This window comes from Erythrobacter sp. SN6-5, assembly GCF_057364945.1.
The window spans coordinates 1,881,061-1,938,731 of record NZ_CP200282.1; the positions used below are offsets into that span (position 1 = coordinate 1,881,061).

General features: G+C 54.4%; 38 protein-coding genes and 2 pseudogenes (2 of these 40 only partly in view). 19 read left to right on the forward strand and 21 right to left on the reverse strand.

Translation table 11 applies throughout. The features are described from left to right. The 3 genes from AC0V6Z_RS09390 to AC0V6Z_RS09400 form a co-directional block, all read left to right on the forward strand. A protein-coding gene (locus AC0V6Z_RS09390) for an SDR family NAD(P)-dependent oxidoreductase (protein ID WP_486176475.1) crosses the window boundary here: on the forward strand, window positions 1-269 show its final stretch. Its footprint begins 484 nt before the window's first position; 269 of the gene's 753 nt are visible here — the last part of the coding sequence; its start codon lies beyond the left edge, outside the window; it ends in the stop codon at window positions 267-269. 42 nt (window positions 270-311) lie between these two features. Then, a complete protein-coding gene (locus AC0V6Z_RS09395) occupies window positions 312-1,343 on the forward strand; it encodes a PfkB family carbohydrate kinase (RefSeq protein ID WP_472638254.1) in 1,032 nt (343 codons plus the stop codon). A gap of 148 nt (window positions 1,344-1,491) precedes the next feature. Next, entirely contained in the window at window positions 1,492-2,208 is a 717-nt protein-coding gene (locus AC0V6Z_RS09400) for an IS6 family transposase (RefSeq protein ID WP_472638255.1), read from the forward strand. A 112-nt stretch (window positions 2,209-2,320) separates the two neighbouring features. Here AC0V6Z_RS09400 and AC0V6Z_RS09405 read toward each other — a convergent pair whose 3' ends face one another. The 6 genes from AC0V6Z_RS09405 to AC0V6Z_RS09430 form a co-directional block, all read right to left on the reverse strand. Beyond that, on the reverse strand, window positions 2,321-2,761 hold the full coding sequence (locus AC0V6Z_RS09405) for a hypothetical protein (RefSeq protein ID WP_472638256.1): 441 nt from the start codon (window positions 2,759-2,761) through the stop codon (window positions 2,321-2,323). Window positions 2,762-2,959: 198 nt separating this feature from the next. Then, window positions 2,960-5,677 carry an RHS repeat-associated core domain-containing protein gene (locus tag AC0V6Z_RS09410; RefSeq protein ID WP_472638257.1) on the reverse strand — a complete coding sequence of 906 codons (2,718 nt, stop codon included), beginning with the start codon at window positions 5,675-5,677 and terminating at the stop codon, window positions 2,960-2,962. Then, complete coding sequence (locus AC0V6Z_RS09415) at window positions 5,628-7,490, reverse strand: hypothetical protein (RefSeq protein WP_472638258.1); 1,863 nt, start codon at window positions 7,488-7,490, stop codon at window positions 5,628-5,630. The genes AC0V6Z_RS09410 and AC0V6Z_RS09415 overlap by 50 nt, the downstream gene beginning before the upstream one ends. A gap of 29 nt (window positions 7,491-7,519) precedes the next feature. Continuing rightward, entirely contained in the window at window positions 7,520-8,107 is a 588-nt protein-coding gene (locus tag AC0V6Z_RS09420; protein ID WP_472638259.1) for an Ig-like domain-containing protein, read from the reverse strand. A gap of 420 nt (window positions 8,108-8,527) precedes the next feature. Further along, a complete protein-coding gene (locus AC0V6Z_RS09425; RefSeq protein ID WP_472638260.1) occupies window positions 8,528-10,405 on the reverse strand; it encodes an ATP-binding protein in 1,878 nt (625 codons plus the stop codon). A gap of 7 nt (window positions 10,406-10,412) precedes the next feature. Further along, window positions 10,413-11,060, reverse strand: a complete 648-nt coding sequence (locus tag AC0V6Z_RS09430; protein WP_472638261.1) for a LuxR C-terminal-related transcriptional regulator — start codon at window positions 11,058-11,060, stop codon at window positions 10,413-10,415. Between the two features lie 202 nt (window positions 11,061-11,262). On the opposite strand from AC0V6Z_RS09430, the gene AC0V6Z_RS09435 reads away from it, so the two are divergent. Next, window positions 11,263-13,677 carry a YadA family autotransporter adhesin gene (locus tag AC0V6Z_RS09435; RefSeq protein ID WP_472638262.1) on the forward strand — a complete coding sequence of 805 codons (2,415 nt, stop codon included), beginning with the start codon at window positions 11,263-11,265 and terminating at the stop codon, window positions 13,675-13,677. Window positions 13,678-13,811: 134 nt separating this feature from the next. Further along, a pseudogene (locus tag AC0V6Z_RS09440) lies at window positions 13,812-14,453 on the forward strand (IS6 family transposase). Window positions 14,454-14,520: 67 nt separating this feature from the next. Here AC0V6Z_RS09440 and AC0V6Z_RS09445 read toward each other — a convergent pair. From AC0V6Z_RS09445 to AC0V6Z_RS09490, 10 genes are all read right to left on the reverse strand, one after another. Further along, complete coding sequence (locus AC0V6Z_RS09445) at window positions 14,521-16,143, reverse strand: tyrosinase family protein (RefSeq protein WP_472638263.1); 1,623 nt, start codon at window positions 16,141-16,143, stop codon at window positions 14,521-14,523. A 28-nt stretch (window positions 16,144-16,171) separates the two neighbouring features. Beyond that, complete coding sequence (locus AC0V6Z_RS09450; RefSeq protein WP_472638264.1) at window positions 16,172-20,275, reverse strand: LysM peptidoglycan-binding domain-containing protein; 4,104 nt, start codon at window positions 20,273-20,275, stop codon at window positions 16,172-16,174. Beyond that, a complete protein-coding gene (locus tag AC0V6Z_RS09455) occupies window positions 20,268-22,565 on the reverse strand; it encodes a hypothetical protein (RefSeq protein ID WP_472638265.1) in 2,298 nt (765 codons plus the stop codon). Before AC0V6Z_RS09455 ends, AC0V6Z_RS09450 begins: the two co-directional genes overlap by 8 nt. Beyond that, on the reverse strand, window positions 22,549-22,959 hold the full coding sequence (locus AC0V6Z_RS09460) for a LysM peptidoglycan-binding domain-containing protein (RefSeq protein ID WP_472638266.1): 411 nt from the start codon (window positions 22,957-22,959) through the stop codon (window positions 22,549-22,551). The genes AC0V6Z_RS09455 and AC0V6Z_RS09460 overlap by 17 nt, the downstream gene beginning before the upstream one ends. After that, on the reverse strand, window positions 22,880-26,125 hold the full coding sequence (locus AC0V6Z_RS09465; protein ID WP_472638267.1) for a hypothetical protein: 3,246 nt from the start codon (window positions 26,123-26,125) through the stop codon (window positions 22,880-22,882). Before AC0V6Z_RS09465 ends, AC0V6Z_RS09460 begins: the two co-directional genes overlap by 80 nt. Window positions 26,126-26,179: 54 nt before the next feature. Continuing rightward, window positions 26,180-26,674: a hypothetical protein gene (locus tag AC0V6Z_RS09470; RefSeq protein WP_472638268.1), complete on the reverse strand. Its 495-nt coding sequence runs from the start codon at window positions 26,672-26,674 to the stop codon at window positions 26,180-26,182. A gap of 2 nt (window positions 26,675-26,676) precedes the next feature. Then, window positions 26,677-26,934 carry a hypothetical protein gene (locus AC0V6Z_RS09475; RefSeq protein WP_472638269.1) on the reverse strand — a complete coding sequence of 86 codons (258 nt, stop codon included), beginning with the start codon at window positions 26,932-26,934 and terminating at the stop codon, window positions 26,677-26,679. Next, window positions 26,915-28,123 (reverse strand): hypothetical protein, encoded by a 1,209-nt coding sequence (locus AC0V6Z_RS09480; protein ID WP_486176476.1) that lies wholly within the window; start codon window positions 28,121-28,123, stop codon window positions 26,915-26,917. Before AC0V6Z_RS09480 ends, AC0V6Z_RS09475 begins: the two co-directional genes overlap by 20 nt. After that, the gene (locus AC0V6Z_RS09485; RefSeq protein ID WP_472638271.1) at window positions 28,092-30,173 is read right to left on the reverse strand and encodes a hypothetical protein; all 2,082 of its coding nucleotides are present in this window, start codon (window positions 30,171-30,173) and stop codon (window positions 28,092-28,094) included. The genes AC0V6Z_RS09480 and AC0V6Z_RS09485 overlap by 32 nt, the downstream gene beginning before the upstream one ends. 74 nt (window positions 30,174-30,247) lie before the next feature. After that, the gene (locus AC0V6Z_RS09490) at window positions 30,248-31,594 is read right to left on the reverse strand and encodes a metallophosphoesterase (protein ID WP_472638272.1); all 1,347 of its coding nucleotides are present in this window, start codon (window positions 31,592-31,594) and stop codon (window positions 30,248-30,250) included. A 253-nt stretch (window positions 31,595-31,847) separates the two neighbouring features. On the opposite strand from AC0V6Z_RS09490, the pseudogene AC0V6Z_RS09495 reads away from it, so the two are divergent. The 3 genes and pseudogenes from AC0V6Z_RS09495 to AC0V6Z_RS09505 all read left to right on the forward strand — a co-directional run bounded on the left by AC0V6Z_RS09495 (window position 31,848) and on the right by AC0V6Z_RS09505 (window position 33,596). Further along, window positions 31,848-32,248, forward strand: a pseudogene (locus AC0V6Z_RS09495) (DDE-type integrase/transposase/recombinase). A 149-nt stretch (window positions 32,249-32,397) separates the two neighbouring features. Further along, on the forward strand, window positions 32,398-33,303 hold the full coding sequence (locus AC0V6Z_RS09500) for a LacI family DNA-binding transcriptional regulator (protein ID WP_472638273.1): 906 nt from the start codon (window positions 32,398-32,400) through the stop codon (window positions 33,301-33,303). Further along, window positions 33,300-33,596: a hypothetical protein gene (locus tag AC0V6Z_RS09505; protein WP_472638274.1), complete on the forward strand. Its 297-nt coding sequence runs from the start codon at window positions 33,300-33,302 to the stop codon at window positions 33,594-33,596. Before AC0V6Z_RS09500 ends, AC0V6Z_RS09505 begins: the two co-directional genes overlap by 4 nt. 218 nt (window positions 33,597-33,814) lie before the next feature. On the opposite strand, the gene AC0V6Z_RS09510 is transcribed toward AC0V6Z_RS09505, so the two are convergent. After that, window positions 33,815-35,023 (reverse strand): methionine gamma-lyase, encoded by a 1,209-nt coding sequence (locus AC0V6Z_RS09510; protein WP_472638275.1) that lies wholly within the window; start codon window positions 35,021-35,023, stop codon window positions 33,815-33,817. Window positions 35,024-35,131: 108 nt separating this feature from the next. Between AC0V6Z_RS09510 and AC0V6Z_RS09515 the strand changes: the two genes are divergently transcribed. The 7 genes from AC0V6Z_RS09515 to AC0V6Z_RS09545 all read left to right on the forward strand — a co-directional run bounded on the left by AC0V6Z_RS09515 (window position 35,132) and on the right by AC0V6Z_RS09545 (window position 47,985). Further along, window positions 35,132-35,590, forward strand: a complete 459-nt coding sequence (locus AC0V6Z_RS09515) for an Lrp/AsnC family transcriptional regulator (protein WP_472638276.1) — start codon at window positions 35,132-35,134, stop codon at window positions 35,588-35,590. Window positions 35,591-35,806: 216 nt separating this feature from the next. Beyond that, the gene (locus AC0V6Z_RS09520) at window positions 35,807-36,343 is read left to right on the forward strand and encodes an RNA polymerase sigma factor (RefSeq protein ID WP_472638277.1); all 537 of its coding nucleotides are present in this window, start codon (window positions 35,807-35,809) and stop codon (window positions 36,341-36,343) included. Next, entirely contained in the window at window positions 36,340-37,386 is a 1,047-nt protein-coding gene (locus AC0V6Z_RS09525) for a FecR family protein (protein WP_472638278.1), read from the forward strand. The genes AC0V6Z_RS09520 and AC0V6Z_RS09525 overlap by 4 nt, the downstream gene beginning before the upstream one ends. A 120-nt stretch (window positions 37,387-37,506) precedes the next feature. Beyond that, window positions 37,507-40,773: a TonB-dependent receptor gene (locus AC0V6Z_RS09530; RefSeq protein ID WP_472638279.1), complete on the forward strand. Its 3,267-nt coding sequence runs from the start codon at window positions 37,507-37,509 to the stop codon at window positions 40,771-40,773. A gap of 344 nt (window positions 40,774-41,117) precedes the next feature. Continuing rightward, on the forward strand, window positions 41,118-42,917 hold the full coding sequence (locus AC0V6Z_RS09535) for a BCCT family transporter (protein WP_472638280.1): 1,800 nt from the start codon (window positions 41,118-41,120) through the stop codon (window positions 42,915-42,917). 352 nt (window positions 42,918-43,269) lie between these two features. Next, window positions 43,270-45,912 (forward strand): TonB-dependent receptor, encoded by a 2,643-nt coding sequence (locus AC0V6Z_RS09540; protein WP_472638281.1) that lies wholly within the window; start codon window positions 43,270-43,272, stop codon window positions 45,910-45,912. 111 nt (window positions 45,913-46,023) lie between these two features. Beyond that, window positions 46,024-47,985 (forward strand): sulfotransferase, encoded by a 1,962-nt coding sequence (locus AC0V6Z_RS09545; protein ID WP_472638282.1) that lies wholly within the window; start codon window positions 46,024-46,026, stop codon window positions 47,983-47,985. A 4-nt stretch (window positions 47,986-47,989) separates the two neighbouring features. Here AC0V6Z_RS09545 and AC0V6Z_RS09550 read toward each other — a convergent pair whose 3' ends face one another. From AC0V6Z_RS09550 to AC0V6Z_RS09560, 3 genes are all read right to left on the reverse strand, one after another. Next, complete coding sequence (locus tag AC0V6Z_RS09550; protein WP_472638283.1) at window positions 47,990-50,332, reverse strand: EAL domain-containing protein; 2,343 nt, start codon at window positions 50,330-50,332, stop codon at window positions 47,990-47,992. Between the two features lie 135 nt (window positions 50,333-50,467). Then, window positions 50,468-50,596 carry a hypothetical protein gene (locus AC0V6Z_RS09555; protein WP_472638284.1) on the reverse strand — a complete coding sequence of 43 codons (129 nt, stop codon included), beginning with the start codon at window positions 50,594-50,596 and terminating at the stop codon, window positions 50,468-50,470. Window positions 50,597-50,915: 319 nt separating this feature from the next. Beyond that, window positions 50,916-52,067 (reverse strand): FecR domain-containing protein, encoded by a 1,152-nt coding sequence (locus tag AC0V6Z_RS09560; RefSeq protein ID WP_472638285.1) that lies wholly within the window; start codon window positions 52,065-52,067, stop codon window positions 50,916-50,918. A gap of 163 nt (window positions 52,068-52,230) precedes the next feature. Between AC0V6Z_RS09560 and AC0V6Z_RS09565 the strand changes: the two genes are divergently transcribed. The 3 genes from AC0V6Z_RS09565 to AC0V6Z_RS09575 all read left to right on the forward strand — a co-directional run bounded on the left by AC0V6Z_RS09565 (window position 52,231) and on the right by AC0V6Z_RS09575 (window position 55,408). After that, window positions 52,231-53,844, forward strand: coding sequence for a ShlB/FhaC/HecB family hemolysin secretion/activation protein (locus tag AC0V6Z_RS09565; RefSeq protein WP_472638286.1), 1,614 nt, complete (start codon window positions 52,231-52,233; stop codon window positions 53,842-53,844). Window positions 53,845-53,922: 78 nt separating this feature from the next. Beyond that, entirely contained in the window at window positions 53,923-55,083 is a 1,161-nt protein-coding gene (locus AC0V6Z_RS09570; RefSeq protein WP_472638287.1) for an alpha-hydroxy-acid oxidizing protein, read from the forward strand. A gap of 160 nt (window positions 55,084-55,243) precedes the next feature. Then, window positions 55,244-55,408, forward strand: coding sequence for a hypothetical protein (locus tag AC0V6Z_RS09575; protein ID WP_472638288.1), 165 nt, complete (start codon window positions 55,244-55,246; stop codon window positions 55,406-55,408). A 16-nt stretch (window positions 55,409-55,424) separates the two neighbouring features. Here the strand turns inward: AC0V6Z_RS09575 and AC0V6Z_RS09580 are convergent, their stop codons facing one another. Further along, window positions 55,425-56,873, reverse strand: coding sequence for an NAD-dependent succinate-semialdehyde dehydrogenase (locus AC0V6Z_RS09580; RefSeq protein WP_472638289.1), 1,449 nt, complete (start codon window positions 56,871-56,873; stop codon window positions 55,425-55,427). 171 nt (window positions 56,874-57,044) lie between these two features. On the opposite strand from AC0V6Z_RS09580, the gene ald reads away from it, so the two are divergent. Then, window positions 57,045-57,671, forward strand: partial view of an alanine dehydrogenase gene (gene ald / locus AC0V6Z_RS09585; RefSeq protein ID WP_472638290.1) — the 5' portion only. Its footprint extends 456 nt past the window's final position; only the first 627 of its 1,083 coding nucleotides appear in the window; its start codon is at window positions 57,045-57,047; the stop codon falls past the right edge of the window.

Sequence of the window (57,671 nt, forward strand, 5' to 3'; positions counted from 1 at the left end):
CTGTGATGACGATGACGCGCGGCCTCGCCAAAGAGCTTGGTCCGCAGGGTGTCCGTGTCAATGCACTGTGCCCTGGCATGATCGCGACTACGTTCCACGACAAATTCACGCCTGATGCCGCGCGCGAAAACGTTGCGAACTCCACGCCTCTGCGACGTCAGGGCCGGGCTGAAGAGACCGCTGATGCAGTCGCATACCTCGCCTCGGATGATGCTTCGTTTATCACCGGTGCGAACATCGACATCAATGGCGGCCTCGCTTTCTCATAAGCGAGGCTTCTCTTCACTTACTAGGATTTGGACCTTCTCCCCATGACGCAATTTCTATCATTTGGTGAGATCATGCTGCGGTTGAAAACGCCGGGGCATGAGCGCTTTTTCCAATCGCCTGGTTTTGAGGCGACCTTTGGCGGCGGTGAAGCAAACGTCGCAGTGGCGCTGTCGAACTATGGCTTGGACGCTGGGTTCGTGAGCGCCCTGCCGGACAATGATATTGGCGAAAATGCGATTATGGAGCTGCGCAAATTCGGCGTAGATACAGCGTATATCAGCCGCTCTGGTGATCGTGTGGGGATTTACTTCCTGGAGACAGGTTCGAACCAGCGGCCCTCCAAAGTGGTCTATGACCGCGCAGGTTCATCCATCTGCGATGCGGGCATGGACGAGTTTGATTGGCCGATGATCTTCAAGGGTGCCAAGTGGCTTCACATCACCGGGATCACGCCCGCGCTCAGCCAGTCTGCAGCGGATCTGTCCATGGCCTGCGTCAAGGCCGCGAAAGAGGCGGGCGTTACCGTCTCGTGCGACTTCAACTTCCGCGGCAAGCTGTGGAAGTATGGCAAGAGCGCGCCAGAGGTGATGCACGAGCTCGTCAAATATGTTGATGTTGGCATTGCGAACGAGGAAGATTGCCAAAAATCGCTCGAAATCACTGTTGATGTGGATGTCGAAAGCGGCGAGCTTGATACCAAGAAGTATGAAGCGCTGGGGCAGAAGGTGCTCGATATCTATCCCAATATGCACACCATCGCGATCACTCTGCGCGAGAGCCTGAGCGCGGACCGCAACAATTGGTCGGCCTGCCTGCGTACGCGGGATGATGGCTTCATGCTCTCAAAGAAATATGCGCTAACCGATATCGTTGACCGCGTTGGCGGGGGTGACAGTTTTGCCTCAGCGCTGATTTACGGCCTCAATGCCTACGAAGACCGCCAGCAAAGCCTTGAGTTCGCGGTTGCCGCGAGCGCGCTCAAGCACACGATCACCGGCGACTTCAACCGGGTCACCGTGCCTGAGGTTGAAAAGCTCATGTCTGGCGATGGCTCAGGGCGCGTGCAGCGGTGATGGCCCTTTCAGGTTAACTTCTTGAGGTTGCACTGAAGCGCGGTTTGCAACGTTCACGCATTTGCAGCGGACACAGCTTTCCATTCGGGGTCTTGTCAGACTAACTGTACCTGATTGACGGACGAGGCGGCGAGGGTAGGGCGGATTGATGCCAAGACGCTGCAAACCGGCCAGTCCGTTCAAACGTTTCAACTCATCGTCTGAGATCATCCGGCTCGTTGTCATGATGTATGTCCGGTTTCGGCTGAGTTTGCGGAACGTCGAAGATCTCTTGGCTCATCACGGTGTCGATATTTGCCATGAGACAGTGCGGTTCTGGTGGAATAGGTTTGGCCCACTGTTCGCCGCTGATATCAGGCGGCAACGGATCAGAAGGATGCGAGGCTTTCGCCACTGGCGCTGGCACCTTGATGAGATGTTCGTGAGGATCAATGGCGAGACGCACTATCTATGGCGTGCGGTTGATCACGAAGGCGAGGTTTTGGAGAGCTATGTCACTAAGAAACGAGACAAATCAGCGGCTTTGCGCTTCTTGAAGAAGACGCTCAAGCGATACGGACAGGCCGAAAAGATCGTCACCGACGGTCTCAAATCCTATCCCGCCGCGATGCGTGAACTGGGCAATTTGGATCGCAGGATCATGGGTCAATGGCTCAATAATCGGGCTGAAAACTCGCACTTACCGTTCCGACGAAGAGAGCGAATTATGCAGCGCTTTCGGAGGATGAAGTCCTTACAGAAGTTCTCTTCCATCCACGCCGACGTCCACAACCATTTCAATTCTCAGCGCCACCTAATCGACAGACAAACTTACAAGACCCGCCGCTCAGTCGCCCTAGCTGAGTGGCAAAATCTCGCTGCCTGAATAGAGGCGAGGGTAGGGCGCTCCTTGCCAATCGGAGACGAGTTCGCGTTAGACTGACAGCACCGACCCACGTTAGTCTGACAACACCGGTCCGTTCAATGGGGGAACTTCTTTAGTCGGTAATCTCAAAAGTGATGGTCTCACCATCTTTCAGTCCGACCAATTGTGACGCGAGTTGCGCACGGATTGTGATGGCTTCCAACTCCAACTTGGCGACGAGGTTGGAGACATCAAACTCACCCTGTAATACAAACGGAACCTTAGGGATCAAACGCGAGCCTTCGGGCAATCGACCATGAGCTTCTTGCCATTGGTGGGCTAGCCCATGGCCGGTCAGATAATCGCAGTCTGTGAGGACTTCACCCGCCCAAGCTTCAAGATCGTCAGCAATCTTGTGGCTCTCACCGGTCTCTGGATCAAACTGACCAACCCAATCGTCAGCTAGAAAGAATTGCTCGCCGAAGATATTCTCGGCGAAGAAAGTGTAGCTCTGAATATCGATACCGATATCGGAATAATGGCTCTTCCATAAATCAAACGAGTTCCATGTCACCAAACCCAAAACGTTTGCCGCATCGTGAACTGGTCGAACAAGTAACGCACCTTCAAAGGCATAAAATCCGTCTCTTACAGATAGCAACTGAGCCGCTTGTGGAACGAGGTTTTGAGGGAGGGAAACCTCATGGCAGTCTGCGCCAATTGGACCGTTTGCACATTCGATCAATCTTCGGATGTTCTCCATGATCAGAAACTAGGGACAGATTTCAATTCTAACACATCCTCCGTCTGGCACATCTCGGATTTGATTTCCAATCTGAGCTCCAGAGCTTCGGTTGTCCGAGCTAGGGATGTTACGAACACTAGCATTTTCGCTCTCCCTGAACACCGCAGGCGGTGACTCATCGCGGTCTGTCCCAGACCGCGTTTGTGTGCCGCGCATATTGTCCCGACGCCTCTGATCGCGGCCAGCACGATCAACGGTTAAACGTCGTCCTGTCGCACCGGATTCTTCCAAATGGCGTGCGGAATCTGGGCTAGTTGAACGGGATACAGTAACTTTCTTCGCGTCGTCCGATCCACCAAACAGCCTCTTAAAGAATCGACCTACCCGGGTGAAAAATCCCGCTTTTTGTGGAGCGGTTACCACAATAGCGGCTCCCCCTCCTATCGGGGTCATCGAAGCAGCAGTAGCGTTTCCATCATGAACTGCTTGAATGAAGGTATCGTGTTGGTCCTGAGAAATCGCGCCCGCATCGCGAGCGTGATTAAGTCCTAAGACAGTTGGATCGTGTGTCTGAAGCCCTGTAGGATCCACCATATTTATCGGGTCATTTCCGACGTATGCGTAGAGGTTGTACTGGTCTTCGTATCCGATGGGATCGGTTTGGAGGAACCGGCCCAGGGTGGGTGAGTAGAACCGGGCCTTGTAATAGTACATGCCGACGTTCTTTTGCCAGGTCTGGCCGGTGTACTGGAACCGGCCCTCGTTTGATGAACCAGGTATGCCATATTCGTCATAAGTGTTCTTAGCCATGGGAAGGCCATAATACGTCGTAACTCCAACGATCGAGCCGCGAGGATCGGAGTGAAGATAGCGCCGCAAGTGTGAGGCTTGTCCATCGCTGGGATACCAGACCAGCGGATCGTCCGCGCCTGGGTTGGCGCCGTGAACATAGCGATTGATCATCACGCCATTGATATCGTATTCCGCGATCAGCGCATTGCCATCGTAGAGATAGAAACGCCGCGCCTCGTAGTCGCCCTGTGATCTATACAAGCGCCCTAGCGGGTCATAAAAGAGTTCCGCGATCAAACGGCCAGTATAGCTGAGGTTATTGCAGTCAGCATTGACCTTAGCGCGCCGTGCAACCAGGCGATTTTCAACATCGTAAAGATAGACGTTTGTACCATCAAAGGTCAGATTGCCATTGGCATCATAACAAAACGCCGTAGAACCTGCGCCCTCATATTGATTAAGGCCGTTGGTCTGATAGCTGCGGTTGAGATTGACGTGACCGTCCCAGCTGTAAGTATCGTTGCTCTGCGTCTCGGTCAGGATCTGCGAGGCCGGATTGCGGGTGTAATCCCATGTGACATCCCCGGTGAGCCCATGGAGGTTCAGGTCGAGCTGGTTCAGGCGCCCTACCGCGTCATAGCCGTAAGCGCGCGTGTTGTCATACGAGCCAAATCCAAAATCGGCGCCCTCTGGCAGACCCCGTTCATTAAACTCAAAAAGGGCAATTTGAGAGGTAGTTTGCAGGATACGCGTTGGGCGATTGAGGCCATCGTATTCGTAGCCAAAGTACAGTCCATCCGGGTGCTTGATCTCCGTCCGATTGCCGTTGGCGTCATACTCGAAGAATATCCGCCGCGCACCTTGGCCTGCTGTGCTGTCAGTGGTGTAGTCAAGGCGGCCGAACCCGTCATAGGTGTTGGTCTGGCCAACACTATTGAGTGAGTTGAACCGGGTTTTGATCGGCAGCCCGCGCAGATCGTAAGAGTAATAGACGTCCTTCTCATGCGCGCTGGATAGACCAGCCCTATCGGGAATGACCTTCTTGGTCATGCGACCCAAGTCATCGTATTCGTAATTGATGACCGAGCCATCGCGCTTGCGCAAGGATAGGCGGTTGCCACTGTTGTCGTAAGTGTAGGCTTCGTAATCGCTTGTATTGAGCGAACCAGCTGTGCTGAGCGCGGTTGCAGGCGTGGCATTGTTGAACGCGGCAGGCCGCGTCTTGGCCGGGAATATCCATTTCGTCTGACGGTCAAAGCCATCATATTCCAACTTCGCGCGGTTACCGTTGGCATCAATTACATATTCCAGCTGGCCATTGGGCGTGTAGGAATAGGTCGAGTCCGCAATTTCAATCGGCGCGCCCACCGCTTTGCGCGTTTGCACCACTCTGCTTGCAGCATCATAAACTGTCTTGGTAATCCGGTCCCCGCCGTCAGAACCCGGTGTGCCTTGCACGCAGGCACTCGCAGGCAATGAGCCATAGGCAGCGGGGTTCATTCTGGCCGCCGTGCATTCAAGCCTGCCCCAGCTATCATAGCTGTATTGAGTAAGACCGACGGCTACATTGTTGGCACCAATCACTTTGTCAGTGAGCTTACGGCTCATCAAATCATAGGTGGTCTCAGCGGTGGTAAGGACCGTAAAGTCACCGCCCCAGTTTGAAGGCGCGATATTCTCACTCTTCCAAACGGAGAGCTCACCTGTTTCCACTTTGATAGCATTGCCGCGGGCATCATAAGTCGTGCGGGTGGCCTGGTGCTTTAATGGCCCTGTGCCATCGGGATCAGGCGCAATCGTGCCAGTTACGCGGCCCTTAGCGTCATAACGCGCGGCTGAGGTGTAATTAGATGCCGATGACTGAGCAGATGCAGCACTCGCCGCTCCAAGCGATGCAGCGACGCTAAGCGAGAGTATCGCCAGATCGATGGGGCTGATTGCCGAACGCTTCATGGGCAGCTCCCCCGGTCCCTTTGGGCTGTGTCTCAGCAATCTTTCGACCGAGGTTGTCATATTGGTAGCAAGTCCGCAGAGTCTCACCATCTGCGGTTACTGCGGTGCCCCGCAAGAACAGGTTGTTCGGGCCAGTCGTTGGCCCGTAATCATAGGTCGTCACAACCTCATCCGCGCCTCCGCCGGTACATCCATTGCCCGAGGCAGATGTGCTGACGCAATATTCCTCGCGATCAAGCACCCAAATTGGCGGTTGCAGCGCCGTGCCGCTGGCATTGCGGGCGTTGCGTTGCACGTAATAATAGCGTGTCTGGGGCCTTATGCCGCTGGCATCGGGCGGGCTGGTCCGCGTAAGCACGCCGCCATGTGCCGGATCATAGGTAATATCTGTTTCGTTGCCGCGCTGATCGATGATCTTTGTTGGCTTATCACACAGCACATCAGCAGCAGCGCAAATGCTGGGCGAAGACCACTTATAGCTGGTCGGATAAACCCATCCTGTCGATTTACTGGCTAGACCTGACCCTGGCTTAGGTGTTTCTGTGCGCAAGGTGACATTGTCGGCCCAGTCGCGCGTGAAAGAAATTGAATTGCCTTCCGGATAGGTCACCTTCGAAGGGTAGAGGCTGTAATAGTGGATGGTAGAATACACCGATCCGTTCAGCGGTGTGTTGATCTGGACCAAATAGGAGGCATTCGAGGAATAGGAATAGTCTGTTTGTCCAGCAGGGCTAGTCACGCGCTCCATGAAGCCATTACCAAATGTGAATGCAGTTCTGCCGGTCTGGATGCTTGTGGCTCCAGGTGGAGTTATCCCTGAGTAGGATTGCTGGATCTCACCTACATACGGCGTATAATCTTCTGGAAAATTCTCGACCGCCGCGTGGTTGTATTTCCAAACCTCGCCCTCTGCCGTGGTTTGCTCCACAACGTGATAAAACCGAGTATGGCCTGGCACGAGGGTCTGACCTGGAGGCAGCCGATAGTAGGTGTTTTGAACCCGGCAAGTGCTGCTATCTGGAAGTGTTACGCAGGTAGGGTATACGCCCCCTATATCAGTGAGATATTGGATGCCGACGACGGTATTGTCGACACCAGTGATCGATGTAAGCCTCAACGAGCTGTCACGCCCGTATACAACGCGTTGCAGCGCGCCAGAGCAACTTGTTGGATTAGAGTTAATCGACAAGTTAAAACCGCATGCAGTGACGGTGTTGCCAGAATATTGAAGGTTCACTCTGTAGCCGCGATTGCTACTCACCCGGGTGAGCCGGGCTGAGCTGTCATAACTGTAGGTCATTTTATGACCATCAGCACTGAGGCGCGAGGTTAGCCTCCGTTCGAACTGTGAAAGCCCAGGATGGAGATCGAACCGATATTCATCGCCTGATTTGTTGGTCAGCACCCATTGCCCACCGCTCGATACCATCTTCCAACCCGTATTGCTGGAATCCAATGGGAAGAAGCCGCCGCCAGATAGAGTCTTGAACGAGATCCTTAGCGTGCCGATGTAGACGGTCGCTGTGGTTCCGCCCGGGCCATTGACTGTGTAAACATCGGTAAACCCGTGCAAACTCGTCGCAAACGAGGACGGGGGCTTATCTCCTAGCGGAGCGCCAGGCCCTTTGGAACGGACGTAATGGTCAACCGTAATTGGTCCCATCTGCATGTCGGTGCCCTGCTGGGTAAACTGCCCCGATTGCATATCAACACCGAGCGGTGACATCGCGTCAACTTGAGGGAATGTCCGAAGCGGATCGTCTTGTTGCGCCAAAGCGGGCGGCGAAGCAGCTGCGAAGGAAAGCGTAGCCAACGTAACGCCAAAAAGGGAAAGTCTATTGGTCATAGTTCAGGACCTCCACCGCCGCACGACGAGCTATTCACCCAAGTGAGATTCAGCCCCCCGACCGCCGAATTACCTTGGTTATCACTCACCGTGTATCCGACCGTGTAGGTGCCAGGCTGAGTTACGCCGCTTACCGTAATATTCGTTGCGCTCGATTTATAAGCTCCCACCGGAGCGCCGCCATTGACGACAAAGCTAATCGGATCTCCATCCGGATCGCTGTCGTTGCTAAGGACGTTATAAGTGCCACCTGCGCATGAAACGCCGAAGTTCTCACTCACCACATTGGGCGGCGAATTGCTTGGAGGTGGAGGCGGTGGAGGTGGAGGCGGCGGTGAAGGCGGAGAAGACGGGGGCGGCACAGGACAGTTTTGCGTCTGACTGCCGGTTACTGCTTCGTAAGTCGTGCGATTGCCCGCATCATCATAGCAGATAGCCCGAGTTTCATTATTGTTCTGGCCGCCACTCGTTTCGACCTTCACCAATCTTCCGAGTTCATCGTAACTGTATGTTTCGGTGCTTGACTGAGCATTGGCTGCGCTTGCTATCGCCAGACTGATCGCGCCAGCGGAGGCGCCGACCATTAAGCGTCTCAACAACGATTTGTGCATATTCCCCCACCCTGTTCGAGCACTCGAATCGAGCGCATACCCAGCCGAAAAACAACACATTGAAGGCACACTAAGCAAGAGCGTTCTGTACACAACCACGCTCGCCGCTAGTAAACCTACAGAAAAACTTAAGGGCAAAACCTGCATTCTGCACAAACAATAGGCCTCAACAATCGGTGCGGTGACCAATGTCTGGACTTGGGTCGAAAGCAGACCAGTAGCTTTTTCACCGCTTGAGGAGAAGCTGTCAGACGGCTTCTCCGATTGCAACCTGATCAGAGTTTGGACTGCTACTGGGGGTGTAAGCGGACATTCGCGAACGATTCTTCCCGATGGCGCAAGTGTATGATTGAAAGCGTGGAGGGCACGTCCCGACGCTGAGAAAAGTTAGTTCTATCTTGCGTAGGGCAACCAGAGCGTAATCGTGCAACCTCCACCGGGTTGAGAATGATAGGATAGGCTGCCATGCAAAGACTGCGCTCGGGACTTCATATTGCTTAACCCCTTGCCGTGAAGAGGAATGCTTCCGTCAAACCCCCAGCCATTGTCAATCACATAAGAGGCGATCCCCTCGACGCCGTCCTCCGCCTTTTCCTTGCATCCGATTGTGATTTCGGTGGCTTTTGAATGAAGTAACACGTTTCCAACCGCTTCTTGCATGATCCGCAGCACATGGAGCGCATTGCTCGGATCGAGCCATGATAGCGGTTTGCAGTCCTCCACCTCCCATTTGCAGGCGATACCAGCATCATGCAAATCGCCCGCCATGCGGTGGCGAAGATTGCCAATGAGCGCGATCAAATCGCCTTCGATCGGTTCCAATGAATCGACCGTTATCTTCAGATCATTGAGCGCACGATTGAGAGTATTTATCGTAGTCTCTGGATGGTTCTGTCGACGCGCCACAGCTAAGGCAGTGATAAGATTGGACCCGATCCCATCGTGCATTTCCTGCATCAAGCGACCTCGCTCTCCAGCTAAGGTTTGCTCTACCAACAATTTATGCCGGGCTGCTTCGCTTACCGCTAGTTCTGCACGTGTGTCCGCAATACCTTGTTCTAGCAGCACATTGGAATTGCTCAAATCGACTAAGGCATCGAGCGCTCTTTTACCAAAAGAGATAACAAATGCTGTAGTGTAAAGCAGACCGCCGAAGAGCGAAATATAGGTGGCACTGCCATCGCCTTGATATGTGATCTCAGCGTAAAGATCATACAATGCTACCAGCGGCGCCGCCAATATTACGATTCCGAGAACACCATGTTCAATGTTACGATTACGCATTAAGTTCACGAAACCGAGGGCCGACATTCCCAATATGACCATCGTCGTTGGCACATACAGAATGAGATCCGTACCGGTGAACAAGATGTGCACCGAAGACAGGAAAATGCCGAAGGTGAATATCGTTAAAATTAACAATTCTCGGTATGCAGTTTTGGTGAAACAAAGATAGAAAGCAGCCGTGGCCGCCGTGGCAAAATAAGCCATATGAACGTACATCGTCGTGAACACAGTAACGCCCAGCGCGCCCAATTCAAACGGCGTTTGTGCAGCGTAGTATTGGTAATTCCGCAAGAACCATAGAACGGTCGAGAAGGACAGCCAGAGCAGATGAATCTCTTGCCTGCGGCCAAGCCAAAACAGAAAGACAAGCATGCCAATAAACAGCGTTACAAAGTTTGCGGTGCTAGGGGCGGTAATATGCCAAAAGAACTTCGATTGATGAAAGGCCTCTAACGCGATTTGTGAGCCCAACAAAACCCGGCCTGTTCCGAGGGATTCTTCTGAGTAGACCTGGAAGATTATCTCATTTGGGCCCGGTTTTAGAACTTTAGCAGGAACCGGAATAAGGATAGGCCGGTACCGTGTGTTCATTTGATCTGAAATCTGCGCAAAATTACGATAAATTTCGGTCCCATTGATCAGCACAGTGATATTGTTGCGCGTACTGATCGTATGCAAAGCGATAGGGCCGGTGCCAAGCACGCTGCGATCAAACCGGAACCGTGCGTTCAGGCTGTGTGTGTCACCAATCCGCCATTTGTTTTCGTTTATCCGGTAAAGGGCTGGGTTCGGCAGTTTTTCCCAACCCTCATCAGGAAACTTGATCCCGTCCGATAAGATAAAGTCGCCCTTGGTAAACTCGATGATCGGGCCTGATCGCGACTCAATCACTTCAAAGGGGGCGGCGGTCTGGGCCAGCAGAGCGCTTGGTGAAGCGAGAAACACAAGGCATAATAGGGCGATCCGTATCGCTAATGCGCGCATCCCCATCCTACTCGCGCGCGAGTAGCCCCTGTGATGAAGCTTCAAACAACGCCTCCGCTCGGCTGTTGACCTCCAACTTGCGATAGATGTTTTTGACGTGTGTGCCAACGGTATGGCCCGATACGCTCAAGATATCCGCGCATTCGGCATTCGAAAATCCGCGCGCGAGCAGGTGCAGCACCTCAAATTCGCGATCTGACAGGGGCGAAGCCATCGGCACTGTCGCACTTGCCAGGTCAGGCTTGATCTCCCCAAGCAATTGCCGCGCTATCACCGGGCTGATGGGGGAGCCACCCTTGCGGATATTTCGGATCGCTTCAATGCAGTCCTCAATCCGCTCGTCTTTGAGCAAATACCCGCGGGCACCCGCCCGAACCGCGTCCAGTACCTTGGCTTGGTTCGCGAAGATCGTAATCACCAAGATATCGGTATCCCGGCCGGTTAAGACCTCTTCCCGGATCAGATCCACCCCGCTGCCATCGGGCAGGCCCAAATCACACAGCAAGACGTCATAACCGCCTGCCTCAATCATGCCTGAGCCAGCTGCGCAATTTTCCGCCGTACCATTCAGGATCATATCCTCAGATAAGTCTACCGCATGCGACAGCAGATCGCGCATAGCCGGATCATCTTCAATAATGGCAACCCGGATCATGTGGCAGCACCTATAAAACACTCGAACTGGGCCAGCATACCCCACAATCGGCCGATCACCATACCGCGATCGCGGTATGGTGTTGGCCGCCGCAAGGCATCTATCTCCCCCTCAGAAATTTAGGACAGGCTGGGATGTGGAAGCTTCAGACGAATCCGCCTCTTAATCTCCAGTCTGCGGGATAAACCAAGGGGAAGACGATATGCGTAAGATTTTGATGACCGCCGCCGCAGTCGGCGTGATCGCAACTGTCCTAGGCACGCCAGATTCTGCAGCCGCAGATACGTGCCTGCTCGACACTAATGATGACGGTGACGCCGATAGCAATGTCGACACCGACGGTTTTGCAGACGACAATGGCGACGGCGAATCTTTTGCATGCGGCTTTAGTGCGAATGCCAATCCTGACAATCTGACCGGTGACGGAGCGACCGCGTTAGGCAGTTTTGCCAGGGCCACTGGAGCTGGCTCGCTCGCCATCGGCAATGATGTTGTCGCCACAGGCGTTGGCGCGGTGGCGGTTGGTGGCGATGCTGACAGCAGTGGCGCCAATGGAATCACGCGCGCAACTGGCAATGGGGCATCCGCATTTGGCGCGGGCGCCGATGCTGATGCCGCCAATGCAATTGCGCTCGGATTTAACTCCTTAGCAAATGGTGTAAATGCGACTGCTGTTGGCCCCAATTCAGATGCTGGCGGCCTCGGCGCAATTGCCATTGGCCCTGCAGATGCATCGGCGCAGCAAGCCATCGCCGTCGGTTTCAATGCCAACGCTGGTCAATTTAATGCACTTGCCGTGGGCGCGGGAGCAACAACGGCTGGGAACAGCGCAATCGCAATCGGAGCCTCGGCGAATGCAGAGTTGGAAGCAACCGCAGTGGGCTTTGACGCCACCGCTATCGCTGGGGGAACAGCAATTGGAGCGCGTGCTAATGCTGGCGCAGGACAGGCAGTAGCGATCGGCGTATCTTCTTCGGCCAGCGCGACCAACACGATTGCGATTGGTAACACCGCTCAAGCCAGTTCCTCCGGCAATATCGGGATCGGCAATCAAGCCAACGCATCCGGATCGACTTCGATCGCAATCGGCCAAAACGCTACGGCAACCGGGCTCGACGGCGTCACCATCGGTGCTGGCGCGTCTAGTTCAGGGGTGAGTGCAGTAGCCGTCGGGGGCCTCGCTCGTGCAACAGAGTTCGGCACTGCTGTGGGAAGAAGCGCAGAGGCGACCGGCTTCACTGCTGTTGCTCTCGGGATTGCCAGTGTGGCCAGCGGCAGCAATTCTATCGTTATTGGTCGCCTCGCTGACTCCACTGGTGTTGGTTCCATCGCCATCGGGTCAGACGGACAAGGAGGCTCCGCCGGTGCGCAAGCAACCGCCGACCGAGCGATCGCTCTGGGTGCAGATGCCAACGCTAGCCAAACAAATTCATTGGCGTTGGGAGCAAGTTCGCAAGCCGTTGAGGCCAACTCCACAGGCATTGGTTTTGATGCCAATGCGTCTGGTTTTGCTTCGACTGCCTTAGGCGCCGAAGCACAGGCATTGGGATCCGGCTCGATTGCTCTTGGCGCTGGAGGCTCAGGCGAGCTTGGCGCAGGTGCGCAGGCACAGGAAGATAGGGCGATCGCAATTGGTCTCAGCAGTGTTGCTGGCGGCGAAGACTCTGTTGCGCTGGGTGTGGATTCTGTTGCGAGCAGTCAGGATGCGAGTGCTGTGGGGTCGGGTACGATTGCGATTGGTCAGGAGGCGTCTGTGTTTGGCGCAAGGGCGCGGACCAATGGCGCTTTGGCTACGGCTGTGGGTGCGCGCTCGGTCGCGACTTCGAACGGGACGTCGGCTTTTGGGACGGGTTCTCAAGCGCGGTCGCTCAATGCGACCGCAATCGGCAACTCAGCCCGCGTTGAGGGCGCTTTCTCGACCGGCATTGGGACTAGTGTGAACATCGCTGCGACAGCCAACTCAGCGGCTGCGGTTGGTTTTCAAGCCAATGTCAGCGGCAGCGCGGGTACAGCGGTGGGCAGCTCAAGCGAGGTAACCGCACAATTTGGTACCGCTGTTGGCCGCGAGGCGAGCGTGACGCACAACAATTCGACCGCAGTTGGCTTTCAGGCAGCGTCCACTGCGAACAATCAGGTTGCGCTGGGCGGAGATGGATCCTCGGTGCGGATTGGCGACATTGACGCCTCCACGGCTGCGCAGGTTGGCCCCGTGGATGCGGTGACCGTCGACGCGAATGGCACGCTTGGCCGCCAGAGCGTTGCAACCGCCGCCTCAGTCGACAATGTCCGCCGCGCCCTCAACACCGTTTCACAAGTGGGAACCGCTCAGTTCGATGCGCTGTCAGGAAGGGTGAACACTTTGTTCGACCTCACCAGCACAATTGACCGCGATGCACAGCGGGGCATTGCCTCGATCGCAGCGCAAGCCTCTCCGCACTTCCCAAGTGCAGCGGGCAAGACCAGCTATGCCAGCAATGTCGCGACGTACCGCGGCGAAGTTGGTTTCTCCGCTGGCCTGATGCACCGGTTCGAAGGCGACTTCGCCATCACCGCAGGGGTAACCTACGCAGGCGGTAACTCCACCAGCGTGCGGGCAGGCATCGCAGGAGAGTTCTAAAACTCAAGACTACTGGGTCAGGAGTAAACCTCTCCTGACCCATTCTTGCTCTTTCGAATGCCCGGAAATGGGGCGTGAGCAGCCAGCCCGTTTCTCCGTTTCAACTTTTGTCTGAGGTCATCCGACTGGTTGTGATGATGTAAGTGGGATTTCCACTGAGCTTGCGGAACGTGAAAGACCTGCTGATCGAGCGTGGGATCGACATTTGTCATGAGATAGTGCGGTTCTGGTGGAACCGGTTTGGGCCGATGTTTGCGGCCGATATCAAACGCCATCGGATTAGCCGGATGCGCGGTTTCAAGCAGTGGTGCTGGCACCTTGATGAGATGTTCGTGAAGGTGGGCGGCGAGACGCACTACCTCTGGCGGGCGGTCGACCACGAAGGCGAAATACTCGAGAGCTACGTCACGAAGAAGCGATATAAATCGGCGGCTTTGGCGTTCTTCAAGAAAGTGTTGAAGCGGCACAGTAGTCCTGTCGAAGTTGTGACTGGCGGTCTGCGATCATACCCGGCGGCCATGAATGATCTCGGCATTGAAGGCCTCCGTGAGATGGGTAGGTGGAAGAACAATCGAGCTGAAAAATCGCACTTACCGTTACGAAGAAGAGAGCGCGTGATGCAGCGATTTCTGAGGATGAAGAGCCTGCAGAAATTCGCGTCTGTGCACGCTAACGTCCACAACCACTTCAACTCCGATCGCCACCTCACCGACAGACAAACCTACAAATCAACCCGCTCAGCCGCACTGACTGAGTGGCAAAATCTCATGGGCTGACGGACGACGAGGGTAGGGCGCTCTACGCCTAGCAGAGACGAGTTCGCGTTAGTCTGACAGCACTCGACTAGTAGATATGTAGAGTGATTGAGTTCAGTTGCCCTGACCCAGCGGGGCTGACTTCACTGCTCGCAAAGCTTGCACTAGTTTCGGTGGTTTCGGCGTTAAAGTGCACTGTGAGGTCCTCGCCAAGCCGATCCTGATTCTCTTCCAGCCACGCTTTTAGTGATATCGTGACCGGGGTTTCCTGGATCACATGCGGGGTCCCGAAGAATACGAAGGTCCCGACATAGTCCTTTCCATTGATGTCGAAGTCAGGGCTCTCACCGGCAGAGGTTAGGTACAGATTGTAGCGATAATTACCCTGCTCAATCGGCGTGAAGTTGATCCGTGCAAAACCATCCAGTTCCGCCGCATTGCGCCCATCCAATGCCACTGTTCCGCCGTCTTGCTGTGCTGCATCGGCCGTCGCGGGGTCACCGACGCTGAATTCCGACTTCTGAATTTCGGCTTCGATTGAATAGGGTTCAGTTCCAGTCACTGAGATATCTTCCGTTGGAGCGGAAATTTGCGAGCCCCCAGCATAGGCATAGTCGAAACTGGCAGTGGTCATGTAGTCTGACGCTGTGATCTTGCGCGTTACCGGCCTGCCAGATCCATCAACGAAGAAGAGATATTCCTCGCTATAGTATTGTGCGGAAACACCGGCTGACGGCTTTTCAGAGCGTCCGGCTGCTTCTTGATTAGCAGCCCAAACCGTCCAAATCCTGTCGATGTTCGCGTGGTGTAGCCAGAAGATTGGATCGACCGGCGAAAGAAAGCGCGCCATCAAGCCGCCAATACTGTCGTGTACATTGTTGTGCGGCTGACCCTCGATGACTTCAAAACCTGCGATCTCACTATGATTGGTGGTAATCGGCGAATTGAAGATTTTGTCACTTGGTAGGGGCGGTGGCTTGGGTTTGTCGAAATCGGTCGCCGCAAGGCCGGTTTGCAGCACCGACAAGGCGACTGCATCAGTCGCGTATTTGTTCAATTGCCCATTTTGCGCGAGCGCGCCGCGAGCATTCGCACCGCCCGCATATGATCCTTTTACGCCTGCTTTGAGAGCTGGGAGTGTTGTAAGTCCATGCCGCTTTGCCAGCATTGCCTTCTGATCCGTCGTCAAACCAGTCCAGAATGCATCGATCGCACCATCAAAATTGTTCATTAAGTCTGTTGAGCTCTGGTAGAAATACGAGCTCGTTGGATCGAGATAATTGGGATGCTTGTCCGCGCCCCAGAATTCGGTTGGCAAGAACGGATCAGCCGTCCAATCCCAATATGGCAATGCGAATGAGGCATCACCCGTCAGGTCACGGCAAATTTCCTCGAAGTATCCCACGAATGGCCGATGCCAGTTGAAGAACCACCAATTGCCGTGCGGACAATCGATCAGATGAAGGATCGCCTGACGATACCAGTTGCGTGGATCGGTCGGAGGCAGCGCGAGCATCTTTTTGATCGCTAACTTATAGGTTTTGAGCTGGGCCTTGCCCTCCGTCGTAGTCACGCTGCTGCGGATCCAAGTGGCAGCGGTTGGTGCGGTTGCAGACATCTCATTACAACCCGGCAGCGCAAATGCAGCACCTGCGGCTAGAGTTGATCCCATGGCCAACCGGCGGCTGATCCGAAATTCTGCATCACTCATTATGTTTCCCCTTCGTTAAGTCTCGTCTCTATTGTTGAGACATGCGCACCCTGACATCGATGATCTCGAGCAATTGCGGCGGCGTGTCCTTGTCATTGAGATGGCTGAAAAGCTTAAGTGTGAAAGACCAGTTTTCGTTCGGTGAAAGGTCATAGCCTGACAGGAATTCGGCCAGATGCGCAGCGATGGTATCAGCTGCTATCTTCGGTGTAGGCAGCTCACCGTCCCCCGTCTTGTCCAGTTCGATTAATGGCGTGGTGGACACTGGCACAAACATTGATTTCCAGTCAGCCGGATCGATCTCTTTTTCGCTGTTCGCTGTCGCTGAAGGCCGCGTAAACGCCATTGTCGCCGAAACGCGCTGACGTGAAGGGACAGTGCCGCCATCACTTGGGAAGAAAATCCGCTCCAGAATCAATTTCAATCGGTCTGCGAGTGGTCCGATTTCGGTGCCAAGGTTGATCCGCTGGGCATAGGTAAAGGTCGGTGTGAGGTAATTGCTTGTCCGAACATCCGGTATGTGGAGCAGGAACGGGTCAGATGTACGAACGCCTTCGACCAATCGGCGATTGCGCTGGATCGAGATGCCGCCCCAACATTGTTGATAGGTCAGCAAGTTGAGGTGCCTGTCATCGACTCGATAGAATTCGCCCAAGCGCGTCCGCGGGACCGGCACTTCCCCACTCTCTACCGCAATATCTGCATCGATATCAGCAAGTGAGGCGTGTTTCGCGGATACCATCGTCGCGGTGAAGGCATCGGTCTTCACTGCTTCCGTTTCCCGCCCGAGCATGCTTGCTTCGGGGATGCTGCCACACGCGGTGCTGGCGAGCCCCGTGGTACCCTCCGGTGTAACCGTGAGGAGTGAATGGCCGCGAGGATGTTTGTGCTGCCGGATACGGAACCTTTCGCCAGACGCGACCTGCGAAGCTTCGGTGCCAAGGTTTTGCCATTGTACCCCAGCGCTGGTGGCGAGCTCGGCGAATATCTGAACGGCATTCAAGACGATCTTCGCTTCCGCTTCGCCGCCTGGCTGACCTTCCCATTTGCGCATAATTAGGATGTCATCGAACAGCGCATCCTCTATCGCTTGGAATTGCGCGAGCGTTGCAGCAAGAGCCTCCACACCGACAGGTTCATCAATTTCTGGCGCCTGCCTGTCGAACGCACCAGGCTCATACCGGGTATAGGAGATCTCATCCTGGGCCGATGCGTCGAAAGCAAAGCGCAGTCGGTAATCATAGAACATGATGTCGCCGATCTTGTCTGGATCGACTTTGCCGTCAGCGACTCTGGGCGTCACGCCGTGATCAAGAACTTGTGGTGGGATTGGAAACTGACGGTTCGGTACGGGCAGATCGAACGCATCCGGGATCTGTTCAAACTCGTGGTCGATAAAGGTCAACCATTCCGATGCCTGATAGTCGCCGCCATCATCAACATCGTGAATATTATACTCCATCGCCTGCACCTTGAAGGCGAGTTGCAACGGCAAGCTGCTGGCTTGATCTGGCATTGAGTTAACCAATACAGTGTTGAGTTTATTTACATATTCAGGATCGGAGAATAGCGTAATCTTCGAGGCAGAAGCAGTAACCGGGGGCAGACGTGTCAGGAATGTAAATTCGGTTCCTGGCTTCAGCAGCGGTGCTTTGACGAGGTATTTTTTGAAAACCTCGACTTCCGTCTCATTGAACCAGGCAACGAGGTCATCGAAACACTCCTTGCCTGTAGTGACATAAGTGTCCTTGCCCTTCCATTCGAGCGAGATGTTAGGTTCGAAGACTCCCTTCGTTTTTCCATTCATTTGGACAAAGATACTGATGGAGAAGTCTAGCAGGTTGTCGGAGGTCAAATTAGGCGCAAGCCGCTCCAGAGCTGATCCATATGTCTCATCGATTTCTGTTTTAGTTACATTGCGAGCGAGCGGGATTTCTGCGCCCGACTTGAGGAAGCCCGGCGTATCATGAACCGCCTCGATAAGCGTTTCGACCGTAACTTCAGCTTCTCTGGCGACGTGCGCAATCGTTTCACCAAGAGTGACGACGTGTTTCTTCCCGACTGGAACCTTGAAGCCGGGATCGAGCAAGTTTTCGACGTTCTGTAAGAGCACACCAAGGAGGACAGGCGTGGTACCAAAATGCTTCGCTATCTCATCAAAGGTCGGCTTATTATCGGGAATTTTGTAGAGAACCGGGCTTGCCGAACACAGCAGGCGTGGTGCCGTGTCCGATGTCCAGACCCCGTCCGCAGGTGTTGTGGCCGAAACTGCGAATTGGGCCACAACCCCGCCGCGATAGGTCTTCGCAAGTTCAACAAGCAATTGCTGCTCTAGCTGCTCGGCAGCACTGGCATGATCAGGCGGGTTATCCGTAATATCGGGAGCTAGAATTTCATCGATACTGCCCGAAACCGCTTTGGCAATCGCCGCTTTTGCATCGGTAATCGCACGGTATTGTTCGGGCGAAAGCGCCCGCAACGGGGCCGCTAGATCAGGATAGAGGATACGGTCGATCTTTGTGAGTAGCGCCATCGCCCACCGCTCAAGATCGGCATTGTTGAAATTGGTCGCTACGGAAGCTGCAGGATCGAGCGGTACGCCGCTTGTATAGGGCAGGATAGAAACGCCTTTTTTGTTCCAGGGCTCCCGCAATAGAGGGCGCGGGGCGAAGAAGCGTGGCGGGCCAGACACTTCTGCGCCGAACCCCTTGGCGCTCCAGTTCACCGCGACAAGCTTGGATTCTGGTTCTCCGCTCTTCGATAGCAAGGCGCGCGGTGAAACGGACGCAAAAATGTCGGGTCCGATGCACAGCTTTAGATTGTCAAAGGTTTCCTGGAATTGCCGAGCGAAAGCCAGCAATGTGCTCCGTTCCGTCCGCGAGAACTCAGAAGAGAGACGTGCAGGCACGGTGCTTATCACGCTCTCTACTTCTGCCAGATTACGAAAAGCGGGATCGATCAGGTCTTCATCATTGCGGTTGATCCGAATTTCGACACCTAGCCGGTCGGTGACCACGCCCGTGCTAGCCGAGTGTGGCACATCGAGATCTTTGCCAAAGCGGACCGGCGGGAGCAGCAGCAACGCATCGTCAACATAGAGCGCGGTGCTGTCAGCATTGGCTGGATAGGCTCCGATGTCGGCAGGCTTGAGAGAGGGATCACCGATTTGCGCACCCAGCTTAAGCGCAATCGTTGCCCAGGTATCATTCTTGCCAACTGCCTCGATAACTTTAGCGTCAGATGGGCTGGCGCTGTAGACAATTTTTGCGCCTTCTTTGAGCAAGCCGGTTGTGGCCGAGTTTGCGGTTAGGATATCGCGGATCGATCCCTCATGCTCTTTCACAAACTCTGCAAGCGGTTGGCTGCTGACGATGGACGCAGCCATCTTTGTGCCAGCGGGGATGGCAAGCTGCAGTGGAAGCTCGACCTGCGCTCCCTCTGCGAAAAACTTCTGCTCAGCATTTACGGTCGCAATGTCTTCAACCCGGACCGCGTGACTGGCTGCGATCTTTGCCAGCGTATCGCCTTTCTCGATTATGATTTCGAGCAAGCCCAGGAACAGCTCGGTGCCTTGGGCGAATAGCCCCTTCACCACTTCGTTTTCCTTGGCGATATCCGCGACGGTTTTACCGCGCGGCGTAATCCCCTTGAGCGTATCACCAGTCTTGGTGACATACTCCTGTTTATTGAGCTCGAGCAGCACTCCTGGAGCGAGCTCAATGGTATCGTTGAGCGCACCGATCGTCGCGGGATCGGGTTCCCCATTCATCCTATTGGAAATGTCGGCAAGCGAAGTGTTTGGCATAACCGTGAACCGCTCGGGCAGCATCACAGTTGCACCTGCGCGTAGCAGGCAGGGCTGGGTCGCAATTTGTGCCGCCATCTGGCCTAGAGTCACCTCAGCTTCGGAAGCGAGCTTCTTTAGCGTGCTGTTCTCGTTCGTTGCCGTCAGCTGCGGCTCAAGCTGCTGAACTACCTGAAGGTAATTAAAGGCGTCCCTCGCAAAGACCGCTATCCGATTGGTATCAAGCGGCGTGTATACGCCCTTCGTCAGTGTAGTGATGACCTCCGCGTTCGTTCGCTGACCCGCGACTTGATAATAAGCGAGCGCAAACCGTTTTTGATCAGCCATTGCTTTGTTGCGGAGACGATCGGAGCTCTGCCCGATTTGTGCGACGTATCCAGCCGTACGCGAACTTTACCCTGATCCGGATCTGCGGAGAGCTCTGTTGACGAGAATCGGCCACATCATAGGCGATGCTGACCGATGGCCATGCATGAAGAGGCACCAGTGGATCGCGGTAAAGCTGTTTCCATGAAATCGCTGCTCCCCCGCTTGCTGAAGGAAGGCGATTGCCGAATATGTCCTGAAAACCGAAGGATACGCTGGCGGCCTTGCCAAGCCCACCATAAGGATCAAGGCTATCGATATGCTCAAATAGGCCCTTCTCAGCAAACGGAGCGATCGGCAGCAACCTGCGATAGACCCAAGGTTGAAGCGCATCGCCATCCATACCGAAACGAGCCAGTGGATCGTTGTTGTCCGGCTCGTCTGGCATGATGGCAAGGCCATGATTGCTCCGCGAGAACACATCATCCCCCTCCAGCGCATAGCCCATCATCTGGAACATTGCCTGAAGGCGATAGATCGCTTCTTCCGGCGTGATCTCGGCCTCTGCGGGGGTAGGTTGCGGCTGCGGCCGAATAATCTCGAACCCTCCCTGCTCGGGCTCTACACGGCTTTTGCCCGTGACCCAGCCAGGTCGCACGGCCAGAACTGCACCATATTCCAGCAGCCCATCTTGGTCCTCGATAATTGTTGCGAGGTCCGTGAGGTTGAGACCCATGGCCTGCGATACGCCGAGCAGGTCATCGCCTGGTTTGATCGCGTAGGAGTCGCCCTCACCAGGTGTTATTGTCGCTCCTTGATGCAGGATGGTGTGGTTGGATTGGTTGTGCTGAACGATCTCATGGACCGACAGCATTGTACCGGCGACCTTGGCGAGCGATTGTGTTACCTGCGGGTCCGAGCCCTCGACATAACCGACCGTCTTCGTCGTTGCTTGGATCTCGACCGTCGCTTTGGCACTGGTCAGGTTTTCGGCCGTGATCAGCGTGTTGTGAAACTTAGATGGCTGGATCGTCGGTAGGTACGGATTTTCAGTTGGGTCACCTACCCTTAGTGCAACCAGCAGAGTGATCGTCGTTGTCTCGCCCGCTTCGAACAGATGGTCGGGTAGCCCAAGGCCGTCCGAGCCATTCGGGTAGTTCAGGAAGAAGCCACCGCCATTGGTGACGCTGATCTGCCATAGCAGATCGAGGAACCGCTCGCCTTCGGTGAGGGTTGCAGATGCGACGTCTGCACCGTCTTCGAACAGTGGAACCTCGCTGAACAAGCCGACGGGATTTGAGAATGTCGACAAGTTCGTCTTAAGCAAAGCGATCTTGGCACGCGCGTTTAGAGACATCGCGTCAGCATCCAGGCCATCGGCCGATGCTGAAAGCGGATCGGTTGGGTAGAGAAGGTAGATGTCGATCGGATTTTCGCCATGGTAGTCATGGACGTAGCTACGCAGTCCTTCGAGATCTGCCTGCCCCTGTGCAGCGATCGATATCGCCTCATATGTCGCTTTCAGTGGCTCACCATTATCTTCACTGCCAAAGGACTGCCTAATTTGTAGTTCGATAGCGGTCGCCCAACCGGCATTCGTTATCACTCTCCGCACCGGGCGTCCGCTGATGGGATCGGGACTGACTTCGCTCACTTCGAGCGGCGCGAGCCCTTGGGGTTCGGTTGGAAGTGCGCTGCGGATATTGATCGGAACGTCAAGCAGCAGCGGCTGGATCACGAGTTCATCTGGTGGAGGGGCTCCGAAGCCGATTGCTTCCGGGATCGTCCACTGGATCGCGGCGCCAAAAGTCTTTGCGACCGTGACTTGCTGATATGCAGGATATGGGTGCGGAACCAGCGGACCGGGCGCAAGTTTCACTGGGTCCGAGCCGAGTGTGCGGAATTCATTGATGAGCTTAATATCATCGGAAGTCAGGTAAGCAGGCTCCGGGTCGACCGCTTCTTCATGCAATGCTCTCGCCATTGTTTGCGCTGGTTCGCTCGCATTCCAAGTCAGCTTCACCCAATAGGTGTCGGTAGGCGTGGCAGGTGCAGGCCATTGTTGTCCCGACAACGTATAGAGCGGCCAAAGCGGCTTGTCCGTCTCTGGGTCAGAGGCTCTCAAAGGATCACTTGGGTCAGGTAAACGCAATCCGGCCAACAAAAAACGTGATTGCGCTTGAGCCGCGCCGTTGAGCTGCGAACCTTTGGCGCCATTGGCTAGGCGGTCAATCAACTCGCTCTCAGCCATTTCCTCGCAATGAGGAACAATAACACTGGCCAGCGGCGCGGGCTCACCCCAGCCGCTCAAAGTGCCCTGGTTCGCGCGGAGAATACCGGCTCGGCGTTACCGCGAAACTCTTCGCAACATTCGCGGGGCTGGTCGCCGCCGCAGTTGTCGTCGTGAACGATGGGAGATAGATTGACGCCCCAGGCGTAAGCACCAGGGTTTCGGCGTTGGCGAGCGCAAGTGCCTTCGGCGTTAGACCGAATAGCTGCGCAACAGCGACGAACGTATCGCCAGGACGCGGCACAAAATGTTCTACAGCTGGCAGGGCGATCTGCACGCCCATTGGCAGATTTTCAGTGGTGCCGGGGCGAGGCGTGAGCCGCCATTGCTCGACCTCATTGGCCTGCTTGATTGCTTCCGGTGTGGTCTGATGAGCAGCGGCTATCGATGTCAGAGTGTCGCCGCGTGCAATCAAATAGGTACCTGCTGGGACATTTAATGCACGCCCAGGGGACAACAAAGTCGGATCGTAAAGTAGGCTTGCATCGATCAATGCATCGGATGCTTGACCGAACTTGGAAGCAATAGCGGCGATAGTCTCGCTTTCGCCAACTTGCGTCGTAAGCCCGATTTGTGCCAGTCGTTCGGTGTCGAATGCGATGCTTGCCAGCTGCCAGATGACATCGGCCGGCTGTGAGAGCATAGGTGTCTGAAAGATCAGAAATCGAGCGGTCTGCTGCCTGTGGTAATGTGAATTCTGGGATCTCGATCCATGATCCGGCTGGCAAAGACAAAGTCGGATAGTTCGGATCGGAAGTCGCCTCAGGTACACTCCAATCCATCAGCGGATTGGCGCTCTCAATCTCTTGCCAATCAGTAAGATAGAACTGCTTGATGATCGATTGTTTCGTGTCTGCTGCTGTGATGAGATGACGCACGCCACGCATTGTGAGCTTAGCTTGATCGCTGATCAGAGGCTGGCGGAATATCGATCTCGCAGCGGCGAGAGGCGCAACACTCGCGGCCTTGCCTAGGCGCACCAGATCAGGCGCAACGCTTAGTGGCACTCCATCTCTTGCGACTGCGATAGCCGCACCTTCGGGAAATAGTTGGTCGTTCTCAAGGTTGGCATCGATAATTCGCGCGATTCCTGCTGGGTGATTGATGCCGCAATCCTGGGCGATCTTGGGGATTGATCGCCCACCCGCAACAAGATTTGCGAGCGTGAGTTGTTCCACTGCATCGGCCACAATTTTTCTCAAGGTCAGCTTGAAGCAATCGATGAAGATCAATTGTGCCATCGAAAGTGCATCGCCTTCGTCACTGACGACCGCATTCACGGGCGTCCCTTCGGAATTGCGCATGGGGTCAAGGTTCTGGAAATACTCGCGAATGTGCTGCTGGTAAGCTTCCGAACATAACGGGCCGTTCTCGAAATCGAAGCGATAGCTTTCCGCTTCGTTCACCCCTGCTGAAACACTCATCAACGGGATCATAGGAAACGGGGTCAACGTCGGGCCGGTATCGGTCCAGGGCGCCAATTCGATGACCGGAGCAGCCCACTTGGTGAAGAATTTCTCGACATCAGTCGGCGCGATTACAATTGGTGGATTTGCGCCTTCGAGGTGATCCTGAAGCCATGTCAGTTCGGACAAGGTGACCACATCGTCAGCGAGTTCAGCCCCGGCGAGCCATGCCTTTTTGCGCGATTTGGTCAGCCCAAACCGCAACACCAATTCCGAGAATTTTTCTGCTGGTGAAAGACTTTCTTCGCCTTCACGCGATGTGCGCAACATCAAGGCGGCGACGAGATTGACCTCGCCGAGGGCGGGGTCTGGAGTTTTCCCGGGGCGATCGTCTTTGAGGCCCAATGACGTAATAGGTCGGAAATAGAGTTTAAACTCCTCTGGCTCTCGCGGCTCAGCCAGCATGCTCGGTAATAGGTCCTGAACGCGAGCAGCTGCAGCTTTATCCCAATCAAAATCACAGTCCAACATACGGGCGAAAACCGGGTCGGCCACGGTTTCACCCGTTGGGAGTCGCCGATAGCCAACAGGACCAAGGCGCTCCTTCAACGTGGTTCCGACATCCCCCTCAAGCAGCCATGGCGTTTGCTCATCCGTGCCGATCACAGCCTCTTCGCGAATTGTCGCGGAGAACGAAAGCTCGATTGGGATCTTGAAGAGGCCGAGATTGATCTTGACCGTTAGTTGGACTTTGACGCCAGCCTCAAACGCAAGAACTGTCGCGCGGTAGGCTTCAAAAGTCCCTGACACCGAGATGTAAGCATAGATGTTGACTGCGGCACTGATGATCGCAAAGTCGACCTTGCCGTAGATGTGACCCGTTAGCTGCAAAGTACCTGAAACGCGGTAGTATGTCGCCTTTGGCTCAGACTTCTCCCATGGCTCAAAAAAGCCGACAACGCCTTCGATCAGACCTTCAATGCCCAGGAAAAAGCTAGCCTCGAGAATGTCGGCCTTAATCGATTTTCCGACGCCAATGCGGAAACCCGCGCCGACGATGATAACAGGTCCGAAATTGCCTCCGGTGATTGCTGGTAAGTTTGGCACAGCCTTCGGACTCAGACGTCCAAAGTATATGCCGAGTGCCCCCGTAACCGGGATCGGACCGACCATAAGCTCAATTGCGAAAGAGCGCTCGAAATTGAGGTTTTCTGGGAATCCGAGATCAATTTTGAAACCGCCATCAGTGTAGATTTCGATGGCTATGATCGGCAGTGTGACAGAGGCTGCACCGGCTTGAAATCGGCGCAGCACATCGGGCAAGACTAACTCGATGTGATATTGGCCCAGATCTTCGGCAATCTTGCGATAGAGTATCTCGAATTCAAAGCCAGCGAGCGACTTTGCGCGTTCCCCACGCAAGGCGATCCGCGCGCCCGCGAGCGTGGGAAGATTCCATAGGCCTTGGAAATCGAATGTCTCGAGGACGGAGAATTCTGCGCCCACTAACCAGGCAGCGCTTTCGTCATAGACGAGCTTAGTCTGGTCGTTCGTATGGAGCGGATTCAGTTCATTGGGATCTGCCTCGAACAGGGATGTCTTTAATGCATCCATAACCGCGCCGATGGTTTCGTATTGCGTGACATCGCGCAAAGTGACCCGCTGACCAAGCCCGAGGTAGTCAAGCTTGAACACCGCTTTGGATTCAGATGGGGATTGCGGCGGCTTCTCTTTTAAAGCGTCCCAGCTGATCGGATTGTCGCTGAAATCAACACCTAAGAACGAGCCAAAGATGTTTACATCGAGCGACCGGCTCGCGGCAGCCGAATAGAGCACTTCGAGCTTGTCGAACTTCGCAAAGCCAAGATCAACATCAAGCTGATTATAAACCAGGCCATAAGAGGTGGCACCATTGCGCAGTTCAATGATGAATTCAAAACTGTCGAGCCGAATCTTCTCGATTGCATTCCAAGGGGGATCGAGTGCAAGGCGCGGTCCACCAACGGCATTGAGAACATATTGTAGTACCTCACCGAGCGTCTTTTCTCCTACTCTGACGCTGAACCGCACGAGCTTATCTTCGCCGGAATCCTTGAATAACCCGGTCAGCATGAACGGGATTTCAAACAGCCAGATTTCACTCTGGACAGTAATTGCCTTGGTACCAGTGGTCATCGCTATCGCCAGACGGAGTGCGGGTAAATCAGCGGAATTGGGCGCATTAGTGCCTCACGATTTGGGTAATGCTCGCATCACGCCCACACCCACGCCAGCGGCGTCTTCGGTGTATTCGAACAACACTCCAAACCCGACGAGTTTGACAGGACCGAGTTCCAATTGCGCGAATTCTACGCGAAAACCAAAGGCTCCGCTCTGGAATTTGTAAGTACTTGCGCCCTCGTCGTAGTTCGCCTGAAGTGCGAGATCGGTGACGAAAAGCTGAGCGTCCCGCAGCTCAATCACCACAGGTTTCAATGGAGTGATTGCTTCAAGGTCGGTCAGCCGGGCTTCGAACTCGGTCTGAAAATCGGCGCCTGCGCCAAGTGCTGTGGCAACAGTCCCGACAACATCGGTGAAGGTACCAACCTTGATCTCCTTATCACCATCTTTGGCCCGAAAACCGACCTGAATTTGGTTGCCGACCTGACCATCGAGGACGATCTTGCGACGATCCCCGGCGGGGCCAATTTCCAGCGTCACGGATCCTGAAGTCTGAACCGTCATAATTAATCTCCTTTGGTTTTCGCTGCGTCTCTGAAGCGCAGACGTGGTGAGTGTGTAAGGATGGGGGCGGCCTCGATAAGGTCGCTGGTGAGGATCTGATTGATCACCTCTTTGGTCTTGTCGTCTTTGTCTTTGTCGGCGATCCAAGCGCCGTACCAACCAAGCGAATTTGCGCTTCCTGAAGGATCCGGAACGCCGAAGATGTAGAATTCAAATGCTCCGCCCGGGGGCAATGTGTTGCTAAAAATGCTTAGGTTCACGCCATGCATCATCAGCGTCCACTGATCGCCCGCATTGCGCAGATCCAGCGCATAAGCGCGCAGTTTCAGAACGCTCAGGAGGTCCATATCGACGCCGATCCCGTTGAGGTTGGGGCCGGAGAATCTCAGCCCCACATAATGTTGTCCCGGTTCCTTGCCCCAAGCAGTGAGAAGGCGCGCTTCGAGGCCTGCTGCGCTTAGCCACATCGCTGAGCGTGCCCATATCGATGATCTGTGTGAAACCGTACCAATCCCTTGGCAGAGCTCTGGGCTGGTACGGCATTTGTACCGTCATATTGCCTTGCGCATCGGGCTTACCTTTTCCGTGAATCAGCTTGTCGAGCTTGATCGGGAAGCCCTCAAACAGCGATTTTGGGCGCGCTGTGCTGAGCGCTTCATCCAGTTCAAGCTGGTTGGTGTTGAAGGCGTAAGACGTTTTCGCAGGCGGGCCATCAAATGATGCCATGGCAATCGTCAGATTAGAAAACGCCAATTCGTCGAAGGACAGCACATCGTATTTGGATTCGACAGCCTCTGTTTCAAGCGTGCTGAGCTCGAGCCATCCGGCAAAATTGAAGTCGGAGTGGACCTCGCCCTTGGTCTCATCGACCGACTTGGTGACGAACTCTCCTTGCAGAAGCTGGATGGTTCTGAGCGGCCCAGGCCCTGGCTTGACGGTTATCGGTTCAGTCGCGTTAAAACTGTACGCATCGCTGCCCGTGCGAACTTGCCGAGTGCCAATCATCTCCGAAACCGGGAATGTTCCGTCAGCAAGCCGAGCGCGCTGACCGAACATCTCGCCCAGGGCAAGATCGATGGTCGAACGGAAGTCACAGATATCCGATTCCGCAAACCGTACGCCCAGCTCGCGCACGCGGAAGGTGTAGGTCAAACCGTTGCCAGATAGCTTGCTCTCGTCTTCGTAGCGGATCAGACCGAACATCGAAGATGATCGGTTCTGCAAATCGTCCAGAGACGTGAAAGGCGTCTGAGTTACGCCGACATGATGCGCATACAGGCCGCCTGCTTTGATACCAGCTCGAATTCCAGCAAGCTCACTCGGAAATGCACCCAGCTTGGCGTTGAGGAACAAGAAGCCATTCCAATTGGGCGAATCCAAAACGGTTTGGACGAAGAAATCGAAATCGTGGCTAGCGTCACCAGGGTCCGCGCCCATCATCTGCGCCATACGCCCTCGGCTGAGCTTGCATAGATTGGCGAGCCTTTTGGGCAATCTCTTGTAACCGCCGGGACGTGGCTGCGGGGTCCTTGTTAAACTGATCGGCAGAGGTCCAAGCGGAAAGGTCGCCTATCAAATCCTGCATCGCCACGGGCGTGTTCTTAAGGATCAGGACGGTGCCGTGCTCTTTCCAAAATTCAGGCCCTAGCAGAAATTCCCAGTCACGCAGTGTCACACGAGTGTTGGTTTCCGCGTCGTTCACTGGATCGGTATCTCCAGCTGCAGATGGCGGCGGAGGAGGCGGTGGAAGTGGTGGGTCGGCAAAGAACTGCTTGATCGCGTCCGGATCGCTGATGACTAAGAATTGCTCGCTGGTCATCAACGCTGCCTTCAGTGGATCGATAATCCCATTCTCTCCGGCGAAACGCAGCTGCCCTGAGTTACCAGGCAAAATGCCCAGTAAACGCGCAATCTGCACGCTGACCCAACCGGTGTCGTCAAAGGTCGCCTCGAGACCGCGCGGCGTTATCGCAGTGTGTATCTCCCCTTCGGCTACCGTAATGTTGGCGGGGAAATTCTCACCTAGTCCGCCCCTGGCAATACGCGCAGCCTCTGTCTCGACGATTTGCGCCTTGCGGACGGGGCCGATCGCAGTGACAGCTAGGTCGATTGGACCTTTCTCGCTGCCTTTCTTTATCCCTGCCAGCGGCACCATAGGCATGACCGGCGCACTCGCATCGTTGGAAAGAACCACTGGAACCGGCCGAAAATAGGGGAGTATCGAAACAGGCGGAGCGCTGGCCTGGGTTGCATCGAAAAGCGTGCCTTGCCCCGGAGGCTGGGCCTCATAGTACATGCAAAGTTCATCAATTGGGTCGTCGCCCGGCGGTGGATCTGGCTGAGGCAGGGTCAACTTGATCCAGGATGTCGTGGTGTCGTACGCCATTGACACCTCATCGCCTGCCATCTGCACGCAGGACGGCTGGCCCGGAACGAGATCGCAAGTGATGATCTCATCCTGACCTTCTGGCATTACGATGCACTCAGTCCCGGTCGCGCCGCAAGCAAAGCCGCGGTCACGCTTTGAAATGTCGGGCGCTGCTTCTTGCCGGGTCTGATCGCTAAAGCGCAGCTCTAGCTGCCCGATCGGCGACAGCCCGAATCCCCCGGTGCCAGCGGGATTGAAGACCATTCCGAACGATCCGTGCAACGTCGCTGTGATCGAACGCCCGAGTATTGATCGAAACCATGTGACGAAGTTTGCTGTCGGAAGCCCTGATGGTGCAGCTGATATCTTGGTTAAATCGGTGTCTAAGAAGGCACTCAGTGTAAGCTCTGCTCTGCAGGATAGTCCCTCGTGCTGTTCGTGCCCCTCAAATAAGGGATAGCGATAGGCAACGCGGGCGCTGCTTTTGGGGGTCTTCGAATACCAGAAGCCTAGGCCCAGAGCATCAAGGCTGCTCACCAACCCGTCGCCGCCGGGGATGGCAAAGTCGACTGTCAGCTTCGGGCCGGGCGGCGAGCCCAGATCAATGGTGAGTTGGTCTGATGTAGCAGGAAACCAGATTGCATCCCGACCGAACGAAATTTCACCCTCGGCAAACAGGAGGCTGTTGGTCTCAGCATCCGAGGTAACGGTCAGGCCCTTTGCGAACTGCAGGCCATACCCAGCCTCTTCTCCTGTCAAGGCCAGTTCTACCTTGCTGGTTAGAACGTGCTTGCCGTCCGTTTCGTCGAACGGGAATGCGGCACTGTTCCATTCTTCCAGGCGCACATTGGGATCAGCGATCCAGATTAGCCCGACGCTTGGCTCCATGACCTTGGAGACAACCGTTCTGGCGAGCGCAACAGGATCGGCAGGTTGACGTCCCATGAGCAGGATCACGCCGTCTGGCGACTGCCAAGCCTCATTAAGAGTAAATTCGGTTTTTTCGCTCTGCCCCTTCGTGACGAAGGCCACATTGCTCAGCAATCTCAGATCGAGCGCAGTCCCTCCTTCTATCAAGCCACCGTAGTAGTTCGCGGTGTCGAAACGGTTGGAGAAGACAAACTGGCTCACCGATCACTCCTCCCGAAGAGCTTGTCCCTCAGAGTAAGCATGGGCGCGAGATGTGCTGGATTACTGATCACAGGTTACGTCCAATGCTCTTTTGTAGCTGCGCGTCTTCGGGCTCGATTTCGCGTTGTAGCGTAGAGGTGGCTCATCATCTCGCTGAAGAGCTTACTTTCGGGGACTTGATCTATGATTTCAAACAGCGTTGAGCCGGTAGGTGCGGTGCTGCTTGGATAGTTGTCTTCAAAGCTGAACATCTTGCCAGGGTCCCATGGGAAGTCGGGTGAATCGTAGGCGTGATAAGTGTCTGCCCCGATCGGCTCCAAACCGGCTCCAAGTTTAATATGCTTCAGCGAGGGGAAATTGCCGTGATCCGTCGAAACAGCAGGGATCGAAACCAACAGTTCCTTGAAATTGCCGCTGCACGAGCGTAACCGCCGGATTCCGTTGAGATGCGTATGGCCCGAAAATACTCCGACTATCACATCGCTTTTGGCGGTGATCCGCTCAAGGAAGACTTCCTGTAGCCAGCGCCCGCGATCGCTCCTTGTGTCGCCATAGTAATCAAGGTGGCGGCCCCACATGTAGACGCCGCCGAAGCCGTCGATCCCCGGCGGTACATGCATCGCAAGAATGACGGGTTCGCCAAGGCGTTGGGCATCGGCAAGCTGATCCCTAATCCAGTCAAGTTGCGTAGACGCGCCCCGACTTATTTCTAACTCTCGCTCCTCCAGAGATAGGTTACTCTGGTTGCACCGTGACGAGTCTGACTTTCTGGTGTAGACAACCGTATTCAGGGCAAGCACCCTTAGTGGCTGCTCAGAAGCACCACGACCAATGGCGACGCGCGCAGAGTAGAACCCCTTGTCGATATAGTCGTCATTGATAATGGAGGCTCGGCTTCCAGGGCTCGTGGAGCCGTTGATGAGGGGCCACCCTTCGCCTTTAGACTTTTTGGCAAAGTCGAATACGGTGATGCCCTTCCAATCAAAGCCGCAGTAATTTGGACCGATCGTGTCATTGTTGCCTGGAAGGTAAAGCAGTGGGACATCACTACCTGAAACAATTCCGGCGAGCCCGTCCAGCACTTCACCAAAATCAGCTCCGCGAGGGCCGGTGCTCTGACCATGCGCAGGCATGTCACCCAGATAGATTATGAAGTCGACCGAGTTCGCCGTTATAATATCCTCAGCCTTCTTGCGCGCGGCTCTCCACAATGGTTCAGTCGTTTCGCAGTTGAAGCATTCCTTTTCGGAACCGCCTAGAAGATGCACATCAGATAGTGCGAGGAAAGAACCAACTTGGTGGTTACTGCTATCGCTATAGGGATTATCATTTTGTGGATTTGCTCTCACTGCACTGCCAATTCCTGACGAAAGGAATGCCAATATCAGAAATTTAAAGGCAATTTTTCTCAAAAGATTCATATAAATTCCTTGCGCACAGAGTCGCTATACTCGTAAACGATCTTACCGAGTATACAGGTCAATTTATATTGTTGAGTTTTACCCTTATTATTCGGCTAGCCATTAGATTCGATTCTGTCAATCGAACTAACTTAAACACCTGGCTGGTAGAGGGAATCACTGTGGAATAAATTTGTGCGTGCTATTATGTTAGTGTGGTGACTGGATTTAATTTGCTTTGATCGCGCTTCAATCGAAAGGCACAAGCGAATAAATTGAATGTACGTATTATTTAAATACATCATTCAAAGTCGTTTTTCTGATTGTGATGATGCATGTGTGGTTTCCGCTGAGCTTGCAGAACGTGGAAGATCTTCTGGCTCAGCATGAATACGACATTTGCTATGAAACGGTGCGTTTATGGTGGAATAGATTTGGGCCGATGTTTGCTGCCGATATTAAACGCCAAAGGATCAACCGCATGCGCGGCTTTCGTTACTGGCGCTGGCCCCCCGATGAGATGTTTGTGAAGATCGGCGGGAATTGGGGCGTTGGCTCAACAATCGAGCCGAGAACTCGCACTTACCGTTCCGACGAAGAGAGCGGGCTATGCAGCGTTTTAGACAGACGAGAACACTGCAGAAGTTCGCTTCCATCCAACTCATCGATAGATAAAATTACAAGACCCGCCGCTCAGTCGCTTTGGCTGAGTGGCAAAACCTCATGGCTTGAGGAGCGGCGAGGGTAGGGCGCTCTGCGTCAATCGGAGACAAGTTAGCCTTAGACCGACGGCACCAACACACTCACTCCTTGATTTTGAAACCTTGGCGGCGTTTGCTGTTCAATTGATTAAGCAATGGCTTGTTTCGCTACGTCACAGGAGTTCCAGTAAACCCGCCATTGCTTCAATCGCGTTCATGCGCGAAAACAACCGCCTGGCTCTAATGCTGGCTGGGCGAAATCAAGGGGTACGTCAGGATGGTTCTAAAATCTCGATGACCAAAGCAATTCCTAGAATGAAAGATGTCGCCGCGAGGGTTGGCGTGTCGATCAAGACCGTATCGCGCGTGCTGAATAACGAACCGCGAGTACAGGAATCGGTGCGCCGGAAGGTTTGGTCGGTGGTTGAGGAATTAGGCTATGTACCAAGTCATTCCGCACGCAGTCTCCGAAGCAAGAAATCGTACAAAATCAGCCTAGTCTACAACGTTTTGGAAAGTGCCTATGCGAACAAGGTGCAGTTGGGGGCCGTGGTTGCCTGTCAGGAACTAGGGTACGGTTTGCAGGTTTTGCTGCCACCGCCGTTGATGGGGCTTTCTTGTGACGAAATTGTGGGGATTTTTCAGAAGTTGTTTTTCCCCGATCCTCCAGATGGCATGGTCCTTTTGGCACCTTATGCCAGCGACCCAACGATCAACAAGGCATTGCAGGAGCTTGGCATTCCTGTTGCAAGGATCGGTCCTGTCGGTGAAGACTTTGGTGGTTCCGTCGTTCAGATCAATGATTATGAGGCTTCGCGTGACGCAATGAAGCATCTCATAGATCTTGGCCATCGACGGATTGGCTTTATCCGTGGCAGCGAAGATCAGTACGCCACGCATGAGCGTTTCCGTGGGTTCTGTGCTGCGCTTGCCGATGAGGGCATTCCGCGAAGTGAAGAAATTTCGCGGTCAGGAGATTTCGATTTTGAAAGTGGTGTTGAGGCGGCTGCAAGCTCCATTATGTTATGAGCGCACGCGGAGAGCCTTTCTGGCATGATAATCGCGCAGCTGCCTCTCTGACAGAAGAATTGCTGCCGTTCCTCTCTGGTGCTGAGCCGGATTGGGAGGCGCTTAAGGGCAGCACTCTGTTCCCGCTGCAAAGCTATAAATATGTCTATCATGGTATGCGCAGCGCGTCGTTTCGTGGGCGCAAGGAGCGGATCAATCAGGCAGCTGGTCCATTGGCAGAATCCCAACGATTGAGTGCGAGATTACAAGAGAACCTGCCGACAAACCGTGAGCTTTTGAAGGCCTTCTCGTAGGCCAAAGCAAGTTAATCAAAGGCGGCGGGCTACATGTTTGGAATGTGCGGTTTTTTGTGGGCCAGGGCTAAGCAAAGGCGATCAGCGGGCATTGTCAAGCTAACTGCCCCTTGGCGAATTGAGCAGCGAGGGTAAGGCGCTCTACATCTTGCAGCGACGATTTCGCGTTAGACCAACAGTACCCCCCTCTTTTGGCTAAAGCCATTTAGAGACAGAGCTTAACGAAGCGATTCAAGTGCCGATTCCAAGTCATGTAACAGGTCATCTTCGTCTTCTAGACCGATGGAGATCCGAACAAGTCCGTCATCAATGCCGTGATCATGGCGCTCCTGAGGCGAGTAGGTGGAATGTGTCATGCTTGCTGGATGCTGAATCAGAGTTTCAGTATCTCCCAGCGATACGGCGCGCTGGATGAGATTTAGTCCATTCATCAAAGCTAGTCCGGCATCATAGCCGCCATCCAGTTTGATAGCGATCATTCCGCCGAACTGGTCCATTTGCATCTTTGCCAGATGGTGCTGAGAGAAAGTGGGAAGACCTGGATAGAACACTTGTGAAACAGCGTCATGAGTGTGCAGGTAGGTGGCAATTGCCTTAGCCGATTCAGTGTGTTGTCGCATTCGTATTTGTAGGGTTTTCAATCCTCGCAATACCAACATGGCGTTGAACGGTGACATAACCGCGCCGGTCATATCTTTCATGCCTACCAAGCGGATTTCTGAAACATCGTCAGTGCTGCCAATAACAAGTCCGGCGACCACATCACCGTGCCCTCCCAGATATTTGGTTGCTGAATGGACGACAATATCCGCGCCCAGTTCAAGAGGGCGGGTAATGACTGGTGTAGCATAGGTATTATCGACGACGCAGCGGGCACCTGCCTGCTTTGCTATTGCCGAAATTGCGGCAATATCGACAAGCCGCATATTGGGATTGGCAGGTGTCTCAAAATACACGATTTTGGTTTTGGATGAGATAGCTTGAGCAAGCTCTTCGGGGTCCGTCATATCGACGTGTGTGATCGTGATTCCAAACCTTCCAAGGCCATGGCGCATGAATGCGAACGTACAGCCGTATAAGGTTTTGTCGGTGATCAGTTCATCGCCCGGTTCCAGAAACGTCCATAATGTCGACGTAATCGCGCCCATGCCGGAGGCCGTGGCTAGAGCCGCTTCTCCGTTCTCCAGTGTTGCAATTCGTTGCTCCAATAGAGCCGTGGTTGGATTTGAGATGCGAGAGTAGAAGTGTCCTTCTCTTTCTCCAGCGAACATCTCACCGCCTTCTTGGGCGCTTTCAAATACAAAGGTCGATGTCAGATGCAAAGGAGGCGTAAGTGCGCCTTCTGCTCCTGCTGGATCATATCCGTGATGAATTGCACGGGTCGCGAAACCCATTTTTTGAGATTGGGATTGATGCTTATTGAACATGTGCACTCCTCTGCATGCACAATCATAGCGTGGTTTGGGTGGCGATAGATTGCTATATTAGCTCAAAAAGCATGGTATTTTAGCATATATGACCCTAAAAGGTCGCTCATGGATATTAAAGACCGGCAGATCATCCGCGAACTCCAGAAGAATGGACGCCTTACGAACCTTGAGCTTGCGGAGCGCGTCAATCTGTCGCCATCGCCCTGCTTGCGCCGCCTCAGAAACCTTGAAGACACTGGAGTTATTCAGGGATATGCTGCTCTCGTTGATCAGAAAGCATATGGCGTCCCATTGACCGTCTTTGTCAGTATATCACTGGAAAAACACTCCAAGGAAGTCGTGCGTTCGTTTGAACGGAAGGTTGATGCGATAGATTCAATCTTGGATTGTTTTATGACAACGGGAGATGCTGATTACTTTATGCGCGTCGTAGTTTCTGATTTGGAGGTGTACGAGAGTTTTGTTCGAAAAGAACTGCATGCATTGCCGGGCATCCGTTCCATTGACACAAAATTCGCATACAGCGTCGTCAAGAATACACAGGTCTATCCCGATATGAGTTAGAGCGATCATCGCTAAGCCGGTCGGCAAAGGTGTGCCGGACTGACACTTTGTTTCTGTCCGGACTGTTGGCGTTTAAACTCTTTGTAGTTGGAATAGGTTGGCGAGGCTTCCAGTGATTGCACTCCAACTAGCGAGGCGAGGAGTGGTTGCTCGAACTTGCTATCTCCCTCGATTCGAAATAGCTGAGATGAATGTTGTCGAAAAAACCATTCGAACGTGGCTAGGACTCCTTTAGCTCCGCTAGGCGCCAAAGATCGTGCGTTGTTAGAGGGTTGGTCTCAAGAATTCGGGCCAGCCCTTAAAAGCTATTTCAGGAAGCGTGTTCCATCGCCTGGGGAAGTGGACGATCTGGTGCAGGATGTCTTTGTTCGCTTGGCGCATCGCGCCGATCTGAATTCGATCGAGACGGTTGAAGGTTACATCTTCCAGACCGCACGGGCATCGATCGCCGAATATTATCGTAAGCGCACAACCAGCCGTGTCGACCTGCAAGATATGTTTGATGAAGATAAGCATATTTTGGCGGAAATCTCGATCGAAACCGTCTTGGCAGACAGGGAGGCTGTAAAACAGCTTATTTCAGGACTCTATGAATTGCCGGAAAAAACGCGCGATATATTCGTCCTTTATCACTTTGAAGGGTTCAAACAGATGCAGATTGCGCAGGATCTGAACGTTGGGATCAGGACGGTTGAACGCCATCTCGCACAGGCAAATACCTTCCTGTTGAAGCGAGTCGAGCGTTATCGATGAACTCGCCTGCCGAAACAGATATGGATACCTGCGAGGCGGCAGGATTTTGGGATGCCCGTTTGCGCGCACCCGACTGCAGTGATGCCGATCGTGCTGAGCATGAAGAATGGAAAAGCGCAGATCCAGATAACGCACAGGCGTTCAACGGCTTGCAGAAAATGATCAAGGACTTGCCGATGATCGCATTGATGCCGGAAGTGCAGTCTATGCGCTCAGCGGCACTAAGCCGCAGCCAGGAAAGTGCTGCGCCTACCCCGAATTCAACCCGTTGGTCGTTTGCAAGCAAGGCCTTTGCTGCAAGCGTTGCGGCTGTTGCCATGACTGCACTGCTTGTCATGCAAACAGGAAGTAACGTCGAAGGCGTGACGCACGCGGTTAACGATCATACACCGGTCTTTGAAACAGCGGTGGGTGACCGGACCGACATCCCGCTCACCGATGGAACGATCGCAACGCTCAATACTGACAGCGAGATTGACGTGCGATACGGCCTGGACGAGAGGGCTATTCACCTTACTAGAGGGGAGGCGCACTTCGATGTCGCCCATAATCCTGATCGCCCCTTCGTCGTCTATGCAGGCGATTACAAGGTGATAGCAGTCGGAACTGCGTTTGATGTTAGAACGTTAGAGGATACGGTCGACGTAACGGTCCTAGAGGGCAAGGTTGAAGTTAAGCGGATCGATCAAGATGATCGGGAAAGCCTGCAGCGAGGTGCGATGCTTGTTGCCGGACAGAAACTTAGCGTGCGTCAGGCTGGTCCAGCGCTGCGTCGTCAGGCGAATTTGTCCGTTGCTGCGTCCTGGCGAAATGGCAACGCTGTATTCGAAGATACTCCCCTGATGATCGCAGTTCAGGAAATGAATCGTTACAGCGATGTCAAACTTACCATCTCCGACTATGAGCTAGCGAATACCGAAATCAACGGAGTGTTCATTGCCGGGCGGCAAGACAGCTTTGTCGCTGCATTGGAAGCATATTTCGGAGTAACAGCCACGCACGTTAGCGGCACTGAAATCCACTTGGAGCCATCAGCGCGTTAGCGGTTTGGTTGCTTGGGTGCCTCTCGCTCAAAAAAGGTTGGCGGGTTTTGGTTTCCGTATCGCTCTACCCCACTGACAATCGAGAAACGATTGCAGACTGAATGATGGGGGAATCCTGAGATGAATCGTACTACCGCCAAAACTACCGCCGCATGTCGAGCCATGCTTCGCATGGGTGTCGCCTCGGTTGCTTTGGCTTTCGCGAGTCCGGCGTTGGCGAACCCCGTCAATTTCGACATTGATCCGCAGCCACTCGGTGATGCTCTTAGGGAATTTGCTCAAGAGAGCGGTAAAGAGATCCTCTTTGCTAGCCATCTCACAAATGGCAAACGATCGAACGACGTTGATGGTCGCTATGAGCCTGAGGTTGCACTCGGGCATTTGCTGCGTGGTACTGGTCTTCGCTTCACCAAGACGCGACATAATGTCTTTTTGGTGCAAGCGTCGCAGGCGCGAGAGGGCACTAACGGTCAGGCTACTGCTGAGGGGCAGGAGGCAACCATTCTCCCTGCTTCAACAGCTGGTCAGGCGGCGGCAGCTGACAACACGATCATCGTAACGGGTTCGCGCATTCGCCAGGCGGCAGTGTCAAACGCTACATCAAACATTCCGCTGCAGGTCTTGGATGCCGAGGATATTGCGCAAAGCGGCTCTCGGGATATTGCCGAGCTTCTACGTGATCTGCCTGGCGTAGATCGAGGCTTTACGCCGGAAACCACATCATCAAGCGTCCAGAATAGCGGGTTGAGTACAATCAGCCTTCGACGCTTGGGGCCAAATAGGACATTGACTCTGATTGACGGGCTGCGAGCTGTTTCCAACTCAGGCAATGGCGAAAGCGTAAGCCTTAACACGCTGCCGAGCGGGTTCGCAAAAAGGTTGGAGGTCACCACTGGTGGTGCGTCAGCAATTTACGGTTCGGATGCAATCGCAGGTGTTGTAAACATCATCCTGGAAGACGACTTTGAGGGTGTTGAGCTGAGTACACGCTATAATACGCCGGAAGCTTCTGGTGGCGAAGAATTCTCGATTGATGCCACGTTTGGTAAAAAGTTTGCGGATGATCGCGGCTATTTCCTCGCCGCATTTAGCTATGATGATCACAGTGCAATCTTAGCGGATGCCTCGCGTCCGCAATCAATCGCAAATGTTGAATTCAATCGACCTCTGACCAACCCACTGGACCCGGATAACCCTAATGCTTTCAGGGATGAGACCGCGTTCGGCGATTGTGATAATTCGGGGCGCTTTTGTATTAATCCTTCGGGTAGTGCTGGATTGCCGGGCGGCATCTTTGAGGGCGATGATGCCTTCAACATTGGAGGTGTGTTTTTCAATGATCGTGCAGGGAACCTTCCTGATGACCGCGATCCGCGGTTTGGCTTTGAAACGGATGTGGACGGCTTTAACTTTCGGCCTGGCCGATCGCTCTTCCCATCGTTCGAAAACTATAATGGTGCCGTTCGGGCGTCGTTCGAAATCACACCGGACACAGAAGTTTTCTTCAATCTATTGTACACAAATTCGACGGTTGTATCGACCAACAGCGCAATAGTCATAACCAGCGGGACAGATATTGGGCCGTTCAACGCATTGGGTGATATTGGCCAAATTGCTGCTGATAATCCCTTCATTCCGCCATTGGTTGAAGAGACTCGGTTAGGTACTGTGTCTTTCGCGCGGCGACTTTCCGAGTTAGGTCCTGCAATCACAACCAATGAGCGCGAGACGATCCGCGGCCAATTCGGGCTAAAAGGCGCGGTATCGGACGATCTGAATTGGACTTTGGGCGCCACCTTTGGTCGTTTCAATCAGCGGCAGGTGTCTCAAAACCAAGCGAACTATCTTAATATCCGGAGTGCTCTAAATGTTACTCCAGATGGCCTGCAGTGTGCCGACGACGCGGCGCGAGCCCTGGGGTGCGTTCCACTGAACCTCTTCGGTGAAGGCTCGATCTCGGATGCTGCTGCAGATTTTATCCGTTACACTGGGCTCCTGCGGCAGTTCCGTGAACAGGCGACTGTTTCTGGTGCGATCGATGGTTCGATCTTCGAGTTGCCTGCCGGTGATGTGAAGGTTGCGTTCGGATTCGACTACCGGCACGAACTTCAGGATACAACGGGTGACCCTGATCAGGACCTGGAGCTTACATCGCTCACGACCACACCAGATTTTCGTGGTTCCTTCGATGTGATTGAAGGTTTCGCGGAATTGGATATTCCGATTATCGAAGACCAGCTCTCGTTGCAGCTTGCTGGGCGAGTAGCCAATTATTCAACCGTCGGCACGGTTTACAGCTACAACGTTGGTGGTACTTGGCAGCCAATCGATGATATTCGTTTCCGTGCGCAGTATTCGCGGTCCCAACGGGCCCCTAGCCTGACCGAATTTTTCTCGCCATCGCGGCCGGATTTCGGAAATTTGCGGGACCCTTGTGATGGCCTGATGCCAGATGGTAGTGGGGTAACGCCAGCTCCAGGCAGCACAACATCAGCTGACACCATTGCTGCCAATTGTTTGGCGGAACCCGGGATCGCAGCATTTTTTGCGAACCCAGACAATGCAGGACTGGCATTTGAAGGTGTCCCGACCGTCGCCGAACCGAATGTTGGCAATCAAAACCTGCAGGAGGAAACAGGTACTACTTATACGGTGGGTGGCGTATTCACACCATCATTCATTCCAAATCTGGTGGTTGCGGTTGATTACTACGATATTTCCATCACCGATGCGATCAGCAGCATTTCAACTCAACTAACTGCTGACCTCTGTTTCTCGGATGCGGATTTCCCCGACAACCGTTTCTGCGATGTGATTACCCGTAACGCGACAAATGGCGAGGTAACGCAGATCATCAATCGGCAGGAGAATCTTGACAGTTTGGACGTCTCGGGGCTGGATGTCTCAGTTCTGTATAGAATTGAACCTCTCATAATTCCCGGTGAATTTAGCTTTGATGTGCGTTATTCGCACTACTTCACAGATGAATTCACGTTTCCCGCGATCGAAGGTCCTACGACAGAAAGCGTTTTGCGTAGAATTACACAGTCAGATGATGAATTTCGTGCGCGTGCAAGCTGGGCGTATGACGGTTTCAGATTGACGTGGACGACGACCTTCAAAAGCGGGGGGCTTGATGAATTCGTCGAGCCTGAAGATCCAAGCTTCTTCCGAGCAGGGTCGGAAACTCTTCATAATCTGTTTGTGCGATATAGCTTCGGTGATGATGACAGATTTTCGATAAATGGCGGCGTCACCAATGTCTTCGATAGGATTGGTCCTATTCTGCCGACCGGTTTGACGTTGGGAAATAGTCGCAACATTCTATCCACATTGAACGACATTGAAGGGCGAGAGTTCTATGTTGGAGTGAGCGCTAGATTCTAGATGCTAGGTCGCTCCCGCGTCAACGAAGCGCTGATCTTTTGTGAGAGGTCGGGTTAGCCCGGCCTCAAACAGAAAAAGGATGTCTGGATAGGGTCAGGGTATTGCCCTGACCCTACAGGCTAGTTTGTCCTTTCAAATGCTTAAATTTGTTATCCGAAGGCATCCACCTGATCGTGGCGGTGTATGTCGGGTTCCCACTGGGCTTACGGAACGCAGAAGATCTGCCGCTTTAACGCGTGATCGACATTTTATGTGGATGCGGCACCAGCGCTAGCGTTAAAGTTAGTATGGACGTATTCATAAAGGTCTAATCCGCCAGATTTGCAATGTGCGGCGGCTAACCTATGATCGTATCTCGCGCAGGGGCCCATTGTTTCGAGTTTGGCCGGGCCTGCGTCGGGGAGATAATTATCCATAACGATACCGTCAGCGGCACGAGCGCGCCAACCAGCGCGCCGATTGCGCCTCCACTTGTTGATCTGCCAATAGGGACACACGACAGCGGCTTCTACGATGGCTTTAGTAGGGCGGTGACGATCCCGTCCAAGATTATCGTCTCCTTTATCATCATGTGGGCGATTTTTTTTCCGGTAAACGCGCTGGAGACCTTAGGTGCAGCCAACACATCGATTATCTCGTTGTTTGGCGGCTGGTACATCTATCTCGTTGCCGCCTTAGTAGTGGTGTGCACGTTGCTGGCGCTGATCCCGCAATCGGGCGGTCTGCGGTTGGGGGCGCCGGATGAAAAGCCTGAATTTTCGCGCTTCTCCTGGTTTGCCATGCTGTTTGGTGCGGGCATCGGCATTGGGATGCTCACTTTCTCCACCGGAGAACCGTTGGCACACTTTGCCAACAATCCTGATATTATACGCGGCCAGATGGAGCCGCTGACGGAGGAAGCGGTGCGTCCCGCCTATCTGTACACCTTCCTGCATTGGGGTTTCGGGGCGTGGTGCACCTATGCCTTGGTGGGGTTGGGCATTGCCTATGTCGCGCATCGGCGGGATCTGCCGCTTACGATCCGGTCCAGCCTCGCGCCCTTGTTTGGTAAGGTCATGTCAGGTCCAGCGGGCCATATCGTCGATGTTGTGGCGGTGGTCGCCACCATATTGGGGGTGGCCTACACGCTCGGTTTCGGTGTCGAGCAATTCGTCGCTGGCCTTTACCGAATTGGCATGGGCGGCTGGCTCATGACGGCCGGGGATGATGGGGCGCTCGCCGCATCAAATGCTGGCATCATAACCGCGCTATTGGTGCTGGTTGGAGCTTCTACGGTCAGTGCATTGTCCGGGGTTGGGCGTGGGATCAAATGGCTTTCTAACCTTAACATGGGGCTGTCTTTTGCCCTCTTGGCGTTGTTCGCGACTGTAGGGTCGGGACTGTATGGGCTTAAGCTGCTTGGCGTTGCGACCTGGGATTATGTCATCACCCTGCCGCAGCAATCGCTAGCACGCTTCATCTCCGATGGCAGCGAGGTGGGCGATGCTCTGGTCTCTTGGCAGTTGGGCTGGTCTGTTTCTTATTGGGCATGGTGGATCGCCTTTGCGCCGTTTGTGGGCATGTTCATCGCACGGATCTCGCGTGGCCGAACCCTTCGCGAATATGTGTTCGGGGTGGCGATGGTGCCTTCGCTCATGTGCTTTGTGTGGATGGCGCTGGTGGGCGGCACTGCCATTGATCTGGAACTGAGCGGCGCTGCGGGTGGAGCTATCTTGGCGGCTCCTATGGCGGATCAGCTCTATGCGACTTTGGCCGTTATGCTTGGCGATGGAGTTGCGCTGCTTGTCTCGGGCTTGGTCGTCGTGCTGCTGATGACATACCTTATCACATCGGCTGACAGTGCGATTCTGATCGTCAACACGATCAATGGCGCGGGCGAAGACGAGGGTTCGCGCCGCTATCATATCTTTTTCTGGGGCATTGCGTTGGCGTTTGTCGTTGGATCCATGCTGATCCTGGGCGGGATAGAGGCTATCCGCATCACTATGATCATCGGCGCATTGCCGTTCTCATTTGTGGTCTTGTTGATGATGGTCTCTATCGTGAAGGCAATCGTGTTTGACGTTGTGCGCAAACACCACGGCGTACCCACTACTGCGGAAGCATGCGAAGAATGGAATGAGAAAGTAATGGCAAAAGAATAACTTGCCTTATAGATCGATTGCCGTGGAGAGTAAAATTTTCGATATTTGCCATAACTTGAAAAATTTGAATACAAAGGCAGAGTATAGTTCTGAAAATCTAAGAATAAAAAACTTATATCTATAAGTATGTGTTTCTTATTTCGCAAAATTCATTCTATATTTGCTAATGTTGTTATTTTGCAACATGACTTTTCTAAGTCCCCAAAATTTGGTCGCTAGCTGTGGCCGGGCCATGGATCGCTTGTTACCTGCCCCTTCAAGGGCACGAAGTCTTTCTGATTGCGCTATTTTACTGACTCAGCGGCCCATTCGGGCATCGCGGGTCACCTAATGTCTATAGGGGACAAGCATAATGGTTAAGTTCGCAAGGCGCGCCTCAGTGAGTGCGCTGGCAATTGCTGTCGCATCACCAGCGGTCGCACAAGATGCGCCGACAGGTGAAGCAGAAGAAGCGCGCGGCGGGGTTCCAACGATCGTTGTGACCGCGCAAAAGCGCAGTGAAGATTTGCAGGATGTGCCGGTATCGGTTTCTGCTATTGGTGAAGAGCAGCTCGATGAGTTGAACATCGATACATTCGAAGATTACCTCGATCAGCTGCCAACCGTTACCGCCGGTGGCAGCGGCCCAGGCCAAAGCACGATCTATATTCGCGGCCTTGCATCAACCACGCCGAACCTCTCTGTCGCTGGTGTCGCAGGCCTTGCTCCCAACGTTGCGCTGTATCTCGATGAGCAGCCGCTTGCGCAGCCAGGCCGTAACCTAGACGTTTACGCCGCTGACCTTGAGCGCATCGAAGTGCTCTCCGGCCCGCAAGGCACACTGTTCGGTGCAAGCTCGCAAGCTGGCGTTGTCCGTTTGATCACCAACAAACCAGACCTGAGCGGATTTGACGCTGGGTTCTCTGGCGGTGTGTCTTTCACCAAGGGCGGTGAAGCGAGCTACAAAGCTGAGGCGATGGTCAATGTGCCTGTGACTGACACGTTTGCCCTGCGCGGCGTGGTGTTCCTCGATGATCAAGGTGGCTATATCGACAATGTCGCAGGCACTCGTAACGTTAGCGAAAGCGCGCGTTTCCGTCCATCGGGAACGGTCCGATCAAACGGTGTACCGGTAAACGCCAATCGCGGCGGTTTCCAGGCGGGCGCTGATCTGTCTGCGGTCACCTTCATCGACGCCGACAATGCTGGCCTGGTTGAGGACAATTTCAACGACACGCAATATTCCGGCTTCCGCGCGAGCGCTTTGTGGGAAGTGACACCTGACTGGAAAGTCACCTTGTCGCACACTCGCCAGAGCGTTGAATCCGATGGTGTGTTTTTCGCGGACCCAGATCTGGGCCTTGATAATCTCGAGATCCAGCGTTTTGAAGAAGACCGTCTGGAAGACAATTTCTCGAACACCAGCTGGACGGTCGAAGGTCGTTTGGCGATGCTCGATATCGTCTACACCGGTGCCTACACCGACCGGGAAACCGAACAGCGGGTCGATTATTCCGACTATCTGTTCGTCGGCCAATACCTGCCGTATTACATTTGTGACGGTTCGGTCAGCTATCCCGGCACTGCTGCGCCAAGTGGTACGTGCCAGGCGCCCAACCTGTTTGTCACCTCGGACAGCAACACCACTGTGTTCACACAAGAACTACGCTTCAGCACTCCGGCGGAAAATCGCTGGCGCGTGACGGCAGGTGGGTTCTACTCCGATCTCGAACTGCAAGAGCGCAACGATTTTGCCTATCCGGGCAATGTGCTGGCTCAGCCGTTTGGTCCATTCGCGCCTAACTTCCCGCAAGATGGCTTCATTACTGAAGAAGGTCCGTTTCCAGCGAGCACGATCTTCCGCAATGACATTCGCCGGACCGACGAGCAGTTTGGCATCTTTGGTGAAGCTAGCTTTGATCTCGTTCCAGATCTACTGACTGCGACATTTGGCGCACGCTACTATGACGTCGAAGTTGATTTTGAAGGCAGTGCCAACGGCTCGTTCTGTAATTCGGGCGGAACCGACCAGAATGCATTCGGCACCAATATCAACGATCTGTATGATGGCGATGGGCAGTTCACCTTCATCGGTTCGTGTGATCCAGCCTTGCGCCAAACCTTCACTTTGGGCGATAGCATTGCCGATATTGAAGCGGCTGGCCTGAGCACCGCTCAGGCAACGCAAGTGTTCAACGCACTTCAAGCGCCTGACGTCGCTAAGACCAGCGGCACCATCTTCAAAGGCACACTGACCGTGACGCCGAACGAAGACATGCTGTTCTATGCGACCTATTCGGAAGGCTTCCGTCCGGGTCTGCTTAACCGTCCTGGCGGCGCGCAGGGTGCCAATGGCTTTACGGTTCCGTTTGAACTCGAGACCGATGAGGTTCAAAACTATGAGCTGGGTTGGAAGCTTGATCTGATTGACGGCCAGTTGCGTTTCAACGGCAGCGCGTTTTATGTCGACATCAGCAATCTGCAGACGACAATCTTCGATCCGAGCATCACCAATCTGTTCTTCTCAGACAATGCTGCCAATGCAGAAATCTATGGTCTGGAAGCGGACTTCACGATCGCTCCGTACGCGGCACCAGGCCTGACAATTGCCGGTGCTTTCTCAGTGCTCGATACCGAGATTACCGAGGTTCTCACGCCGACCGATGATGTGGTTGCGGGAACAAACCTTGCCTTCGCGCCGTCTTTCCAGGGTAATCTGCGGGTCCGCTACGAATGGGATCTGAGTGAAACTCTGGGTGCTTATATTCAGCCTCAAGTTAGCCATTCAGCCTCGAAGTTGACCGACATTATCGAGATCAACAAGCTTGAGCTCGACAGCTACACGTTGGTTGATCTGGCTGCAGGCGTAACCTCGGACAATTGGAAGTTTGAGATCTATGGTGAGAACCTGTTCGATGAGCGCGCCGAGATTTCGGGCAACTTCATCAACGATCGGGCTCGCATCACCACCAATCGTCCATTGACGGTCGGAATGCGGATTTCCTACGACTATTGATCTTACAAGATCGGCAAGACAATGCGGCGGGAATGGATCTTAGTGGGTTCATTTCCGCCGCTGTTGTTTTGGGCGCTAGGCTTATGCGGACAGGATTTGTAAGGCGGTGAAATGGCGACACGCGAAGAGCTGCTGAAAACTGCGCAGGAGACGCTGCAACAGGGCCGCTTTGAAGAGGGGCTGGCGCAGGCGAACTCTGTGCTTGCTGACAAGCCTGATGATGGCGAGGCGCTGTACCTGGCTGCGGTTGCATGCCGATACCTTGGGCGGTTGGATGATGCAGCAGACCATCTAGGAAAACTGCATGCCGCGATGCCAGAATATGGCCGGGCTTGGCAGGAAGAGGGGCATCTGGCGCTCGCTCAAGGTGAGAGTGAAAATGCACTTGTCGCCTTTGCTCGCGCCACCCGGCTTAATCCAGCGCTTGAGGCCAGTTGGCGCGAACAAGCGCGCATCGCCAGCGGGGCAGGGCGCGCCGCAGAAGCTGCTGCTGCGAGCGCTCAGCAGCAAAGGCTCGCCACTCTGCCGCGCGAACTGATCGCAGTGACCAACCATTTGGCGGAAGGGCGCGTGCTGCGCGCGGAGGAGATCTGTCGATACTTCCTGCGTTCAAACCCCCGCAACGTTGAGGGGATGCGGCTGCTCGCCAAGATCGGTCTCGAACTTGGTATTCTGGATGATGCGGAATTTTTGCTAGAAAGCGCGGTGACGTTTGAGCCAGACAATATCCAGCTTAGGTTGGACTATGTCGATGTGCTTCGCCGCCGACAAAAATTTGAGCGCGCGCGAGAAGAAGCGGACGCGCTCCATGCCAGTGACCCTGACAACCCGCTGTTCCAATCACGCCTTGCCATTGAATGCATGCAGACAGGCGATTTTGACCGAGCATTCGAGCTGTTCGAAGCGGTGCTCGCGAAGCTCCCCCATGATCCCGCAACGCTGACCAGCATGGGCCATGCGCTCAAAACCAAGGGGCGCAGTGAGGATGCGATTTCGAGATATCGCGCGGCCATTGCGGCCAAGGCGGATCATGGCGATGCCTATTATGCGCTCGCCAATTTGAAGACTTACCAGTTCAGTGATGATGAACTGAATGCCATGAGCGAGCAGGTCTCTCGTCCGGATTTAGCCTTTATGGACCGGGTTCACCTGTCCTTTGCTCTGGGCAAAGCGCATGAGGATCGCGGCGATTATACGGCCAGTTTTGCCGCCTATGCGCGGGGCAATGACCTGAAACGCGCTCAGACCCGCTATAGCGCCGATGCAATGACCGCTGAGCTGGCGAAGCAGCGCGAACTGTGCACCGCTGAACTGTTCGAGAAACATGGTAGCGCAGGCCACGATGCGCCGGACCCGATCTTTATTCTTGGCCTGCCGCGGGCTGGATCAACACTGCTTGAGCAAATTTTGGCTAGCCACAGCCAGGTTGATGGAACGCTTGAACTGCCCGATATTCTCGCGCTCGCGCACAGGCTGCGCGGGCGAAGGGCTGGGCAATCGCTTTATCCAGCGGTGCTGCATGATTTGAGCGACGAGCAATTGGTGAAGTTTGGCGAGGATTTCATCAACAATACCCGTGTTCACCGGCAAGGTGCGCCGTTCTTCATCGACAAGATGCCCAACAATTTTCGGCATATTGGTCTGATTCATCTGATACTGCCCCACGCTAAGATTATTGATGCCCGCCGCGATCCGATGGATTGTTGCTTCTCCGGCTTTAAGCAACTGTTCGCCGAGGGGCAGGAGTTCACCTATGGCTTGACTGAGGTTGGCCGCTACTACTCTGACTACGCCGCGCTAATGGAGCACTGGGACACAGTTTTGCCCGGTAAGGTGCTGCGCGTGCAGCATGAAGATGTGCTCGATGATCTCGAAGGGCAGACGCGGCGGATGCTCGATTATCTGGGTCTGCCGTTTGAGGAGGCCTGTCTCAATTTCCATAAGACAGATCGTGCGGTGCGTACCGCCAGTAGCGAGCAGGTGCGCCAGCCGATCAACCGCAAGGGGCAGGGCGCCTGGAAGCCGTTTGAGCCGTATCTGGATGACCTGAAAAGCGCGTTAGGAAAGGCGTAGAGGACTACGCAGCTACGGTGCTGTCTGACTGCGTTTGAGGTTCGGCAGAGACCTTAAGAAACTCGACAAACTCGTTCCAATCCATTGGCTTGCCGATTTCCCAGCCCTGCACATAGTCACACCCGAACTGGGCGAGCGCTTCTATCGTTGCTGCGTCTTCAACGCCCTCTGCAACTATGTCGAACGAGAGCGCATGGGCCAGATCGATCGTGGATTGCACCATAATCCGATCTGCGCGGTTCGCCACGAGGTCGCGTACGAAGCTTTGGTCGAGTTTGACCTCTTGTGCTGGGAAGCCTTGCAAATAGTTGAGCGTTGCCTGACCCGTTCCGTAATCATCGATGGAAATACGTGCACCGGCATTGGTAAGGCGCTTCAACGTGGTTTTGGCCAGCTCCGGATCAGCCAACGGCGCACTCTCTGTCACTTCCAGAGTGATTCCGGATGCGCCCTTGGCATGCGCCTCTTCCATCATCGCAATTGCGCTGTCGACGAAGGCGGCATCGGACAGCAATTGCGCGGAAATATTGACGGCCAATTGCACCGGTTGCCCGGCTTCATTGGCTTCGCGGCTGCGCTCCAACGCTTTGGCGAGGACGAACTTGGTCAGCTCGCTGACCTGCCCCTTGTTCTCTAAGATAGGGATGAAGTCAGCTGGTGAGATGCTTCCCAAGGTTGGGCTGTCCCAGCGTACAAGACATTCCGCGCCGTAGATTGCTCTGTCAGATAGCTGCATTTTTGGCTGGAATACGATGTGAATGGCGCCGCTTTCCATCGCGTCATCAAGCTCACCCAGAATTTTTTGCTGGAACTGCGCTTCATCCTGAAGGCCGAGGGCGTTGGAAGACCAGTTCATGCCGCGGCGGCGCGCATATTCTGCGGCCGTCACAGCTTCGGCGATTGATCCTTGGGAACTGCCGAAGAAAGCTTTGATCTTCAGACGTTTTTCATCGAGTTCGAAGGGCGTGACGAAGCAAGATTGTGCCAGTGAAAAATGCTCATCCAGAGCATCTGTGTGATCTTGCGACACAAACCATGCGAACATCGCGCGATCGATCCGGAACACTTGATCTGATTGTACGACCGCTGCCAGCCGCCTCGCAATCTTGCGTTCGATGCGAGGAAGATCGGAGCCTGAGACAATTGCTTCAATCTGATCGAAGTCATCAATCCTGGCGACTGCAATCAATTGCCGCGCCCGGTCGGAAAGTTCGATTTCCAAAGCGCGGCGATTGGCAAGGCCAGAGGCCCCGTCCGTGCGCCGCGCATGGCGCAGTTTCAACGCTGATGTGATCAGTCGGTGCAATCCGATAAAGCCACCGAGCAAGATCATAATCGGAACGAGCTGTATGTAGGGCAGTGCGAATTGATCGAAGGTAAGTGCAATCGCGGTCGCCACCGCTCCGATGATTATCGTGCCCAATGCCACTCGGGAGCGACCGCGAGAAAGCGTATGAAGCATCAATGCCAACACCATAGATGTAAGGGCCAGTGGCAACCACGGCCCGCCGTCGCTGCGCATGCGATTTTGTAATAAAGTTTCAGCGGCTTGCGCCTGAATAACGACACCAGGCCGAACGCCGAAAAGGGCAGTTGGATAGCGATCACCTAGCTCAATCGCTGTTGCGCCGACCATGATGCGTTTTCCAAGGACTTGCTCATGCGCGACTTTCCCCTCGAGTAAGTCGATGAATGAAATCCTCGCTATGGTGTCGGGATCAATCGCCTGATCGACGCGGAAATACTGATCGATCCGCCCGTGTTCTTCCGCAACCATGCTCGCGATTGAGGGGCGGGGGACATCATTGGTAGAAACGCCATAGGGGTAGAATTCAATGCGTCCGTCTGCGTTTGGAACCACATTAACGGCCGAAAGAAACGCGTGTTTGCGAAATTCAGGCAGAGGTAGGGCTTCGGTAACAGCTTTGCCTTCTTTGGCCCGGTTTTCCTGTCGGAAGGTTGGCAGGACAACTGACCCTCCCAATTGCTTTAGCGCGCTAGCAAAACGAGCGTCTTGCTCAGGTGTTGAACGTGATGAGAAATCAACGTCGAAGGCGATTTGTTCAGCGCCCAAGCGATCCAATTCAATAATGGCATCGGCGTAGAGGCGGCGCGGCCAAGGCCATTGATCAAGCGCTTGGATTGAGCGTCCATCGATTTCCAGAATGACGATTTCGCTTGTGGCTTTGCTGATCCGCAACTGGTCACGATTGTCGCGCAGGGTCTCCTCGGCATTACCCGATAGCCCGCTTAGCGTTGCCAGAGAGGCGATGATCAGTGCCACTACGAAGGCGATTCCACGCGCAGCATTGCCCAGCATTTTGACCGAGGCGTTGGCTAGTCGCACGCAATTACTCCAATTGGGCGACTGAATGCCGCTACGAAGTGAATGCGTATAGCCAGAAAGGGTTTAAGCGAAGTTTCGCTCGTATTTAATCTAACGAATCAAGGTCTTGCAGGCTTCTAAGGCAATGCGAACGGCCTAGTTGTTTTTGCCACGACCTAGGCCTCTGCCGCGCCTTTTGCCATGTTCACCGCCTTCGCCGCGCTCACCGCGTTCTCCGAAATCGTCGTCTTCATCTTCATCAGCGGCAGCCAGATCGAGGTTCAAATCTACCCCTAAATCGACATCCGTGCCGCCTTCTCCGCCTAAATCTACGCCGAAATCTATACCGACGCCGTTATCGGCGCCATCGCCAGTGGGGCCGCCATTGCCGTTCCCGTTGCCGTTGTTCCCCTTACCGTTTCCGCCGCCTTTACCATTGCCGATACCATTGGCGTTGCCATTGTTACCGCGGAAATTCCCGTTACCGCTATTGTTGGTGCCGAGACCTAGGCCAGCGGCAATATCTACTTCGTCGTCACTGCTGTCATTGGTTGGTCCACCAATACCTGCATTGAGACCGACATCGTCATCAGGCTCATTCGCATCATCGGAAGGGGGGAAACGCCGCCGTTGCTGCTCTTATTCGGATTTGCACCGCCAGAGCAATTGGGGACAGCTGAGCGCAAGACCCGTTGGGTTGATCTTCCGCAAAGACGAGCCCAGAACCACCGGCGTCTTGATCATCTTGGCCATCAGCAGCGCCGATATCGACGGCGCCTGAGTCAGTGCTTTTTGCAATAGGAGCTGCGTCGCTGCTGTCGACTTGAGTGACGGTCTCAGTGATCTCGCTCTGATCAACTTCAGGTTCCGAGATGACAAAATCTTGAACGGTGCTGCTAGCACCTTCGTTGCGGCTGTCGGTCAGGTCGTTATTTGCGGTGACATTAGCGTCGCTCGGACCTCCAGATGGGGCACCAATGGCAATTTTTAGTCCCGATGCAGCTCCGTTTGCACGACCTTGGCCTGTTTGGGGCGAGCGTGGGGCGGCCAAAGGCTGTCTGCGATTGACGCCGGTTGTGCGGTCAGAATTGCTGCTCGCGCTGGCGATAGATGTAGCTGTTCTGGATGCAGGCTGGCTTAGAGCAGGCACAAAGCTTGGGCTGCCGCGTACGGTCGCGTCCTTAGAATCGGGACCATCGGGATCATTTGAAATGACGATCAAGTCGCCAATCGCATCAGCTTCGACCAATCCGACCAAGCCAGGCGTCAGCAATGCTGCTTCCAGATCATCACCGGTTGTAACTTCAACCGCACCTTCGGTAACCTGAACGCTGGTGCCATCTTCGCCGACCGAAACGTTGAACGTCGTGCCTTTGACAACAGCTGCCATGTACGGCGTCTCAACACCAAAATGCGGTGTGCTCTTTTTCTCAATTTTGAAAAGCACATTGCCGAGATATTGGAAGATTTGCGTAACCGGCCCGGCCTTTTCGGGCTCAGCAATGCGAATATGCGCCTTTGGCGACACAACAACATATTCTTTGCCGCGAACTAAAACGGCACGGGCGCCTTTGCCTGTGCGGATTACATCGCCTTCGTTAAGGCGGCTGTTCTTACGAGCCTGAATTACATTATCGCCGCGTGTGATCGTGACAGATCCGCTGGCCTCGGAAACGCTCCACCCACTGCTGGCAATGGCGCTGGTGCTGGCCATCAGCGCGGCAACAACGAGAGATTTCTTGGCAAGGCGGATCATTGGTTAGTCTCAAATAAGATTACAATTGGTGCAAGTATGCCTTTGAACCCGGGCCTCTAAAGGAGTGCTGAAGCGGAGTGGCTAACATTTCCCTAACTGGCTTAAGGGTAAGGGTTTATTAGCTGGCTGCGGCTAGGCGCACGCCTCCAATCAGGAGGTTTCAATGCGTTTAACCAAGGCAGTTTTGTTGGGTGCATGTCTATGCATCGCAGCGCCTGCGTTGAACGCGCAGGAGACCGGCAATGCGCCGCGGATTGCAATGCTATCGGTGATGCAGAGCGGGGACGAGGTTATGTCCCAGCAGACTGAGGAACCCGTCGAAGAGCAAAAAAGCGATCATATTGGCGCGATTGTCATTCTAGGTAATGAGGCGATCGACGATGCGCGTTATCAGGCGGCCATTGAGGGGTTTTTCGGGGAAGAACGTAGCGAAGAGGTATTGGCTCAACTAACCAAACAGATCGCCGATCTCGCGAAGGAAGAAGGCTATGCCTACGCCAAGGCGGATATCCTCGAGAATGACAATGGCTTTGGCGTCGTTCAAATTTCGATCGACGAGGGTCGCATCGATTCAATTGAGATCAATGGTTATGACAACGCTCAGGCCCGCCGAATTTTGAGCCGGTTGCAAGGCAAGCCTGCACAGCAAAGCGATTTGGAAGCAGCGTTGCTATTGGTCACTGATATTCCATCGGTGCGTCTAAAGGACGCCAAGATCGCGCGCCGCGATGGCCGTGCCGTCCTGGTGGTCAATCTGGAGCAGCAAAAAGATCGCTACCAGATCCAGGCGGACAATTACGGTACACGGTCGTTCGGTCCATACCGCGCAGTGGCCTCCACTCAGCAGACCGATGTGCTGAGTTCTTCGGATCAGCTTTATGCCGCTCTGCGGATCAATCCCGTTGATCCAGAAGAACTGCTGTTTGTTTCTGGCTCTTATCAGACGCAGCTCAATAGCTCCGGCCTTACCGCAGGGATTAACGGCTCTATCGGCTCTACCTCGCCAGAGGGGCCATTCGGCGACAGTGACGTAAATGGAGATTCGCTGAGAGCAGGAATATCGCTCGATCAACCGATAATCAGATCGAAAGACAAAAGCCTTTGGGTCAATGGTAATGTCTTATACCTCGCCATTGAACAGGATGAGCTAGGGCAAATGCTCCGTGACGACACAATCGTCACAGCCTCGATTGGCATTACGACGCAATGGGCGGTCGCTGGCGGACGTGTTCGCGCCGGGGCAAGCCATGTTCGTGGACTTGGCATCTTGGGCGCAAGCAGACGCGGAGATCCGCTTGTTTCGCGCAGAGACGGCGACGGCGTGTTCTCCAAAGTGTCGTTCTGGGGTGATGCGCGTTTGCCGGTTGCTGGCCGATTTGATGTGTATTTCGCAGCTGGAGGCCAGATCGCGGACCGTCCGCTGTTGGCTTCGCAAGAAATGGCACTGGGCGGGCCGTTCCGCACGCGCGGCTACGACTTTAGCGAAGTCCTAGGTGATGAAGGTGTCTATGGCTTGGCTGAATTGAGATATCGCTTCTCACCTGCCAAATTGCCGTTCGACTTTCTCCAGTTCTACGCCTTTCTCGATGGCGGTTATGTCACGGATATCGGCACGGGCGTGGGCGAGGGTTCGTTGTTTTCTGCTGGGCCAGGCGTGCGCGGCCGTATAGGGCCGGTCGGTTTCGAAGTTGAAGGTGGCTTTCCTTTGGGAGGCAGTGCCGAAAGCGGCGACGACAATTCGCCTGAGCTGAACGTGCGTGCCGGGATCAACTTTTAGACGGCAACAAAACCATTTGCCTAAAACTCGGCTTCGTCCCAAGCTCTCATATAAAATTGCAATGAGAGAGGATGCGCGATGAGCTATTTCGGAGCGATGCAGAACGAGATCTATAATGCTGGACTGCAAGGTGTTTTACCTGAGTTTCCGGTCGATTTTGCAACGCTAGAAAAGCGCGCGCACGAGGCACTTGGTCCATCGATGACCAATTATGTTGCGGGCGGATGCGGTGATGAGCACACTCAGAATAGCAACTCGTCTGCCTTCCATCATTGGGGCATGATCCCGCGTATGATGGTCGACGCTCAGGAACGAGACCTCTCGATTGATTTGTTTGGCATGAAGCTGCCAACACCATTGTTCATGGCGCCGATTGGTCTGACGGGCGAGGCGACGCAGGACAAGCATGGCGACATCGCGGCTGCGCAGGCGGCGGCAGCGACAGGTGTGCCGCTGTGCGCCTCGACGCTGGCAAACGACAGCATGGAGGATGTCCACGCCGCATGCGGCGACACTCCCGGTTTCTTTCAGCTTTATACCCCGCGTCACAAAGGGCTCGCCGAAAGCTTGATTGGCCGAGCAGAAGCCGCCGGATACAAGGCCCTTGTGGTTACGCTCGACACGTGGGTAACGGGCTGGCGTCCGCGTGATCTTAACGCCTCGAATTTCCCGCAATTGCGCGGCAAAGTGCTACACAATTATTTCTGTGATCCGGTGTTTCGCTCACTGCTTGAAAAGCCGCCAGAAGATGATCCCAAGACAGCAATCATGACCTGGGCTGCGACCTTCGGCCAGGTGCTGACTTGGGACGATATGAAATGGTTGAAATCGGTTACGAAGCTACCGATTGTGCTGAAGGGTATTTGCCACCCAGATGACGCGAAGAAGGCCGTCGATACGGGCGCTGATGGGATTTATTGTTCCAATCACGGCGGGCGTCAGGCGAATGGCGGGATTGCAACAATCGATCTGCTCGAAGACGTGGTGAAGGCCTCTGGTGATGTGCCTGTGCTGTTCGACAGCGGCGTTCGCTCCGGCACTGATGTGGTGAAGGCATTGGCCTTGGGCGCCGCGGCTGTAGGCGTGGGTAGGCCCTACACATACGGGCTCGCCCTAGGCGGCGCGAAGGGCGCAGAGTTCGTACTTAGGTCGATCTTGGCTGAGGCGGATTTGCTGATGGCGGTGAACGGTTACCCAACTTTGGAGGCTGTGCGAGCAACGGGTGCACAGAGGGTCTAAGCCACCTTTTACCCTCTATTAAGCAGCGTGACCGGCTGAGAAAGCCAGCCCGCACAGTTTCTTAAATGAAAGATACGACTCCATTTCCAGATTATTAGGTGTTAGCCCTTAGGCAGCTAAATATAGCGATTCGGGGCAATCGCCCCTCGGGGAAGCAGAAATGGAAATACCGACGATCAGGTCGAGTGGCCCAGACGCGATGGGCCGGACGGTTCAACTTCAGGACGAATTTTCGCGCCGAGCGCGCTGGGGGCGGATTAGGCCGATGGAAAGCCGCGGATCAATGCGCCGCATTCTCGCGCGCGTTGTCCCGCTGCTCGATTAAGCTCTACAAGCTTCCCTCATCCGGATTTGGCCACGGTGACTAGCTTCGTCTCGGTGTATCCGAGATAGCCTTCTTCGCCGCTTTCTGATCCAAATCCGCTGTCACCGATGCCACCGAAAGGTGTTTCGGGAGATCCAACGGCGAAGTGGTTGATTGCTACCATTCCAGCCCGCAACGCGTTGCCTAGATAATGGCTCTCATCCAGATCAGCGGTGAATGCGTAAGCTGCGAGGCCATAGCGTAGCGAATTCGCAATCTTCACTGCCTCTTCTATGTCATCATATGGCATAATCCCGGCGACAGGACCGAAGGGTTCCTCCGTCATCAACCGGCTATCGATTGATGGGCTAGCAACCACTGTAGGACTGAAAAAATGCCCGGGGCCATCAATGGCTTTGCCGCCGGTTATGATCTCGCCCTTTGTTCCGCCAAGCGCTCCCATCAAATCTTGCATAGCCGCAACGCGTCCTGCGTGGGCGAGCGGACCCATTTCAACGCTGTCATCCGCGCTGGCATTGCCGACCTTAAGACTGCCTGCGCGGGTCGCAAACTCGCTTACAAAATTTTCGTAGATGTCATGTGCCACAAGAAAGCGTGTTGGCGAGACGCACACTTGCCCCGCATTGCGGAATTTTGTTGCTGCGCAGGCTGCCACAGTGCGATCAAAGTCTGCGCTTTTGCCGATGACTACGGGGGCATGCCCGCCGAGTTCAGCCGTAAAGCGTTTCAGACCTTTAGCGGCCAATGCTCCTAATTGTTTTCCGATAGCTGTCGAACCGGTAAAGCTGACTTTGCGTATCGGTTCGGCGGTGAGGAGATGTTCTGAAATCTTGGCCGGATCACCATATACTAGGTTAATCGCACCCGCAGGCACTCCTGCATCGACAAAACACTCAACCAACATTTGAGCGCAGGCTGGCGTAGTCTCTGCTGGTTTCAGGATGCACGAACAACCAGCAGCCAGCGCACCAGCCAATTTCTTGGCTGGTAAGTTGATCGGGAAATTCCAAGGCGTGAAGAGTGCAGCTGGGCCGATCGGCTCATGTGTAACACGCTGCTGTAGAAGATTGCTTCCTCTTACTGGAACTAGGCGACCACCTTGTCGCTTTGCCTCTTCTCCCATGAAGTCGATAATTTCGGCTGCACCAGTGATTTCCGCAGACGATTGAGCGAGTGGTTTGCCAACCTCCAGCGTCATTACCCGTGCGATCTCAGGCGCGCGCTCGCGGAGAAATTCGCCAGCGCGGCGAAGGATCTTGTGCCTTTCCGCTCCAGGGGTCGCAGCCCACTTGGGAAACGCCTCTTGCGCAGCGGCAACTGCAGCATTGAGTTGTTCGATCGAAACTTTGGGACAGTCAGCAATCTTTTCTTCGGTCGCTGGGTTGGTGATCGGCATCGTACCATCGCCGCCATCTGTCACCCATTCTCCGCCGATCAGCATTTGGATTTGAGGACAGGCTGTCATGGCAATTCTCCAGGCTAATATGCGCGTGCCGATCATTACGCGGCGATGTGCGAGCAGTCTCACCAAACCCAGTCAAGGAAAGCAAGCATGTTTGTTTCAATTGTAACTTTGTTACGCGTCGCCTAAGGCCGATTCGAACCCAATGTACCCATATTCCCCCAGGAGTTCGGCATGCTTGTTGGCGTCCCTAAAGAAATCAAAACCCATGAATATCGTGTTGGTCTGACCCCAGAGGCCGCGCGCGAATATATCGCCGCGGGCCATCAGGTGCTTGTCGAGACCGGAGCGGGCCTAGGCATTAGTAAGGATGACGATGTTTACCGCGCGGCGGGCGCGCAGATCGCTGCTGATGCCTCAGAGGTGTTCGCGAAAGCTGACATGATTGTGAAGGTCAAAGAGCCTCAGCCAGGCGAGTGGGTGCAACTGCGTGAGGGCCAGATCCTCTTCACATATCTCCATTTAGCGCCTGATCCCGATCAAGCACGCGGCCTGATGGATGCAGGCGTATCAGCGGTCGCCTATGAGACGGTGACGGATCGCCATGGCGGTCTCCCCTTGCTTGCTCCGATGAGCGAGGTCGCAGGTCGCCTTTCGATTGAAGCTGCGGGCATGGCTCTGCGCGCGAACAATGGTGGACGCGGCACTTTGATGGGCGGCGTACCCGGTGTGCTACCTGCCAAAGTGGTTGTGCTGGGCGGCGGTGTCGTCGGAACGCAGGCAGCGCGGATGGCCGTGGGCATGGGCGCGAATGTCGAGATTTTTGATCGCTCGCTGCCGCGGATCCGCCAGCTTGATGAT

Excerpts from the sequence above, each read along its gene's own strand:
- AC0V6Z_RS09395 (WP_472638254.1), top strand. The coding sequence starts at position 312 with ATGACGCAATTTCTATCATTTGGTGAGATCATGCTGCGGTTGAAAACG.
- AC0V6Z_RS09505 (WP_472638274.1), top strand. The coding sequence starts at position 33,300 with ATGAGCGCACGCGGAGAGCCTTTCTGGCATGATAATCGCGCAGCTGCC.
- AC0V6Z_RS09430 (WP_472638261.1), bottom strand. The coding sequence starts at position 11,060 with ATGATCCGGGTTGCCATTATTGAAGATGATCCGGCTATGCGCGATCTG.
- AC0V6Z_RS09535 (WP_472638280.1), top strand. The coding sequence starts at position 41,118 with ATGATCGTATCTCGCGCAGGGGCCCATTGTTTCGAGTTTGGCCGGGCC.
- AC0V6Z_RS09490 (WP_472638272.1), bottom strand. The coding sequence starts at position 31,594 with ATGAATCTTTTGAGAAAAATTGCCTTTAAATTTCTGATATTGGCATTC.
- AC0V6Z_RS09515 (WP_472638276.1), top strand. The coding sequence starts at position 35,132 with ATGGATATTAAAGACCGGCAGATCATCCGCGAACTCCAGAAGAATGGA.
- AC0V6Z_RS09480 (WP_486176476.1), bottom strand. The coding sequence starts at position 28,123 with ATGGCGCAGATGATGGGCGCGGACCCTGGTGACGCTAGCCACGATTTC.
- AC0V6Z_RS09450 (WP_472638264.1), bottom strand. The coding sequence starts at position 20,275 with ATGGCTGATCAAAAACGGTTTGCGCTCGCTTATTATCAAGTCGCGGGT.
- AC0V6Z_RS09565 (WP_472638286.1), top strand. The coding sequence starts at position 52,231 with ATGCGTTTAACCAAGGCAGTTTTGTTGGGTGCATGTCTATGCATCGCA.
- AC0V6Z_RS09560 (WP_472638285.1), bottom strand. The coding sequence starts at position 52,067 with ATGATCCGCCTTGCCAAGAAATCTCTCGTTGTTGCCGCGCTGATGGCC.
- AC0V6Z_RS09410 (WP_472638257.1), bottom strand. The coding sequence starts at position 5,677 with ATGAAGCGTTCGGCAATCAGCCCCATCGATCTGGCGATACTCTCGCTT.
- AC0V6Z_RS09545 (WP_472638282.1), top strand. The coding sequence starts at position 46,024 with ATGGCGACACGCGAAGAGCTGCTGAAAACTGCGCAGGAGACGCTGCAA.
- AC0V6Z_RS09435 (WP_472638262.1), top strand. The coding sequence starts at position 11,263 with ATGCGTAAGATTTTGATGACCGCCGCCGCAGTCGGCGTGATCGCAACT.
- AC0V6Z_RS09445 (WP_472638263.1), bottom strand. The coding sequence starts at position 16,143 with ATGAGTGATGCAGAATTTCGGATCAGCCGCCGGTTGGCCATGGGATCA.
- AC0V6Z_RS09580 (WP_472638289.1), bottom strand. The coding sequence starts at position 56,873 with ATGACAGCCTGTCCTCAAATCCAAATGCTGATCGGCGGAGAATGGGTG.
- AC0V6Z_RS09570 (WP_472638287.1), top strand. The coding sequence starts at position 53,923 with ATGAGCTATTTCGGAGCGATGCAGAACGAGATCTATAATGCTGGACTG.
- AC0V6Z_RS09525 (WP_472638278.1), top strand. The coding sequence starts at position 36,340 with ATGAACTCGCCTGCCGAAACAGATATGGATACCTGCGAGGCGGCAGGA.
- AC0V6Z_RS09425 (WP_472638260.1), bottom strand. The coding sequence starts at position 10,405 with ATGCGCGCATTAGCGATACGGATCGCCCTATTATGCCTTGTGTTTCTC.
- AC0V6Z_RS09470 (WP_472638268.1), bottom strand. The coding sequence starts at position 26,674 with ATGACGGTTCAGACTTCAGGATCCGTGACGCTGGAAATTGGCCCCGCC.
- AC0V6Z_RS09530 (WP_472638279.1), top strand. The coding sequence starts at position 37,507 with ATGAATCGTACTACCGCCAAAACTACCGCCGCATGTCGAGCCATGCTT.
- AC0V6Z_RS09540 (WP_472638281.1), top strand. The coding sequence starts at position 43,270 with ATGGTTAAGTTCGCAAGGCGCGCCTCAGTGAGTGCGCTGGCAATTGCT.
- AC0V6Z_RS09575 (WP_472638288.1), top strand. The coding sequence starts at position 55,244 with ATGGAAATACCGACGATCAGGTCGAGTGGCCCAGACGCGATGGGCCGG.
- AC0V6Z_RS09465 (WP_472638267.1), bottom strand. The coding sequence starts at position 26,125 with ATGACCACTGGTACCAAGGCAATTACTGTCCAGAGTGAAATCTGGCTG.
- AC0V6Z_RS09510 (WP_472638275.1), bottom strand. The coding sequence starts at position 35,023 with ATGTTCAATAAGCATCAATCCCAATCTCAAAAAATGGGTTTCGCGACC.
- AC0V6Z_RS09400 (WP_472638255.1), top strand. The coding sequence starts at position 1,492 with ATGCCAAGACGCTGCAAACCGGCCAGTCCGTTCAAACGTTTCAACTCA.
- AC0V6Z_RS09420 (WP_472638259.1), bottom strand. The coding sequence starts at position 8,107 with ATGGTCGGCGCCTCCGCTGGCGCGATCAGTCTGGCGATAGCAAGCGCA.